The following is a 57,227-nucleotide window of genomic DNA, read 5'->3' as shown; positions in this document are numbered from 1 at the left end:
CAGGTGCTATTGTAGCCGCTTTATTGGCTGCGGGATATACGGCAGATGAAATGAAAGCCGTAATTGAGAAAACCCCCTTGGTCAAGTTGTTGCGGCGTTCTCCAGTATTCAACATTAAGTGGGTTGGGCCAGCAGCACGTATCTTTCTTAAAAAAGGGCTCTACTCAGGGGAGGCACTGGAGCATTGGGTGCGTGAGTTGTTACGAGCTAAGGGAGTGCGTACATTCGCGGATTTACCTCCTGGCAAGCTGCGCATTATTGCATCAGATATTACGAATGGACGCATTTTGGTGCTCCCTGAGGACATCAAACGTTTTGGTATTAATCCTTCTTCACTTGAGGTAGCCAAGGCCATTCGGATGAGCACCAGCATCCCTTATTTTTTTGATCCTGTTATGTTAAGACTTGATTCTGCACTTGCTAAGGGAAAAACCTTTTCCCAGCAATTTGTATTTGTTGTTGATGGGGCCTTGCTTAGTAACTTGCCTTTGTGGCTTTTTGATGAGCCTGTAAATGAACGTGAGGCCAAAACCATTCCAACGGTAGGTTTTCAAATGGTGGGCAAAACAGGGACGGAGACGAAGGTTTCTTATATACGGGGCCCACTGACTATGCTACAGGCTATTTTTGATACAATGCTATCGGCACATGATGAAAGGTATATTGAGCAGGAGAATCGATATCGGACCATTAAAATTCCAACTTTGGGTATCCGAACAGCACAATTCAGCATTTCACCCGAACAAAGTGATTTGTTATACGCTTCAGGTATGCAGGCAGGAGAAGCTTTTTTCCACAAATGGAGCATCACTTCTTACCAGCAGCAGTATAGTAAGTATCAATTGATGAAAGATACCATGTATGCCATGAAGTAGATACCATTTACTGGAGGTTAGAGCTGAGTTTAAAGAAAGAAAAAAGGAGCCTATTCCCGTTCATTTTCAAAACACGGGTGATGGCTCCTTTGTGCTACATTTTAAAGGAAATGATTATTAATGGTACTTTGGCTGTTCCTCTTCATTTTTACCCTTGGACCCTTCAATCACATGAAAAGGATATGTTTTGCGTTTGTTTGTAGTCTGCTGCTTACGTGCACTGGCTGTTTTGGTCATCGTGCGCACAGAAGGTTTAATTTTCGGAGTTCGGTTGCGTTGTCCTGGCTGGTATTTGTACAGCAGAAATATAACTGCAAACACAAAGACCGGGATTAGTAAACTCATAAGAAAGCCCCAGCTACCTTTCCATAGCATATCTACAATGCCATATGCGCCTAAAGCAAGGGTAAGCCAGAAAATAACGGCGTGTCTGTACATCATTCACTCATCCTTTCACAGGATCAAGGACCGGATTGTTGAGGGTCTCCTTTACAGGCACATTTTCCAACTCAGCATCCAATTCAAGCATACGCTTAAACGAGGCAATCGATACCTCCACTTGATCATCAGTCGGTTCTTTGGTGGTAAGCAATTGTAGCCACAGGCCAGGGTAACCCAGATAACGAAGCACTGGAATTTCCCGAAGTGCATTAGTCAACTTGAGGAATTCAAAAGAAAGCCCCAATACGATCGGCAGCAGTAAAAGACGTTGCCCCATGCGCTCCCACAGAGTATCGTAGGTAAACAGGGAGTAGACGAGTACCCCGATAATCACAGTGAGCATAATAAAGCTGCTGCCGCAGCGGTAATGCAGTCGGCTATATTTTTGTACGTTGGCCGGAGTGAGTTCTTCTCCCGCTTCATAAGCAGTAATTACTTTATGCTCCGCACCATGATACTGAAATAATCGCTTGATTAACGGAGTTTGGGAAATACCCCATAAATAAGCCAGCAGCAAAATCAGCTTGATCGCTCCTTCAGCGAGGTTATGCAGAATCTGATTGTGAAACAAACCGTCAAATAGAAAACTCTCCACAACAACCGGAACAAGAGTTAATACAATTTTGCCAAAGAGGAAGGACAATATACCGACCGCAGCCACGCCGATCATCATGCTTAGGCTCCAACGGGATTCCTCTTTTTTCTTTTGTTCAGCACGTTCTTCTGGATCTACTTCATCATCAGCATATGCATCAGCTGAATAGTTCAAATGCTTGGTACCCTTGGCACTGGAGTCGATGATGCTAACAATCCCCCGCAATAACGGAATTCTGCGGAATTTGGACACCCAGGATTGCTCCTTGCGTGGTACTTCCAAATATGTGATTTCGCCAGATTTGCGGCGAACTGCCGTGACATTGACACGCTTGCCGCCGAACATGACACCTTCAATGACTGCCTGACCGCCGTAGCTCACAGGCTTGGATGCTTGTGACAACCGTCTCACCTCTCTTAATACATGCTTTTTTGTATATTGTATCGAATTTGGAAGGGAATATCTAGTTAGACGAAAATGGGATGTGGAGAAGATGAAATCCTTGGAGTGGGGGGATTCATACTACAGGTGTAAAAAAGCATTTATAAGGGCAGTTTGGCCACCCTCATAAATGCTTAATATCACCAGTTATAAACGGACGGTATCATCGGATCGAACTTATTGCGTAATTGCTCCGACAACCTGATCAACCAGCCCCTTTGAGGATACAGGGCCGCCAAACGTCCATGTTGTACTATCCAACGGATAGGTGCGTTTTTCTTTGACGAAATTCAGACCGTTCCAGACAGAATTATTTTCCATAGATGAGCCGAAAACATTATCGTCCGGTTGCACAATATAGATAAAATTACTGTCCTGAACGGCTGACAGAGCTTCAATGCCTACCGTTGAAAAGCCATACGATTCAACCTTGCTCGGTTTCCAATTGTTAATCAAACCGATCTTCGCCAGTGTTCCTACAACGACTGAATTATCAGAAAACATACGCAGGCTGGCAGCATTTTGCGAAGTGAAAGCCTGTGTCAGTATATAATGAAAATTCGACTTGTCTGCAGCGGCGAGTTTTTGTTTGGCTTCGGCATAATGCTGATCCAGCTCGGCGAGCACCTGCTTGGCTTTGTCCTCTTTTCCAAGAGCGACTGCGATACTGTTAAAAATTGCTACCATTTTATCGTAATCGTAGCCGTTACCGTCGTTCAAATTATATTCGATCGTCGGTGCGATGGCTTTAAGTTGCTCGTAGATCGCTTCATTCCCATCAAAGTTGGATATGATTAGATCTGGTTTTAATGCTGCAATCGCCTCCAAATTAGGCTCGTTGCGTGTACCGACATCGACCACACTACTGTCCAGAGCAGCCTCTGGAGTTACATACACCTTATAGTTGGCGTTATCTGCATTACCAACCGGCTGAACGCCCAATGCAATCAAATCCTCCGTAAATGTCCATTCCAGCACTACGACACGCTGCGCGGGTTTGTCAAGTGTGATCTCACCACGATTATGCTTTACTGTCACAGGACCGGTCGCGGCTTCAGTCGATTTGCTGCCCGCCGTAGCGCCCTGACCTTTATTAGCTGAGTTGTCAGGTGCACCGCAACCTGTCAGTGTGAGTGTAAAAGCCAGTAACAATAAGAATCCGATGAATCCCTTTTTCATAGACTGCGTTCTCCTGTATATATGTATTATAAAATGATAATGATTATCATTTTCATAATTATATTATGAGACAGGCGCATTTTTGTCAATGAAAAGATTATAAAATCCACTCTTCAACTTCATTGTTAAACTGACCTTCATTGGAGCATACTACCTATCAAAACAAATAGACACCAATTCGGTGGAAGTACATGCTTTTCCTCAATAATAAGGAGTCCGTAGCATGAGAGAAATTTATGCATTTTGAAAGGAGATTAAAGCCATATGAGCGGAACTTACTCTATACCCAAAGTAGGTCATGATCAGGAACAGTCTCATGAATCTAGGGATCACCGTGATGATCGTAATCATAATGACAACAGCGGAAGAGGCAGACGACAGTCGGGCAAAATACATACACCGCTCATTCCCTTTGCACTTGAGCTGGGCTTTTTTGCAGGTTTGCTCTGGGGATTGATTCGCTGGCTATTTTATTCGCTGCACTTTACAGTAGTAGCGCCTGGCTTTCTGGCAGAGCCGTTTTTCAAGCACTCGTTTATGAACACCATGGCAGGGCATCTGGTAGGACTGCTGTTTTTTATTGCATTGTCCGTGGTAGCGTCATTGGTGTACACTCTGATTTTACGCAGCTTTAATGGCCCTATACCCGGCATTATATACGGTCTGATTTGGTGGGTTGTTTTATTTGTATTAACAGGCCCTAAATTAGGGATGATGAACCCTCCGAATCGGTTAACATGGAATTCCATCTACACAGAAATTTGTGTGTTTTTACTGTGGGGACTATTTATCGGATATACCGTTGCTGTCGAGTATACGGATGAAAGAATGCGCGAGCCTGAGAAAGCTGGGGACTGAAAGTAACAAAAACTTCTCAAGCGCCCATCCCCTGTGTTAAAATAGCATTTGGTTATTTGACAGAGGGGAGCGGAATGAAGATGAAGAATGACCGGGTGCTAAAGTTGCGGCAGGCGCTGGGCGAGCATAATCTGCGAGCTATGCTGATTACTAGCCCTGTCAATCGTCGATATTTGACAGGCTTCACAGGTTCGGCGGGTTATGTGCTGATTACAGAATCCCATAGCTATTTGCTGACCGACTTTCGCTATATGACGCAAGCGACCGAGCAAGCCCAAGGCTTCACGGTAGTGCAGCACGCTGCGCAGGTCATGGAAACAGTAAAAGAATTGCTGTCTTCCCATCAGATTGGCGAAACAGGCTTTGAGCAGGATGATGTAACTGTTGCGACACATAAAGCTTACAGCGAAGATTTGTCACCTATTACGCTGGTTCCAGTATCGGGCATTGTGGAAAAACTGCGGGTGTACAAGGATGCGGAAGAGCTTGAAGTGATGCAACGCGCAGCAGATTTGGCAGATGCTACATTTGCACACATTTTACCTTACATCAAACCAGGAGTCAGCGAGCGTGAGCTGGATCTGGAAATGGAATTCTTCATGCGCAAGCAAGGAGCTACTTCTTCTTCATTTGACACGATTGTGGCATCCGGAGTTCGTTCGGCATTGCCTCATGGAGTAGCCAGTGCTAAGTTAGTACAAGCAGGTGAGCTGATTACGTTTGACTTTGGTGCGTTGCTGGATGGCTACTGCTCCGATTTGACACGTACTGTAGCTACAGAAGGGGATTTGGCGCCTCAGTTGCGCGAGATCTATGATATTGTACTCAAGGCGCAGCTTCACGCACTCGAACATATTAAGCCGGGAATGACAGGCCGTGAAGCGGATGCGTTGACCCGGGATATTATTGCGAGCCATGGCTATGGAGACAATTTCGGACACAGTACAGGTCATGGTCTGGGTCTTGAAGTGCATGAATCTACACGCCTGTCGAAGGCAAGTGATGATATTCTGGAGCCGGGCATGGTTGTAACGGTCGAACCAGGTATCTATGTGCCTGGATTGGGCGGTGTACGGATCGAGGATGATATCGTTATTACAGATAGCGGCATCAAAGTATTAACGCATTCGAGCAAAGAATTTACAGTCGTTTAATAACGATAACAGTCCTGTAGGAGGGGTATTTTAGTGATTAACGTTAATGATTTTAAAACAGGTTTGACCGTCGAGGTAGACGGAGATATTTTTACAGTTCTGGATTTTCAACACGTAAAACCGGGTAAGGGCGCGGCATTCGTACGCTCCAAGTTGAAAAACCTGCGTAACGGTAATACAGTTGAACGTACATTCCGTGCGGGTGAAACCATCGGCCGGGCGCAAATCGAAAACCGTGGTGTATCTTATCTGTATGCTAGTGCAGACGATCATACTTTCATGGACAACGAAACATATGATCAATTTACATTGTCCAGCGACCAACTGAAATGGGAGCTTAACTTCCTGAAAGAAAACATGAATGTAAATATCATAAGCTACAACGGAGAAATCCTGGGTATCAACCTGCCTACCAGCGTGGAACTGAAAGTAATTGAAACAGAACCAGGTATTAAAGGTAACACAGCTACAGGTGCGACCAAAAATGCCAAACTGGAAACAGGCCTGAATGTTCAAGTTCCTCTGTTTATTAACCAGGACGACGTATTGTTAATTGATACTCGTGACGGTAAATACATGTCCCGCGCATAATTTTTACAGCTTTTGGTTCCTCTGTCCTTGTAAAGGGCAGGGGATATTTTTATATGTACGAATATTAAAAAACATTGGCTCCACACAGCACTTTCGTATTATACTGTACTAAAGTTATGCCGCAGGATGTCACGTGCAATTCATTTGGTGCCATCTCAAGGTTACATACTGTTGAGTCTGAGGGAGTGAATATCGTTGTCTTTGTATGTCATGAAATTCGGAGGCAGTTCCGTCGGTGACACGGAGCGCATGAAACGCGTAGCAAAACGCGTTGTTGAGAAACAGAGTGAAGGGCATCAATGTGTAGTGGTCGTTTCCGCAATGGGAGACACGACAGACGAATTGATTGACCAGGCCAAACTATTAAATGAGCAATTGCCTGCACGTGAGCTGGATATGTTGATGACGACAGGCGAGCAAATTTCAATCGCATTATTGTCCATGGCTATTCAGCAGCTCGGTCATGAAGCGGTATCGTTTACGGGATGGCAGGCTGGCTTCCGTACTGAATCTGACTTTGGTCGGGCACGGATTACGGATATTCAACCTCAGCGTGTGCTGGATGCACTGAGCAGCAACAAAATTGTTGTTGTAGCTGGTTTCCAGGGGATGTCTGCAGATGGAGATATAACGACGCTGGGACGTGGTGGTTCAGATACGACGGCTGTTGCGCTGGCGGCAGCAATTCAAGCGGACGCCTGTGAAATTTACACGGATGTGGATGGCATATATTCAACAGATCCACGGATCGTAAAGGTCGCCCGTAAGCTCAAGGAAATTTCTTATGATGAGATGCTGGAATTAGCCAATTTGGGTGCAGCTGTTTTACATCCCCGTGCGGTAGAGTATGCCAAACATAACCGGGTGCCGTTAATTGTTCGGTCCAGTTTTAATCATAACGAAGGAACGGTCGTAAAGGAGGATGCAGTGATGGAGCAAGGCGTTGTAGTCAGTGGAATTGCGTATGATAAAAATGTAGCAAGAATCAGTATTTTGGGCGTTGAAGATATCCCTGGTGTACTGGCAAAAGTTTTTGGAACACTGGCGGCAGCCAAAATTGATGTAGACATTATTGTGCAGAGCGGGGTTGAAGCTGGAAAAGCAGACTTCTCCTTTACAGTAGCTCTGACAGATCGTGAAGCTGCACTTAAGACGCTGGAAGGTATTCGCGGAGAGCTTCCATACCGTGAAGTAACGTCCGAGGAAAACCTGGTAAAGGTATCCATCGTAGGTGCGGGAATGGTTAGCCACCCGGGTGTTGCAGCGCAAATGTTTGCTGTACTGGCCGAGCAAGGTGTTAGCATTAAAATGGTAAGCACTTCTGAAATCAAGGTATCGTGTGTTATTGAAGCTGGAAAGCTTCATGAGGTTATTCAAGCATTGCATACCGCTTATAATCTGGATACTGAGGAGCAAGCGTTTGTGGGCGGACCTAAAGACCGCCGTTAATAACATCAAGTGATTTAGAAAATTATTATAACGGGGAAAGGTCGATATATTATACCCTATTTATAGATTGATAAATCATAGAATACATCAGTAGGTTGAGAGGTTGTTCCACCAGTGAGAGTCAGACTGTGGAACAACCTCTTTTGCTTAAATCTAGCTTTTTTTATTTAAGGGTATCCCTTAGCCGCCAAGGCTTTGAGTGAGCCCTTTTTTTATTATACAAAGCAGGGGAAGCTACTGGAGCAAGCGGGAGAAAGCTCTATTGGACGTGGATCGAAGTGAGCAAATGTTCGACTGGTATTTCAATATATTTTCGGCATAAAAAGCGAGAGTCAGCCATAGACTTGTCTTAAAGAAAAAGGACAACTGTGAGGAGGCGGCACTGGTATGGAATGGCTGGAGTTATTTCCGGAACCGTTGCACGGTATACTCGGAAGGCTTCCAGAAACGGTATTCAAGCAACTGGAAGAAATCCGGGTCCGGGAAGGAAGGCCGCTGGAGGTTAATGCGAATGGGGATCACCACTTTGTAACGACTGCTGGTCGGCTGACCTTGAACCCTGCGGAAGCCTATAAGCCTAACCGCGAGGCTGCCCACCGACTGCTGGATTTTATCAGTAATCATTCCTTATACACCATGGAAGAGGAGCTTCGCAAAGGATTTATTACGATCCCTGGTGGTCATCGTGTTGGCTTGGCAGGGAGAACCGTGCTCAACCGGGGACGAGTAGAGCATTTGAGGGATATAAGCAGCTTTAATGTACGAATTGCTCGGGCCATTCCTGGCATAGCTGATCGAATACTACCTTTTGTAGTGGATCAAAAATCCGGGACAATACGGCATACGCTCATCTTGTCACCGCCTCAGCATGGCAAGACGACGTTGCTAAGGGACTTGGCTCGCCAACTGAGTTATGGAGGGATGCAAGGCAACGGAGGGCGACGAAGTGGACTTAAGGTGGGCATTATAGATGAACGCTCTGAGATTGCTGGCAGTCATAAGGGCATCCCCGGTTTTGATGTCGGACCTCGCACCGATGTATTGGACGGATGTCCAAAAGCAGAGGGCATGATGATGATGATTCGCTCGATGTCACCGGATGTCCTGATTGTGGATGAAATCGGGCGACCAGAAGATGCAGAGGCGGTGCGTGAGGCGCTTCATGCAGGCATCGCAGTCATTGCTTCCGCACATGGTCGCGATGTAGCTGAAATGGCAAGCCGGCCTGTCTTTGCTGGATTAACTATTGGACAGGAGCTGTTCCAGCTCTACGTCATGCTGGAGCGGACGAGCCGGGGGGTCTCTTTTCGGCTGGCAGATGCCAAGCAGCGCAGGCTGACACTGCCTGGTGAAGGACAAAGCGGAGGCACCTCCTATGCTTAAGCTGCTGGGAGCTGTCTTGGTTATACTAGCCACCACGCTGGCGGGCTGGCAGCGTGCAAGACAATTTGCCATGAGACCGCGGCAAATCAGAGAGTTAATTCTCGCGCTGCAAAGGCTAACCACTGAGGTTTCCTACGGGGTGTCTCCGTTACCAGATGCTTTCGCCAAGACAGGGGAGCCCTTACGAGAGCCTCTACGCACCCTGTTTCAGCAAACCTCACGCTGGATGCACCCCTCTTTTGGCCTGACCGCCAGAGAAAGCTTGCATAAAGCGATTGAAGTCTCGTGGAGCCGTTCCTCTATGAAGCAGGCCGAGAAGGAAGCGATGCGTCAGCTTGCTTACAGCCTTGGGACCAGCGACCGTGAAGACCAGATCAAGCACATTGCGCTGACCATCCAGCAGTTATCCCATGAAGAAGCGCAGGCGCAGGCAGATCAGGTGAGATACGAGCGTATGAGCAGAAGCCTGGGACTGCTGATCGGAGCATTGATCGTCATTTTGATCTATTAGCGGGGTGCTCGAATGAATTTAGAAGTGAACGCGATTTTCCAGATTGCCGGAATTGGCATTATTATCGCTATGATTCATACCGTACTTAAGCAAATGGGCAAAGAAGACATGGCCCACTGGGTGACGGTCATCGGTTTCGTTGTCGTGCTGTTCATGGTAGTGCGAATGCTGGATAACCTTCTGCAAGAGATCAAATCTATTTTTCTTTTTCATTAGGTGAAGATATGGAAATCATTCAAGTGGTGGGCTTCGCCCTCGTTGCTACCGTCCTCATCTTAGTCATCAAGGAACAGAAGCCGATGTTTGCCTTTTTGATTGCAACAGCTGCGGGGATCGTCATTTTTTTACTGCTGATTGGCAAGATTGGATCTGTGGTTGCTGTGCTGGAGCGACTGGCTAGGTCTTCAGGTATGGACATGATTTATTTTAAAACCGTATTAAAAATAATCGGTATCGCCTATATTGCCGAATTTGGAGCACAGATCGTACGGGATGCGGGACAAGACGGTATTGCTTCCAAAATAGAGCTTACTGGCAAGGTACTCATCATGGTACTCGCAATCCCGATTATTAGCATCATTATTGATACCATTCTGAAGCTGATGCCCGCCTAAGGGGGTGATGCCATGAAAAGGCTGGGGGGCATGCCGAATCTCAAAGTGATTGTGATTTTGCTGTTATGTCTCTGGTGCGCCTCGGCAGCGACCCTCTTCGCAGATACACCTACAAACGAATGGATCAGACAACAGGCGGAGCAAATGCCCAAAGATGATGTAGAACATTATTGGGATGGACTTATGAAGCAATACGGCGGATTTTTCCCTGACCAAAAGACCCCTTCTTTCATGGACATGCTGCTTCCGGGTGGTGAGGGATTCAGTATAAAAGGTGTGTTGATGGCCATTGCTGATTTCTTCATCCATGAAATCCGGGTGAATGCCAAGCTGCTCGTTACCATTGTCATGCTCAGCATTATGAGTATGGTGCTGGAAACGCTGCAAAGCGCTTTTGAAAGCAAGCAGGTCAGCAAAGTTGCCTACGCTATCGTGTACATGGTCATTATCATTCTAGCGATTAATAGCTTTAGTGTAGCGATTGGTTATGCCAAAGAAGCAATTGACAGCATGATTCACTTCATGATGGCGATGTTGCCCTTGCTTTTTACCATGTTGGCTTCGATGGGGAATGTCGTCACCGTTTCAGTGACTCACCCGCTGATTGTATTTATGATCAACACGGTTGGAACAGTCATTCATACGCTTGTTTTCCCGCTGCTGTTCTTCTCGGCTGTGCTGTACTTGGTCAACTCGCTAACGGGCAAATACAAGCTGACCCAGTTAGCTGATTTACTGCGGAACGGTGGAGTTGCTGTGCTAGGAGTGCTTCTGACTATTTTTCTAGGAGTCATTTCAGTACAGGGATTAACATCGTCGGTTACTGACGGATTAACGATTCGCACAGCCAAATATATTACAGGTAGCTTTGTTCCGGTGGTAGGCAAGGCGCTGGCAGATGCGACGGATACGGTCATTTCGGCATCACTGCTCGTTAAAAATGCCATCGGCCTTGTGGGAGTCATCATCATTTTGTTCCTTTGCGCTTTTCCTGCCCTCAAGATTCTGACATTAGCCCTCATTTATAAAGTGACCGCAGCGATCATGCAGCCTTTGGGAGATACGCCTATTGTGGAATGTCTGGATGCCATCGGTAAAAGTATGATTTATGTTTTTGCGGCACTGGCGGCCGTGGGATTAATGTCCTTCCTTGCGATTACAGTCATGCTCGCAGCAGGCAACATGACGGTCATGATGAGGTGATATATGCACAAATTCAACGAGAGGGAGGGAGTGACGTGACCTGGCTAGGAGGCTGGCTCAAGGAACTGGTGCTAATCGTACTGCTGGCTTCCTTTGTCGATATGATCTTACCGAGCCGATCGATGGAAAGGTATGTGAAACTCGTACTCAGCCTGCTTGTTTTACTGACACTGCTCTCTCCGATCGTGCGCTTGCTGAGCAGCAGTCCCTCAGAGGTTCTGGGACGAGCATTGGATCTGCAGCGCCAGGCAGAGATAGGTGCCAGGGAACCAACATTGGAGGAAATATTGGCTAAGGGCAACAAGCTGAAGCAGCAGCAGGAACAAAACTCTATGCAATGGGCTGGCAAAGAGGTAGCTAAGGAAATGAAAGGTCAGTTGGAGCAGTACACAGGGTTAGCCATTCAATCGGTTCAGGTGTCCCTTGGGCAAATTCAGCAGAAAGAAACAGGATTAGAATCTGGAACGGGCGTTCGGTCAGTCGTGGTCAAATTGGCAGAGCAGAAGACAAAAAAAGAAAAAAATGTAGACGACCTAACAGGAACAGATATCAAGCCGGTTATGGTGGAGCCTGTAGCTGAAAAGACAGTGAATATTCGTGTGGAGCCGACGCAGTCCAAAACCTCAAATCATAATGAAGGAACGCGAGAAGATGATCGTAGTCCTGACGACACCACAGAGGATGGCAAACCTGCGGATATGAAAGCTTTTGGCTTAATAACAGGAATTTTACGCGAGAAATGGGGGATCGACAGTAAATATGTTCAGGTGATTGGTCCGCAGGATGGAACACATAAATGGTAACAGGAGGTGATCCGAAATGGGGAAATGGTCGAAAAAGCTGGAGCAATGGCTGGGTGGAGGGGGGGACGGAGCGAAAAGGTTCAATTCATTTCGTTGGCTGCTTATTCTTGGTCTTATTGGTGTAGCGATCATGCTCTTTAATTCATTCGTTAATGTGAAAAAAGTCGACCCAGAAAACGTAGGGCGAGAACCGCCTGGTGTAATGAAAAATGAGCCTTCGTTAGAAACAGCGGGAGGTGAAGATAGTTCCTTTGCCGGAATCGAGAAGGCATTTGAGGACAATATGAAACAGATGCTGGAGCAGATTGTTGGCGTGGGGACCGTCGATGTTATGGTTACGGTAGATTCTACCGAAGAAGTGATCGTTCAACGGAATGTGAAGGACATGCAGGAGGAAAATAACGAGACGGATGCCAATGGTGGACAAAGGCACACGACCCAATATACGCGCGATGGCGAGATTGTTACCTATGAATCATCGGGCGGTCAACACACCCCGATTGTTACCAAAAGAGTAAAACCACAGGTCAGGGGAGTGCTTGTTGTAGCTATGGGGGCAGAAAATCCTACCGTTAAGCAGCTTATTGTGGACGCAGTGCAGAAGGGACTGAATGTACCTTCATACAAAATTTCAGTCGTTCCGCGTAAGCAAGGATAATATTGGAATTGGGGAACAAAGAAGTTAATTTTTCAAACCACATATGAATATGGAGGACGTAACATGAATAATAAAAGACAAACTGTTTGGCTGGTGTCCATGCTGAGTTTAATGGTGGTACTGTCTGCATATTATTTGTTTACGGAGGATTCAAGTCCGGCCAATCCGCCAGTGGCAGACAGCGAGCAGGTAAGCAAGGTTAAACAGGATGCTGCCCAGGAAGCAACGTCAAAGGCAGAAGAACAAATGAACGGACTGAAAGTAAATGAAGTGGTAACCAATGGAGAAGTAACTGACGGAACAGCAGGGACTTCCACAAAGGACACGGCTTCTACAACTGATCCAGCAACGGAATCATCAAAAGGCGGTAAAGACACAGCCGCCGCTCCTGCTGCTGAATCGACTGCATCCGGTCAAAACACAACTGCAGCTAAGACAGACACAACAGCCAAAAGTGATGATAAAGCAGCCTCTGGTAGCAAAACTGACAAACAGGTACTTGACCAAGTGGCAAGCGAACAAGCAGCCCAACCAACAGCGGCAGCTGTGATTGACAACTATTTGCTGGAGCGGGATGTGGAAAACCAAAAGAAAAATGACGAGCTGACTACCGCAATGAATGATAGTACACCTCAGAAAGCCGCAGAGGCGCAAAAGGAATTGCATGTACTTGAAGATAAACAGGCTAAAATTACTGGTATCGAGGAAGAGTTACAGCAGCAATTTGCCAATGCGGTTGTCCGCGAGGAAGATGCTGATAAATACAAAGTAGTAGTTTTGAGTGAAAAATTGGATGCGAAGCAAGCGGTAACGATTGTCGATAAAGTCATGAAGGAATTGAACGTAACGCAGGACAAGATCAGTGTCCAGTATGTTACACAATAAGACAAAAAACGCGAAAAAGCCCGGATTTCTGCATAATCCCGGGCTCTTTCTATTTTTAATGATTGTGATATAATACATAAAGCTGTTTCAAAAATGTTATCAGCAACCGGCAAAATGCTGAAGGAGTGATTAATAGAGATGTTTAAATTAAGCGAGATTAAGGAATTGATCAAGCTGGTGGATGAAACGTCTGTGCATGAGCTTGAAATTGAAAATGAAGGAACTCGCCTGATGATCCGTAAACCGGGCAAAAGCGAGATCGTTACGGTACAGGCTCCTGTAACAGCACCTGCTTATACAGTGGCGCCACAAGCTGCAATTCCGAATCCACAAGTACAGTCCGATGTTGGACATGCAAATGCTGGGGAGCCGAAGGAATATGCAAGCAATCTACATAAAATCGTATCTCCGATGGTAGGCACTTTCTATAGTTCTTCATCCCCGGATACGGCTCCGTATGTGAGTATTGGCAGTAAAGTAGGCGAAAAAACAACGGTATGTATCATTGAAGCGATGAAGTTGATGAACGAGTTGGAAGCTGAAGTGAAGGGCGAAATTGTGGAAATTTTGGCCGAAAACGGACAGTTGGTGGAGTATGGTCAGCCATTGTTCCTTGTGAAACCGGAGTAAGAAGCTTGGTTGTCCCTTTTTCTGAGGGTTCGACAAGACTGCTCCCAGGGAGGATAAAGTCATGACATTTCAAAAAGTATTGATCGCGAACCGTGGAGAAATTGCAGTTCGTATCATTCGCGCTTGCCGCGAAATGAATATCTCGACAGTTGCCGTTTATTCGGAAGCTGACAAGGATTCGCTACATGTGCGTCTCGCAGATGAGGCTTACTGTATCGGACCAACGTTGTCTAAGGACAGCTACCTTAATTTTACGAACCTGATGAGTGTTGCTACATTAACTGAATGTGATGCCATTCATCCGGGTTACGGATTTTTAGCGGAAAATGCAGACTTCGCAGAAATTTGCGAATCGTGCAATATAACCTTCATTGGACCTTCTCCTGAAGCAATTAACAAAATGGGGGATAAGGCTGTCGCCAAGCAGACCATGAAGGATGCCGGGGTCCCGGTAATTCCTGGTTCAGACGGACTGGTTGAGGATGTGCAGGATGCGATCAGCATTGCACGTGATATCGGGTATCCGGTTATTATCAAGGCTACAGCAGGTGGTGGTGGTAAGGGGATTCGTATCGCTGAAGACGAGGATAACCTTATCCAGCAAATCACTACCGCTCAGCAGGAAGCACAAAAGGCATTTGGTAATGCGGGTGTGTACCTGGAAAAATATTTGACCGGTATGAAGCACGTGGAAATACAGATCATAGCGGACAAGCATGGTAATGTTGCCTATTTGGGCGAACGGGACTGCTCTATACAGCGTCGTCGTCAGAAGTTGTTGGAGGAAGCACCATGTCCAGTACTATCGCAGGATGTCCGTGAAGAAATGGGGCAGGCAGCTGTTCGTGCAGCTTTGGCCGTACAATACTCTGGTGCAGGCACGCTCGAATTTTTGCTTGGCCCAGACAATAAGTTCTACTTCATGGAAATGAACACACGGATTCAGGTAGAACATCCAGTAACAGAAATGATTACCGGTGTCGATCTGATCAAAGAAATGATTTCAGTAGCTGAAGGACATCCGCTTTCCTTTACGCAGGAAGAAGTCACTATCAATGGCTGGGCGATAGAATGTCGCATTAACGCTGAGGACCCAGATCGTAATTTTATGCCTGCACCGGGTAAGATCGGATTTTATCTGCCTCCAGGCGGTCCTGGGGTACGTGTAGACAGTGCTGCTTATCCAGGTTATAGCATTCCGCCTTACTATGATTCTATGATCGCCAAGCTGATTGTGTGGGCGCCTACACGGCAGGAGGCAATTGCTAAAATGAAGCGAGCTTTGACGGAGTTTGCGATTGAGGGCATCCCCACAACGATTTCTTTTCACCAGCGCTTGCTAGAGCATCCGACCTTTATTGAAGGCGATTTTGATATTAAATTTTTGGAGGAAAACGAAGTTTAAGCGGTATATTTCCTCAGTTTGTCATAATGAACGCCAAATGATATAGTATGGATAATAAGTGAGCATGTCTGCTTTGATAACCAAAGCTGGATGAAACTTATTTTGACCGAAAGGTGTTGAAGGTATGAGCACAGTGCCAACCGAATTCGAACGTACAGAAATTGGGGAGATTCAAATTGCCCCGGAAGTTATTGAAGTCATTGCCGGACTGGCTACCGTCGAGGTGCCGGGCGTAGCGGGAATGAGTGGCGGATTTGCTGGCGGATTTGCCGAATTGCTAGGCCGCAAAAATTTATCCAAAGGTGTAAAAGTGGAAGTCGGACAGCGTGAAGCTGCCGTAGATGTCTCCGTTATTATTGAGTATGGTAACCGTCTGCCTGAGGTGGCTGCTGCTATTCAGCATAATGTTAAGCGTTCCATTGAAAATATGACAGGTCTTAACGTGGTTGAAGTGAACGTGCAAATTCATGATGTTCAATTCAAAAATGCTGAAAAAGTAGAAGAGCCGGAAGTGCTGGGCGCCGGACGGGTTAAATAGAGCGATACTTTTGTACAAACCCCCGATCCTTATGGGTCGAGGGTTTACTCTAATTTAAGGAGGCTGTGCGTTTCGTGGCTAAAGTGGTGGACAGACTTCTGCTGTTCTTGTACAGCTTAAGTATCGGAATTATCTCCATTCTCGCCATCCTCCTCCTAAGCGGGGCCATTCCGTATGTTTTAAGTATTGAGGATGAGCGAGTGGTATGGTTTACCAGCTTGATTATCGCAGGAGTTCTGTTGTTATTGAGTCTTCGTTTTTTTTATATCTCTATTCGACGGAACCAAACCGTACAGCATTCTATTGATCAACGAACCGAATATGGTGATATTCAGATTTCGGTGGATACTATCGAAAACCTGTGCCTCAAAGCGGCTTCCCGATTTCGCGGGATGCAGGATCTGAAAGCACGCGTTCGTGTGTTGGAATCGGGACTAGATATTACGATTCGGGCGATTGTTGACGGGGAAAGCTCCATTCCGGTGTTAACCTCCGAGGTACAAAAGGGGGTACACGACCACGTGGAAGAAATTACAGGAATTCCAGTGTCCAATGTGTCGGTGTACATCGCTAATGTTTCTCAGTCACCAAGCTTTAAGAGTCGTGTGGAATAGAGGTGATTTTCCCTGATGCCCTGGAAAGAAATATGGGGAAGTTACAAGGGCCGGATCATGGGGATCACGGCTGGTATTTTTTTCGGTTTTATTTATTTGTGGGCAGGCTTTTGGAATATGTTGTTCTTTGCATTGATGGTGTTCATCGGATATACGCTAGGAAGACGGAGCGATTCAGCGCTTGGTTCATTCTTTCCTTGGAAAGAATGGGGCGAATGGTTGTCGCAACGTTGGCGTCCTTTTAAATGAACCCTGTGATACGTGTTCTCCAAAATAGAGCTGTAGCTTATTTGCGCCCAACGGTTTTGGAGGATGCGTTCACAGGTTTTTTTGTGGAAATTGGTTAAAATGAAAATAGATATAGGCAAGCGTAGGAGGCAGGGCATGAAAAGACGTCTGGCGAGGGAATTAGCGGTACAGAGCATGTACCATATGGAAATGAATGAAGTAGATGCAGCGGCAGCTGTAGATATGCTGCTTCAGGAGGCGGCTGAGGAAAACGAAGCCGAGGTCGTGATTAAAAACGCAGCAGTGTTAAGAGCGTATGTTTTGGAGCATGTGCGTGGTACATGGGAGCACAAGGAAGCTATTGACGGGCTGTTGGCGGATTACCTGAAAGGCTGGCAGATTAGCCGACTTTCCCGTGTGGATCGTCAAATTTTGAGACTTGCGGTATATGAAATGATTTTCCGCGAAGATGTTCCAGCCAAGGTAGCAGTCAATGAAGCCATTGAATTGTCGAAGCATTTTGGCACCGATGAATCGGGTAAATTTGTTAATGGTGTGCTGGGACGAGTTATACAAGAGCTGGAGCAATTGAAAGCACGTTTTTAATTAGAGACTACTGAATCAGGTTGGGGAGTGGATAAACATGTCAGCACCGATCATTGATGGTAAACAAATCTCTCAGGATATTCGGACAAGCATTCAGCAAGAGGTCATTCGTTTGAAAGAACACCGCTTTCAACCGGGACTGGCTGTTGTACTGGTAGGCGAAGACCCTGCTTCTCAGGTGTATGTTAAAAATAAGGAAAAGGCGTGTCATGACCTCGGCTATTACTCTGAGGTTCACCGCCTGGCGGCAGATACTTCGCAAGAAGCACTACTGAAACTGGTGGATAAGCTGAATCATCAAAGTAATATCCACGGAATTTTGGTACAACTGCCGTTGCCAAAGCATATTCATGAAAAAGCTGTCATTGACGCGATTGCAGTGGAGAAAGATGTTGACGGATTTCATCCCGTAAATGTAGGGAATCTGGTCATCGGTGATGATAGCTTGTTGCCTTGTACTCCCGCTGGAGTCATTGAGTTAATCAAACACGCTGGAGTAGAAATAGCCGGTAAACATGCAGTTGTTATTGGTCGCAGTAATATCGTGGGCAAGCCAGTGTCTTTATTGCTGCAGCGTGAAAATGCTACGGTTACGATGTGCCACTCTCGGACAGCAAATATAGCCGAGCTCAGCAAGCAAGCGGATATTTTGGTCGTTGCCATTGGTAAAGCCAACTTTATTGATGCTTCGTTTGTCAAGCCAGGTGCAGTGGTTATCGATGTGGGAATGAATCGTCTGGAAAACGGAAAGCTGGCGGGTGACGTTGATTTTGAGAGCGTAAAGCAAGTGTCCGGTCCGATTACGCCTGTTCCCGGCGGAGTAGGTCCCATGACGATTACAATGCTGATGCAAAATACGCTCGTAGCGGCCAAGCGCTCGCACGGTTTGGCATAAAGGCAGTTGCCTGTGGCTGAACAACAACGTATTTACTCTATAAAGGACCTGAATCGTTATATCCGGATGAAGCTGGAATCCGATCAGGTGCTGTCTGATGTATGGATACGCGGGGAAATTTCAAACTTTACGCATCATTCGAGTGGTCACATGTACTTTACGCTCAAGGATGAGGGGAGCCGGATACGTTCGATTATGTTTGCGACCCATAATAGACGGCTCCCGTTCGTACCGAAGGAAGGTACGCGTGTTATTGCCCGGGGAAACGTATCCGTATACGAACGGGATGGACAATATCAATTTTATGCAACTCAAATGCAGCCTGACGGGATAGGCAGCCTTTATCTGGCTTATGAACAGCTCAAACAAAAGCTTGATGCAGAAGGGCTGTTTGATCCCTCTCGCAAACGGGATCTGCCAGCTCACCCGGCAACCATTGGCGTAATTACGTCACCGACCGGAGCGGCTGTGCGTGATATTATCACCACACTTCAACGGCGATACCCGCAGGCTGGAATCGTGTTGTATCCAGTTCTTGTGCAAGGAAAAGGTGCCGCCCCCTCGATTGTTAAGGCCATTGAAGCCATGAATCGGATGCAAGAGGTTCAGGTGATGATCGTTGGACGGGGCGGTGGCTCTTTAGAAGAATTGTGGGCGTTTAATGAGGAAGCGGTTGCGCGTGCCATTTACGCATCGGTCATTCCTGTCATTTCGGCTGTTGGACACGAAACGGATTTTACCATTGCTGATTTTGTGGCCGACCTGCGCGCAGCGACGCCAACCGCAGCGGCTGAGCTGGCCGTCCCTCATCAGGGAGAGCTTCGGGATCAGCTGCTCCAGCGAGAGCAACGGTTACGGAATGCTCTCCGGCAGCGACTGGAAGCCAGCCGTGAACGCTTGCTGCGGCTTCAGCGTTCGCCAGTGCTGCTGCATCCGCGCCGCTATATGCTCCAGCATGCAGAGCGGATGGACATGTTGTATCAGCGTCTGATCCGTGCAGCAACTAACCGTTCACGCTTAAATGCAGAGAAAAACGCCCGTATGCGTCAGGTACTAGAGCGGTTTAATCCGCGTGAACAAATTCGTTCAGCGCGTAAGCAGACCGATATGGCGCAACGTCAGCTGGAGTCTGCGATGCGTGCGATCACAAAAACGGGACGACAGCAGCTGCACACTGGAATTCGTCAATTGGATGCACTGAGTCCGCTCAAAGTCATGGCCCGAGGCTACAGCTTGGTGTACGATGAGCAGGAGAAACGGCTAATCAAGTCGCTCAAAGATGTGCAACCGGGAGATTCCATCAAGATAAAAGTGAGTGACGGGCAGTTAGACTGCCAAGTATGGGGAATGAAGGAGGACGCGAAGCACGGTGGCGAATGAATCGGAATTGAATTTTGAAGCGGCCATGGCCGCTCTTGAAGAAATTGTCGGACAACTAGAGCATGGAGACGTTCCTCTGGAACAAGCCATTGATTTGTTCCAGCGGGGGATGAAGCTGTCTCAGCTTTGCAGTCAGAAGCTGGAGCAAGTCGAACGTAAAATTGAAATGATTGTGGAAGAGGATGGGGATTTGCGCAAGAAGCCTTTTGGCGGTGGATTGGATGAAAACGGCGGTGAAGTGCTTGAATAGACCGTCGTTCAAGGAATATCTGACTGTGACGGCGGATGCAGTTTCGTCTGCATTGACCGAGCAGTTTCCGGCGCATTGGAATATTCCCGCTATTCTTCGGGAATCTATGGATTACTCACTCACCGCAGGCGGGAAACGGCTGCGGCCTCTGCTTGTGATCGCTGCTGCAGAAGCATTTGGTGGAAGCAGGGAAGCGGCGATGCCAGTAGCATGTGCAGTAGAGATGGTACATACGTATTCCCTCATTCACGACGACTTGCCGGCGATGGATGATGATGATTATCGGCGAGGAAAGATGACAAATCATAAGGTATACGGCGAGGCGGTTGCTGTTCTTGCGGGCGATGCTTTGCTGACCCATGCGTTTTACAGCATCGTGCAGGCGGGACGTCGTCACGGTGTTTCTTCCGATGCATTATTATCCATAGTTGAGGATTTATCCGAAATGAGCGGTGCCAGAGGCATGGTAGGTGGACAGGTGGCAGATATGTCAGGCGAGCAGGGAATAACAGGGATCGAGGAATTGGAATATATCCACCTTCATAAAACGGCTGATTTGATCATTTTCTCACTTTTGGCAGGTGGTCGGATTGGTGGAGCAGACAAGAGTCAGCTAGAGGCCCTTCGCTGCTTCGGACAAGATTTGGGACTGGCCTTTCAGATTCAGGACGATATATTGGATCTCGTAGGCGATGAAAGCAAAATGGGAAAAAAAACGCAGAGCGATGTTGAACAGGAGAAGGTTACCTATCCGTATTTCATCGGTATGGACGCATCTTTGCGACAAGTGGAAGAACTCACAGCCTCTGCCAAAAAAGTGATTGCAGAAAGTGGTATTCCCGATTCTTCGCGATTGCTTGAGATAGCTGATTACCTGATGAAGCGTGATCATTAGGAGAGTTGGAATAGCTTTAACTTGTCTGCGTTTAAGTACAATCCAAAAGTGTGATATAATATTTGTTAACTTTACACACAAACTTGAAGGAAAGCGGGGAGATATGCGTGCTGCTTCCACATATAAAGCAACCAGGCGATCTGAAATCACTGTCGGTTGAGGAGTTGGCTTCTCTAGCCGAGGAAATCAGGAGCTTTTTGATTGAGAAGCTGTCCGTGACTGGGGGGCATCTGGCATCGAATCTGGGAGTGGTTGAGCTCACGATCGCCCTGCATTATTGCTATAACAGTCCAAAGGACAAGATGATTTATGACGTTGGGCACCAAGCCTACGTGCACAAAATATTGACAGGGCGAATGGATCGTTTTGATACACTTCGTCAGCATGATGGACTCTGTGGTTTTGTAAAAAGAAGCGAGAGCGAGCATGATGTTTGGGAGGCTGGACATAGCAGTACTTCTCTTTCGGCTGCAATGGGGATGGCCTTGGCACGGGATTTGAAGGGCGAGGACAATAAAGTTATTGCAATGATCGGGGACGGAGCATTGACTGGAGGCATGGCCTTCGAAGCCTTAAACCATATTGGTCATGAACGTAAAAATTTAATGGTCATTTTGAATGATAATGAAATGTCCATCGCCCCGAATGTAGGGGCCATGCATAATTATTTGAGCAAAATCCGCTCTGACCGTCACTATTTGCGGGCAAAGGATGAGCTGGAAGTTTTGCTGAAAAAAATACCCGCTATAGGCGGTAAACTTGCCAAATCGGCTGGCCGTGTCAAGGACAGTCTTAAATATATGATGGTGCCAGGTGTGTTATTTGAGGAGCTGGGATTTACGTACCTTGGTCCGGTTGATGGACATGATTTGTCCAAGCTGATTGAAACTTTTCAGCAGGCTGACAACGTTACTGGTCCGGTATTAGTGCATGTCGTAACCACCAAAGGTAAAGGTTATAAGCCTGCAGAGGCTGATTCGCACAAGTGGCATGGCATCAGTCCATACAAAATTGAATCAGGTCAGGTACTCAAAGCTGTAGGCAATCCGATGTATACGGAAATTTTCGGTAGAACGCTGATTGAACTGGCTGAGAAGGATGAGCGCATCATTGCGGTTACCCCTGCAATGCCTGGTGGATCAGGACTGGTACCGTTTAGTAAAGAGTTTCCTTTACGTATGATTGATGTCGGTATTGCTGAGCAGCATGCTGCAACCATGTGTGCAGCGTTGGCTATGGAAGGGATGAAGCCGGTATTTGCGGTGTACTCTACCTTTATGCAGCGTGCATATGACCAAATTGTGCACGATATTTGTCGTCATAATGCGAACGTGATGTTCGCGATTGATCGTGCTGGTTTTGTTGGTGCTGACGGTGAGACTCACCATGGCGTGTTTGATGTAGCATTCTTGCGCCATATCCCGAATCTTGTGCTTATGATGCCAAAGGATGAGAACGAGCTGCGCCATATGATGAAAACAGCACTCGACTACGAAGACGGTCCAATTGCTTATCGTTATCCACGTGTTAATGTGGTTGGTGTGCCGTTGGATAAAGAATTGCGTGCTCTTCCCATCGGCAGTTGGGAGCTTCTGCGTAAAGGCGAGGGTTACGCTGTAATCGCTTCAGGACCGATGCTCCAAGTGGCGACAGAGGCTGCGGAAACAATGAAACGTGAGGGTATGCAAGTGGGTATCGTAAATGCCCGTTTCCTCAAGCCTTTGGACGAGGAGATGTTGCGTGAACTGGCCCGCCAGCATACGAAGCTGATTGTATTGGAAGAAGCTTCTGAAGCGGGAAGTTTGGGCAGCGCTGTACTGGAATTTTACGCCAAAGAAGAAATACAAGATGCACAGGTGCGCTTAATGGGGATTCCCGATCTGTTTGTAGAGCACGGCTCCATCAAGGAGCAGCGCGCTGAAGTGGGGCTAACCGTTGAAGCTGTGTGTCTAAAGTTGCGTAAATGGTCCGCTGAGCCAGCATATGGCATGGGACAATCTGTATAGGGTAACTTAAAGTAAATAACATGATATTATAAAAAGTATGACAAGAGCAGCCTGGCTGCCAAAAGGGAGATTAACATGTCTGTTCCGAAGGAACGCATTGATGTATTGCTTGTAGAACAAGGTTTTTTTGAAAGTCGCGAAAAGGCAAAAGCCGCGATTATGGCAGGCCTAGTGCTGGCGGACAGTGAACGGATCGAAAAAGCGGGGATGAAGGTACCACGTTCCAGTGAGCTTAAAGTTAAAGGTTCGGTGCATCCGTATGTAAGCCGTGGAGGCTTGAAGCTCGAAAAGGCCATCCGTCAATTTGAGCTGGACATGAAGGGCAGGACGATGTTGGACATCGGTTCATCAACCGGAGGCTTTACGGATTGTGCGCTTCAGCATGGAGCTGAGTACGTGTATGCGATTGATGTGGGATATAATCAACTGGATTGGTCGCTTCGTAATGATGAACGTGTATGCGTGATGGAAAAAACCAATTTCAGATATATGACACCTGCGGATTTGAGCGGTCCTGTACCTAACTTCGCAAGTATTGATGTTTCTTTTATTTCGTTACGCATTATTTTGCCACCGTTGCTTGCATTGCTGCAACAACCTGCTGATATTGTAGCTCTAATCAAGCCTCAATTCGAAGCTGGTCGCGAAAAGGTTGGGAAATCTGGGGTAGTTCGAGAGCCTGCTACACATAAAGAAGTGCTGCAGACCATCTTGATGTTTGCGCATGAGCTTGGCCTGACATTGCAAGGCTTGGCCTTTTCCCCTATTACAGGTGGCGAAGGAAATATTGAGTTTTTAGCACATTGGCGTTTGGATGGCCTTCCGTCTGCTGAATCACAGCCGGAGAAGGTGGATTTCAGTCCACTAATTGAACGAACCGTTCAGGAAGCAGGTCAGACTTTTAATAACGGCCCATCGCGTAAGTGACATTCAGGGGTTCTCCATGAGTTCTGTGAACTTAAGAGAACCTCTTTTTGGTGTGGGGGATTGATTGTAGAACTCACGTTCGCCTATAATGAGATGTACAGATGAAAAGGAATTTCGCTTCATGTCCTCGAATATGTCCATGAGGTGATCGGTTCATGGACACGCGATACGATACGGTTATCATCACTGTAATCGGGGTGATATTAGGGATATGGGCTTTATATAGCCTGCGTGCCTGGTTAAAGGAGCCGGGACCGCTTGTGCTCAAAACGATACCGATTAACGTGGATTTGAACGAAGGACCTACTGTGGACCAACTAGAGGAAGCAGGGTATCAAGTGGTGGGCGGGAAAATGAAAATACCGCTTGCTTTTAATGTGAATGGACATACCGTGTATAGCCGTTTGTTTATAGACTACGTAGCTGTACGTAAAGGGTCGACATATATAGTCAAAACGTCGCGCCGCAAGCAACCCATGAAATGGAGCGGTCCTGATTTGAGGGACAGGCTTATGCCTTATTTGCTGCTCTATCCGGGCTGTGCGGGAGTATTGTACGTTGATACGGACGAGAAAAGTATTCGCCTTATTACATTAGTGGAAGACCTCGAAGAAGAGGAATATGAAGGTTAATCCATAGGAGGATTATATGAAGGGCCAACGACATATTAAAATCAGGGAAATTATTTCACAACATGAGATTGAAACGCAGGATGAACTAGTTGAAGCATTGCGTATGGCTGGTTTCCAGGTTACACAAGCAACTGTATCCCGGGACATCAAAGAATTACTGCTCATAAAGGTTCCAATGGACGACGGCAGATATAAATATTCGATGCCTTCAGACCAGCGCTACAATCCAACACAGAAGCTGAAACGAACATTGGTTGACAACTTTTTGCATATTGACTTCACAGCCAATTTAATTGTGATGAAATGTCTGCCAGGAACAGCTAACTCAATTGCTGCTTTATTAGATAATATTGAATGGTCTGAGATCATGGGTACGATTAGCGGGGATGACACCATTTTAATTATTTGCCGATCGGAAGAAAACAGCGAAACTATCGTGAATCGTCTTATGGGCTACATTTCCTAATTATAATGGCTACGCATATTAGGCGTTTTAATTTGTACATCATAGAGGTGAAAGAACGATGCTGGTCACTTTGTCTATACGGAATTTGGCAGTTGTAGAGGCTGTCGATGTTCATTTTTATAAAGGGTTTCATGTATTAAGCGGGGAAACTGGTGCTGGTAAATCCATTATTATCGACGCACTTGGATTGATTGCGGGCGGCAGGGGGTCTGCAGACCTCGTGCGTTACGGTTGTGATAAAGCAGAAATGGAAGCCTTGTTTGAACTCCCGGTCAATCATCCTGTTTGGAGTACGTTGGAGGAACAAGGGATTAAGGCTAATCCAGAAGAACATTTGCTGATTCGCCGCGAACTTACAATTCAGGGGAAAAGCTCATCTCGAATTAACGGTCAGATGGTTAACTTAACGATGCTGCGTGAAGTAGGTGAGCAACTCGTTAATATCCATGGGCAGCATGAGCATCAAAGTTTGCTGCGTGCAGATCGCCATCTGGCGCTGCTGGATACGTTCGGTGATTCGGTCATCGGTCCAGTCAAAGCGCTTTACCGAGAGCGCTATAACGCTTTTGTAAAAGCGGAAAAAGAAGTAAGAGAATTGCAAAGCTCCAGTCAAAAGGCATATCAGCTATTGGACATGTATCGCTTCCAATTGGAAGAAATTGCTGCGGCGGAGTTAAAATTGGGTGAAGATGAATTATTGGCAGAGGAACGGGTCAAGCTATCCCATAGTGAGAAAATGATGGATGGGATATCAGGAGCATACGAGCTGTTAAGTGGCAGAGGTGGGCTGGATACGGTCAATAATGTGTTGTCCAGATTAAATGATGTTCAGAGCTATGATAGTAAACACCTTCAGCCTATTGCGGAGCAGATTCAGTCTGCTTTTTACCAGTTAGAGGATGCAGCATTTCAATTGCGTTCTTATCGCGAGGATATTGAATTTAATCCAGGCAAGCTGCATGAGGTGGAGCAGCGTTTGAATCAGATTACCGGATTACAGCGAAAATATGGCGATAGTATAGAGCAGATTTTGGAATACTATAGCCGCATTGAGCAGGAAACCGATCTGCTAGAAAATAAAGATGAGCGGCTGGAGCAGCTTATCGCAAAGCGGGATGAGTTGCTTTCGAGTTTGCTGGAGATTGCTGAAGAGCTTACAGAAGCCCGCGAAATTTGTGCTGAAGAGCTTGCAGAGCAAGTGGAACAGGAATTAAAAGATCTTCAAATGGAAAGAACATCACTCAAGGTGCGGATTGATCCAATTGAAGATCCACGAGGATATGAATATAAAGGTTTAAAGGTACGACCTACCAAGCAAGGGATAGATAATGCGGAATTTCTGATTTCGCCCAATCCAGGTGAGCCACTTCGCCCACTTGGTAAAATCGCTTCCGGTGGTGAGTTATCACGTATTATGTTGGCGATGAAAAGTATTTTTGCACGTCATGATCAAATTCCGGTACTCATTTTTGACGAGGTGGATACCGGGGTAAGTGGTCGTGCAGCTCAGTCCATTGCCGAGAAGCTGTATCGTTTGTCTTCCGTTTGTCAGGTGTTTTCCATTACTCATTTGCCGCAGGTGGCATGTATGGCAGATCATCAGTACCTGATTGAGAAAAACGTTCATGACGGACGGACCATGACTCAAATTGAGGGACTAACAGAGGAAGGTCGTGTCAAGGAATTGGCACGGATGCTGGGCGGCGTAGAAATTACCGAAAAAACATTGCATCACGCACAGGAAATGCTGAATTTGGCGGAAGGAAAGAAAGCCTGAAAAGAGCGGCAGGCGTAATGATTAACAGTTATAAAAGCCTGGGGGCAAGGTTACCTTATAGGTACGCAATTGGCGACCACCTTTACTCGTCAAGCGAAAGAAGCAAAGGGAGCGTGACAGCCATTGAATTTTTACTCCAGGATCAAATTGCTCGGTCTTTTGCTTGTTTTTATTATGTGTTCTCTTGGTAACGCTCGGCATGTGCAAGCAGCGCTGCCTCTACAAGCTTCTTTGGATTTGTTTGGCTCTAAAAGCATGGCGACAACCCAAGAAAGCGTAATTCCCGACTTAAAAGTATACCCGGGGGGGCAGACGATCGGGGTCAAAGTAAAATCTTCAGGAGTGCTTGTTGTTGGTCACCATATCATTCAGGAAAGTAAGGATCGTAAGGTTTCGCCTGGTGAAACAGCTGGTATACGCCTAGGTGACCGAATAACGCACATGAATGGCAAACCCCTTAACAGTCTCGCCAAGGTAGCGGAAGCCGTAGACGAGGCAGGTAAAACCAAAAAGCCGCTTGACATTACCCTTTGTCGAGGCGAGCAGACGATTTCCACTAAGTTAACCCCGGCATATGATCAGGATGATAAAGCGTGGCGGCTTGGGTTGTATATTAGAGACTCGGCTGCAGGTGTAGGTACATTAACGTTTTATGCACCGGACCAGGGAGTCTATGGTGCCTTGGGCCATGTAATTACCGATATGAATACCCAAACTCCCATTGTCGTGGGCAGCGGAGAAATTGTGCAATCCAATGTGACGTCAATTGCGAAGAGCCAGAGTGGGGAACCTGGAGAAAAGCGTGCTCATTTTCTCAAAGATCATCGGATCCTAGGAAATATTGAGCGAAATACAAGTTTTGGAATATTCGGGAAAATGTCAGATGAGCCGCAAAATGGCTTATATTCGACGCCCATTCCTGTTGGACTTGCGAATGAAGTAAAGGAAGGGCCAGCAGAAATTTTGACTGTGCTGGAAGGTCAACAAATTCAGCGTTTTCAGGCAGAAATTGTACACATTTCTCAGCAGGATAAACCGGCAACCAAAGGGCTTGTCATTCGAGTTGTAGATCCAAAGTTATTAGATAAGACCGGCGGAATCGTACAAGGGATGAGCGGGAGTCCGATTATCCAAAATGGTAAGCTCATCGGAGCGGTAACACATGTATTTGTTAATGATCCTAAATCAGGTTACGGATGTTTTATCGAATGGATGTTGCGTGATGCAGGAATCATGAATAATAAACTGAGCTTGAAGTCATCCTCTAATCTTAAGGCGAGCTAGTGGCCTTAAGATTTTTTTGTCGAAAAAAGGGGGAATAACTCAGAAGTACACGATAAAAATTCAATTATAATAGAATTCATAAAAAAAATAAATAAAAATAATTTTCGACAGAAGGAATTCATAATTCGATGTCGAAATCATATACTCCGACAAGAAATATTTATGAAGTGCAAACAGATGTCCCAATGGAATAACACTCAATAAGGAGGAAGTACATTGCAAAAAATTGAGGTATTGTTGGCTGATGACAACCGGGAATTTACGAATTTGCTTGCTGAATATATTTCCGATCAGGAGGATATGGAAGTTACAGGAATCGCCTTCAACGGCGAAGAAGTGCTCCAACGCATCGCAGAATCCCGCAACATACCTGATGTACTTATTTTAGATATTATTATGCCTCATCTGGATGGTCTCGGTGTATTGGAGCGTTTGAGAGAAATGAACCTGACTCCACAACCGAAAATCATTATGCTGACTGCATTCGGTCAAGAAAATATTACACAGAGGGCCGTTCAGCTCGGGGCATCTTATTATATTTTGAAGCCGTTTGACATGGAAGTGCTCGCTAACCGTATACGCCAATTGGTAGGACCGCAATTAGTCAGCAACAGCCCGGTGACTGTGTCATCCATGCGGTCTTCTAATGTTGTGCCTATGGGTAAAACGAAAAACCTGGATGCGAGTATCACGGCTATCATCCATGAAATTGGCGTACCAGCCCATATCAAAGGCTATCAATATCTACGCGAAGCGATTACGATGGTCTACAATAACATTGAAATTTTGGGAGCCATCACCAAAACTCTGTATCCAGCAATTGCCGAAAAATTCAAAACGACGGCATCTCGCGTAGAACGCGCCATTCGTCATGCTATCGAGGTAGCATGGACCCGTGGAAATATCGACAGCATTTCCCACCTGTTCGGTTACACTATTAATATCAGCAAGTCCAAACCAACTAACTCAGAGTTTATTGCGATGGTTGCAGACAAGCTGCGGATTGAGAATAAGGTGTCCTGAAAGGTTCAGGAATATTGATGTAATAGGACCTCGAGGATTGGAACCCATTTACAGCTAAAACAATTTTGGTGGTAAATATCCGAGATAGCCTGTTTTGAACCGATAAACTTATATGAAGCATACCAACTGATACCGTTATTTATTGGGTTTGTCCAAATCCAATGAAGGGCGGTATTTTTGTTATGACAGATTTTGAATTTCAACTAGATAATTTTATGCTTTATTGCTCCTCTAAAAATTTGTCACGTAAGACACTGGCAAGCTACGAACAAACGTTAAAACTTATTGTTGCCTATCTTAAAAAGGAATTTCAAGTCGAAGAAGTTAAAAAAGTGCAATCTGGTCATTTGCGGCAATACATCAAACACTTGAAGGAGAGAGGAAAATATACAGTCGTCAACAAGGACGAATCAAGACAGATTAATCATCCTGAAAACAGGAAAGATTACAAGAAAGAAATTTCAACAACAACAATTGCTAATTACATTCGTAATATAAAAGTGTTCTTTAATTATCTGTATGAGGTTGAAAGGGAGATTCCTAAAAACCCCGTAGAGAAATTAGAAAACCCTAAAGTGGAACGGAAAATGAAGAAGACTTTAACTCCAGACGAGCTAAAAAGAGTTTTTAATCAATTTGAAACAAGTACATTCCACGGCTATAGAAATTATGTGATCTCTCGACTTCTTTTGGATACAGGAATGAGGATCGGTGAGTGTTTAAGCATCTTACCAGAGAATATTGACTTCCAGCACAAAAGTATCCATATTATCAATGCAAAGAATAAGCAAGAGCGTTTTGTTTATTTCTCCTATAAATCAGCTAATGAACTAAAACAGTGGCTTCGATACAAGGACAGATACTCAGAAAGTCCATTTATGTTTCCAACAACTAAAGGAACACAACTTGATGTAAGGAATTACGAGCGTGCATTGCGTGTGGCTGGAGAGAATGTTGGTATCCATATTCACCCTCATCAGCTCCGAAATAATTTTGCCAAATATTATATCTTAAATAATGGAGATTGGTTCTCTCTTTGTAGAATATCGGGGCATTCTTCCGTAGAGGTCACGCAAAAGGCTTATTTGGACTTTTCGGATGAGGAAATTGCTAAGAAGTATCAAAAGCATAGTCCTATAACGTTTATGGAGGGACTATGATATGACTGATATAACCGAAGAACAACAAAAATTATTTAAAGAGTTTCAGGAACTAAACGCTGAAAGGAATATGCTGATACTTGAGCAGATGACCTACAATGTTCTTTTTGATGGCTTATTCGCAACAGTGCGTAGTAGGGGAGAGCATCTTAATCAGAGAACTTTAGCCAAAATTATTTTGGAATTGCAAGATACGGTGAATACAATAAATAGGCGGTTGGTATTAGTGGAACTTGACAAGGAAATCGTATCAAGCAAACTTGGTGATAGCTTATGGATTTTGTTATTGAAAGCTGATTTGATATAAATTGAAAAGAATTATTTTCAATGGTCTTTATGTTTGTGAATGGCATATAATGCTCTGCAAAACATTTGTTATGATTTACCCTCCATTTAGCTCAGACGAGCTAGAGCATGTTGGTAAGGTAATTGAGTAGAAGACAGGAGTCCAATGGATGATTGAAAAGGAAACGTCTGAGGAAAGATACAACCGCTTAAAGAGGGAACGAGTTAAATTAATGAGAGCACTTGAAGTATACACTGAAATAATTGAAATGGTAATTAAACACCACCAATATCATGCAGATAGCGCTCTGTATACTGTAGAGACAGAAAAAGCTCTTGCTTTGCTGAACGAATTAAGATATAAGACAAGTGCAGAACTAATTATAGTTAAGCTAAAACTTGGGAGGATGTTATACCAATTCAAAAAATTCAGTGATTCAGTAGATTAGTAAGGATGCAGAACTGAGAGCGTCTTTTCATTTCAAATCTCCTGAGAAGAGCTCATGTATAGTCGTACGCTTTGCTAGCTGTTGATGTATAAAATTGCTTCTTATGCAAACGAGCGCTTAAAGCGCCTCTGCACACGAATAATTCCATAATCAAAATAATTTAATTGAATATAAATTTTTGTCAATCAGTAAGCTACAGAGTATTTAACTAAAAATTTTTTAATCGAAGCGACTCTCAAGAGTCCCTTTTTTATTGTGTATAACTTTATTCTATAAGCAGTACCAAAGAATCATTTTCCAAAATAATAATAAAATTATACATACATTTCCTATTTGTGTGATATAATGGTTAATTATTCCACATATTATAGAAAAGGAAGTGCTTTTCGTTGAAGAAAACAGCAATCATTCTTACAAGTGCATTGGCTTTAATGGCAGTAGCTCCTTTAGCCGCATCTGCCGCACCAGCCGCACCAGCTATGGGGATTGAAGTACCGAAGGGTCATGGGGGCATAGTTATCCAATCAACTGGTCAAGAGGTACATGAGCTCCTTGGTGGGACAAGTCCGACGATGAGCTTAATTGTTGAAAAAGGTTATGGACATGTAAGGATTAAAGTTCAGAATAGAGGAAAATCAGACCTCACTTGGAGCTTGCAAAGTAACGGGAAAGAGTATGTCTATAAAACTGTCGGCAAAGGGGACACATTAACGTGGACTAGCGTTAATTCATTCCCTAATGGGATGCCTTCAGGGAAATATATAGTTCAATTCAGAGCCAACGGTAACGAAGTTAGGGGCGATGCTTGGGGTACTACGGGTCAGTTCACAGGAGACATTAGCTAACCGTTACTACAAGCAGGGGAGCGTCTTGGATTTAAATCCAAGACGCTTTATATATTCAATACATATGTACAAAACTATAAAGTAAAAACGCTATGTAACAATATCTTAAAAATAGCTTTTTGCTGGTGACTCATAAAGATGTGTTGGGAGCTACCAACATTATTTTTACAAAAACATCTTTTGATATACTTGTTTTGTCAATTTTGCTTCATATGATAATACATAAGACAAATGCTTTAAGGAGGATTCATGACAAATTCTTTTTCATCAATATTGACATATAGCATACAAACAATCGCAATTTTACTAATTATCTATTATTTGTTGAGAAGAAACAAACAAAAAATAGGTTGGGGTTCACTTTCGCTGCTGTTATCCCTTCTTGGTATAGCTGTTTCTTTTGAATTTGGAGATTACATACTTGGTGATCATTTTCTTTTCCTTTTAGGATTGTCCACATGGTCTAATGTTAACAATACTGGGCTTCACTACACCATTTTTCTATCCAGCATTTTCTTTATCCCTAGTTTAATCATTGGATACAAAAAACCTAATGATTTTGGAGCTAAAATCGGGAAACTGGTTTCTAGTATATATTTAACTATAATAGTAATTACCCTTTTGTTTTTTATTATAATGTAAAGTACATGCTCTATATCGCTCTGGTCTTTGCTTTGAAAGTGACAATATTCAGACTACAATTAAGGAGTGAATTATGATATGAATTTGAAAAAGATTGTGACAATCGTGAGCATTTCTTTTTTTAGCATTATCATAGTCGTACTCATCTGCTACTTGCTAACTTTATGGGCGGCTAACAACCTACATGTACCTTCTCAATAGATTAAGCATTATTGTTGGGTATTCTTTTAGAAAGCATAGAAGCCTTCCTTCCCATAGAGAGTTTTGCAATATAATAAAGGTATGTGAATTGCATTTAACTTGATGTGGGCGTGAGTTGTAATTCTTAAATGAATCTTCATCGTTAAAAGCCCAGTACGTAGGATATATATAACATAAAGGGAGCTGATGCAATCTCAGAACTGTAAGGTAGATCAACATAAAGAGGATTGAGCTGAATATGCTGTGTAGGTGCCTCGCTTGCTTTCGCTTGTTTGACTGGAGCTGTGCTGAATGGATATAGGTGAATTAGTACAGTATTTAAATCGGATGAGTTCAAGCATAAGTGAAATAGGGGATAAAACTAGTTCAGGTTTACAGGACATTGAAACCAGATTGAGCAACTTAAATAGCATTCTTACTTCACTAATGTTTTGCTCATCATTCTAATTTTTGTTATTGCCATAAATACATTTCTAAAATGGAAAAATTTAAAGAATTAATTATTCAGTTCACATTAAATATGTTCATGCATGAAAGCCTTTATACATACCAGAAGTCGAGACGAGCTGGTTAAGGGCATATTCTTATGGATTGAGTATAGAACCTACTAGTACATTAAAAAGAATGCGAGCCTATAATGCAATTCAGCAAGAAATTAGCACAACCAAGCAACAACTACATAATTATAAAAACTTCTAACACTCATTCCTGAGTTGCAGGATATGGTTGAGGGACGAAGTTTAAGACTAATAGTGCTACGTTGATTCATGTAACTTATAACAAGGGATATAATACTTTTGACATAGTAATCTGTTTATTTCAGTCCATTGGTCACATAATATAAAAAGGGAATATCAGGATAATAGGTGGATGTCCCTAAACATCTCCTTCTGATAAGATTATTTCCATCAAAATTAAAGTGAACGTGGTAGAATGGGGAGAATATTAGTTCCATCTGACAAACTGATGGAAGTTGCTGATCAGTTCTTACACGGAAAGCATGAAATGGAACGTATGCTGAATCTTTTGAATGGACGAATTGATTTTGTCCAACAAGGCTGGTCTGGAGCTACCCAAGAGAAATTTTTTCAGGAATTCCAAGTTTCTCGACAATCCATGAGTGTGACGCTTGAGCGACTATCTAAAGTAGCACAGGAACTTATTTTTATTGGACGGATTGTCAAGCTAAGTGCGACAGTTCCTCTGAAAAGGATTCGTGAGCGGTTCTCCAACCCAAGCATTTTCGTGGTCTATGGTTGATCAAGCGCAGAGCAGTCTCCAAGGCTTCATCCGTGATTTGCGCAAAATCTGTCCCCTTGGGAAAAAACTCTCGCAAGAGGCCATTGGCATTCTCATTCGAGCCGCGTTGCCAGGAAGAATACGGATCTGCGAAATATACCTGTAGGCCATGAGCTTCTTCCAAGCTGGCGTAACAGGCAAATTCCTTGCCACGATCTGCAGTAGCGGTTTGAAATGCACCGTCAGGGTACTGCGAGGCTACTACACCAAAAGCAATTTCCATGGACAAAGCTGTACGGTCAGGCATGGGAACGGCGGTGTACAGTCGGGTCTTGCGTTCGATGAATGTAGCTACGCAGCCCTTGCTTTTCCCACGGCCCGAGACGACCGTATCGAGTTCCCAATGACCGAAGGTTTTCCGGGAACGAACCTCTTTCGGACGCTGAGAGATGGTCTTACCCACAGCGAACTTGCCGCGTGTCTCTACAGGCTTCTGCCGTTTACCTTTGTGGCGTAGGACGGCAAGCACTCCTTTCACCAAACGGCCTGTATATAGCCAGCGATAGATGGTTTTAAAGCAGACCACAGGGTGTCCCTCTTGACGGAGTCGTTCTACGATCTGCTCGGGAGACCACGTGGCATGAAGCTTTTCTTCAATAAGGACCGACTGCTGTGGTGTCCATTTTCCGGCTGGGACGGAGGACTTACGTCGCTGGACATAGCTCTCCTGAGATCGCTCGGCACAATAGGGCTTCTGCGTTTCATTTCGACGGAGTTCTCGGCAAATGGTGGCATGATGCCTGCCCAATTCACTGGCAATGGCTCGAGCACTTTTCCCCTGCTGGTGGAGGATTTCTAGCTTGCTGCGCTCGATTATGCTAAGATGTGTGTAGCTCATGGTGGATTCTCCTTGTGTGAATGTGGTGTAGGAACCTTCATTCTACACGAATCCGGCCATGGGCCATTTTTTATTTATTTCCAGTAGGTGTCGCACTTCATATTACAATCCGTCATGAAGAAAAAAATTATGGGTCTTGCATTGAGTTCGTGTCTTTTATTAGCGAGTGTTCCCGCGTATGCTGCCGACAGTGCGGCAGAACCTAACCAAGCAGTTGATCCAAACTTAGTAATCTCAACCAAGGAAGAATTGCATATCCCTAATAATGTAACTCTTAAATCAATTACTCCATTAGACAATGCTTCTATAACATACGATCACAATCACGGAATTGATTGGGATAGAAACAACAGACAGGTTTGGGGAAACACTCAGGCCCAGCAAGGGACGACAAAGCTAGACAGTTATACGAGAGCACGTTTTGAACAATTGAATGGATCAGTGTATGGAGATTCTGGACGAGTATGGAGCGCCAACCAAGGAAGATCCTATGCGCGGTCTGCTTGGGAAAACTATAATGCACTCAGATCCGGTGTAGCCAAAACATACTACGGTATCTAATTTTTCAACGAATTATTTCTGATATGAATCTCTGTTTTTAGTAATTCTATAATAAAAAATTCACCAAACAATTCACCTTGTTACCTATCTTGGAGGATACATTATGAACAATATTCGTATAACTCGTGTCAAAGTTTTAGATGTGCTTTTATTTATCGCTATTACCCTGTTCAGTTTCTCTTGCTTATTTACATTGTTTTATAATGAAAACGTAAATCTCGTAAAAAAACTAAGCAATAACTTTTATGATGATAATGCCTTGTTTTTCAAAACATCAAAAACTGAACTTGACTTTACTTCTTTATATGAGGCATTACCAAATGATACTGTATTATTTGGAAGGTTTTACGGGCAAGGAGAGGATATTCGAGGCGTTATATATAAGGGAGACTATGTTCCGCCCAATTTAATAAGTGGAAGGTTTTTCTCTGAATCTGATTTCATATCTAATTCGCATGTTGCAGTTATTGGTAAAGATGTCCCCATAAATAAAACCATAAATGAAAAAAAATATGTCGAATATAATCATATGGATTATGAGGTCATAGGGATTATTGGGTACAATATACCTACTAGAATAGATCGAACAATTTTGCTGAACTTAAATGCTGATAATATCACTTCCAGTGTTGAATATATTGTTAGCAGTTCAACCATACAAAATGGTTTGAATTTTATTGGAAACGAAAAAATGTTTGGGCAGGTTTCTGTATACGACAAGGAAAATGTTAATATTTTGCATATAATTGATAGAGGTAATAATCAATTAATTACATCCATAATTTTTATTTTCGTACTCTTTGTAAATAGCTTATCAGTAATGATCTTTTGGAACGAAAAAAAGAATACTGAAATGAAGATCAAATGGAGCAACGGGTACACTAAAAAGAAAATATTAATAGATGTGTGGAAAGATTTTTTCCCAATACTATTGCTGAGCTTAATATCGGCTCTTGGCTCTTCTTGGTTTTTCGGGAAATATATGCATGATGTCGAGCTAAGCCTTCAACCGGCTATGTTAGGGGCGACGATCCTGCTTTTATTGTTTTCATTTTTAGTGATCGGTATTTCCTATAGAAAGATGACACAAAGGTGATCTGTGATGCTCAATTTGCTTATTGATTCATTAAAACAACATAAACGAAAAACCATACTTTCCATCTTACAATGTACTGCTTCGTACATTTTGGTTATTTTGACATTAAGCTTGGCTACACATACAAATGAACTTGCATCAAATGTTCAAAATGCTACATCCTCTTTATACAAGGTAAATGACAATTTTTTTAATGATGAGGAAAAGAACTTTCTTGCTCAATCGGATAACCTCAAGGTCTTAAATGAGCTGTACGAGTGGGAAAAAACGAATCCAAGTTTTAAGTATATTATTGCAAGCAGACAAAATCTTTTTCTAGATGTGCAAGGCTTGCCTGCAAAGTTTCAATATGGATATGATGCTGGACACGAGACCCCAGACGCATATGAAAGTATTCAAGTGAATCAACAGTTTATTGACCATTTTGCTATCCAGGCTTCTGAAGGTAGATTATTTCAAGCTGGAGATTATAACGTGAAAAATGACGTTATTCCTATAATTTTGGGGCATGAATATAAAGATTATTTTAAGTTGAAACAAATCATACACGTGGGATATATGGGAGTAAATTTAAAGTGTAAAGTAATTGGCTTTTTGGGGCAGCATAGCTTTTATAATAATGGATACGCTTTGAAATACTTGGATAGAATTGTTGTATTTCCATCGTTGGAAGTAGACAATATTCATGCACAAGATAGAAGTTTTATGTTAAAACTATTTTTGGATAAAACAAGTGGCTACATCCAATCTTCTCTTTCGGCACAAAAAATCCAAAAGTTGTTCACGCAAAAAAGTTTGCAACTTGATATCGAGCCATATGTTGTGGAAGGAGTCTCAAATTTTTATCTTACGATGTGGGGGCTAGAAGGAGAGCAATTACAAAAAGTTCTATTTATATTTTCATTTGTCATTGCTTTTGTTGCTCTATTCAGCATTTCAACAAATCTCATAGCTAAAATCACTTTACGTAAATACACATATGGAATCATGATTGCAAACGGTACAAGAAGAGCAGTAATAAATCTTTCAATTCTTTTTGAGATATTTTTTATCAATTTGGTATCATTATGTATTGCAGCTTTGTTTTCATTTATGATTTCTCAAAATATAAATATTCCTATTCTACTTATTTTCAGCTTCACACTTTCACTACTGTCTTTTATTCCTCCATGGATTTCTGTGAATAGATTAAAGTTGTCGAAAACAATACGAGGTGGGAACTAATGAGTGTAATTGCATTAAAGAATATAAATAAATCTTACGGTTCAAGAATGATACTTTCCGACGCCTCTTTCAATGTAGATCATGGAGATTTAGTAGGAATCATAGGCAGAAGCGGGTCAGGTAAAACTACCTTGTTAAATATTCTAGGGTTTATGGATATTGCAGATAGCGGGGAGTATTTCTTTGATAGTCAACTAATTAAGCCCAAAGATGAGAAACGAATGACTGTGTTAAGAAGAGATGAAATCGGATTTATTGTACAAGATTATGGTTTAATTAAAGAAAGAAGTGTTTTTTATAATATTGCCTTGCCTTTATTGAGTCAGAACACACCTAAAAAGGAAATTAAGCACCGTGTTGACTCTATTGCGGAGCAACTTAAAATTTCTGACTTAATTAATGAATACCCCCATGAAATTTCTGGAGGTGAAGCTCAAAGAGTCGCAATAGCAAGGGCGCTTATCAGAAAACCGAAAATAATTTTGGCAGATGAGCCAACAGGTGCTTTAGACGAGTCAGCAGAATCAGACATATTGGAAATACTTCATGCTCTTAATAGAACGGGTGTCACAATTGCAATGGTAACTCATAATCAAGTTGTTGCAAATATATGCAAGAAATTATATTCAATAGTAGATGGGAAAATCGTTCCTGTGTAGCGAATATACTACAAATGCTTTAGTGTAAAGTTGCAACCCAATAGAATGCCACATCCCTGTTAATTGGATGTGGCATTTTTATGTCAATTTGCTTCTGATTTCCATGTTCAAAGAATGGAGGAAACTCATCTTCAAAGCATGTAACAAATGACTTATCAAAGTCCCAACTGTATTTAGTAAAAGATTCTTCTATGCCTACCGGTTATAGAATTATTACGGGTTATCCTGTATTTAAATAAAAGAGGAGAATAATATATGAAACAAGAAGTGAGTTATGAAAATTTGAAGTACTTTATAGAGAGTTACTTTAATTGGAGTATGGATTTCGCTGATTTAGAGAACTTAATTGAGGAGTTCAAAAGTAGGGAGTTACCTGCTTATGTTGAAGGTCTGACTCAGGAGATTGAAGAAATAAATGAACTAAAGACTTGGGATAGTGTACAAGAATTTGTTTATTTATATGGACAAAGAAATTTGAACATTAAAAAGATTGAGCGCATGATTGAGTTGTTACTGACAAAATTACACGGAGATAAATAAAAATTATCTTGTAGAGCGATAGAATAAAAATGCGGCAAAAAGGTCTAATTACGAACTAACAGGTCACCACGGAGGAAATTAAAGCACCATCATGAGTATTCCTCAAAGCAAGAGGACTCCAGCCATGTATTATGTTGGTAGAGTCCTTTTGTGTTCATCTTACAGTTTATTCTCATTTACCAGTTTTAAAATAGGGATTAGGAACTCTTGGGTGTAAAAGAAACCGCCCTTTGAAGGAGCAGTCACTCGACTGTGGTCAAATACTTTAAAATCGTCAATGTTTGTTATCTCATGTGTTTGACTGTCATATACTAATTCAACTAAATCTTTATAGTCTTGGTTTGATCTAGGGAAGCACAGTACATCGTGAATTGTATCATGGGAATCCAAGACATAAACATGAGTGTCAGTAACTCTATAATTCATAATTTCTCTCCTTATAATGGTATAAAGATATAATAATACAACTTATATTGCTTTTTATACTTATCTCTCAAGTTTGTCCAATTACATCAGTTATTCTCTATCTCCAATTAGTTGTACACCTTGCTTCAATAACCACCGTGACAAATTGTTGAGTAGGTCAAAAAAGTCTATACATAATACATGTACTTTCAAGGATGTAGCCGAGTCAATTGACGCAAGGGAATAGGATCAAAGTACGACAAATTATAACGCATTCACGCTATAAAATGCTGTGTGAAGACAATAAATCCCGTTTGGGTATCTTTTTTTGACTTGCAATGTTTAAAGGAGGAATTAGATGGACTAAAAATAATACTCTCGTGGTTTATAAAACAAGCCTGAATAGTTATGCTAACTAGCTCGAAGGAAATTTTCCCTTTTGTATACAATTCTGAAATTCTCTTTAATTTTGATATAAACAATGTGTCGATTCTTGTCGATATAATATCTATTATAAAGAGAACTGAGGAGCGAATATATGAAATTTAACATTCGAACAAAATTGTTATTAGGGTTTCTTGCGGTAATAATCCTGTTGGTTGTGATTAGTGCAGTATCAATCTCAAGAATGAAACAGTTAGGCGATACTTCAATGGAAATTGATAGCCATTGGATGCCAAGTGTGACCATCCTCGGAACACTAAATGGTGATATATCTGATGTAGAGCGGCTTTCATTAAACATTATTGTAGAGCGTGACCCGCAGGAAATGGAAAAGGTTCAGGCCGAATATAATAAGGTTTTAAAAAAAGTTGAAGAAGGCCGAAAAACATATGAAAAGCTAATTTCCACTCCTAAAGAGCGTGAAATGTATGAGGAATTTTCTAAAAATTACACAGAATATTTGGATAAGTTGCCAGAAGTGATTGCCGCTGGGAGAGCTAATGATTACACTCAATCAAGCATCCTTCACCAAGAATCCTACAAGCTATGGTATAGTTCGAACGATATGATCAGTCAGCTGATTAAGTTGAATGCAGATGGATCAAAACTGACGACGAAAGAAGCTGTTGATAGCTTTATTTCAGGTAGACAATTAGTTATCATTTTGAGCATTGCAGCCGTTATACTAGCATTGATCATGGCGATCATTATAGCGCAAATTATTTCTAAGCCTATTTTGCGCATCAGTCGCGCTGCTGAAAGCATTGCCTCCGGTGATCTTACTGGGGAAGCCATTGTAGTGAAGGGCAAGGATGAGATTAGCACGCTGACTCATTCTTTTAATACGATGGTTGAAAACCTACGTCAACTCATTCAGTCTGTAAGCCAGACGACCGAGCTGGTAACCACGTCCTCGGAAGAATTGACAGCTAGCGCAGAGCAAAATAGCCAAGCAACTGAGCAAATCACCGAAACGGTGCAAGAAGTTGCTACAGGGACGGGCAATCAGGTGGATATGGTGACCAAATCGTCTCAGGCTATCGAGGAAATGTCCATTGGCGTGGAACAAATTGCAATTCGTGCGCAAAATGTTTTTGCATCAGCACAGGATGCGGCTCACAAATCAGCTGAAGGCAATCAGATGATCCAGCAGGCTGTTGTCCAAATGAATGGTGTGAATGACTCTATGAATAGCTTGGCTGACCTTATGGCCGGATTGGGAGAGCGTTCTGATGAGATCGGGAAGATTATTGATGTCATTACCAACATTTCGAGTCAAACCAATCTTCTCGCGCTGAACGCTGCCATTGAGGCGGCCCGCGCAGGAGAACATGGCAGCGGATTTGCTGTAGTTGCAGGTGAAGTGCGTAAGTTGGCAGAACAATCGGCTCATTCTGCTCAGCAAATTACAGAGCTAGTGGGATTGATACAAAAGGATACCTCGCATGCTATTGAGGCGGTAGCATCCAACGGGCAAGATGTCATGAAAGGTCGGGAAGTTGTGCAGAATGCAGGTGCCTCCTTTGAACTTATTCAGGAAACGGTTAATAAAGTAGCCAGTGAAATTGAAGAAGTCTCTGCTGGATCGGAGCAAATGTCTGCAAGTACCGATGAGATTGTTGGCTTTGTAAAACAAATTTCAGTAATTGCTGAAGAGGCTGCGGCCGGGACACAGCACGTATCTGCTGCAACTCAGGAACAGCTGGCATCGATGGAGGAAATAGCTTCCTCTGCAAGAAACCTGTCCAAAATGGCAGAGGATCTGCAAGGGCAAATTGGTAAATTTAAAGTATAATTTGTATACAGTTTCTATATTTTAGGGGAAAAGCTGCTCTATTGAGAGTGGCTTTTTCCTATTCATTTTAATATATATTGTAATTAATGGATGGTAGTATGACGAGCCTATAATTGGAAATATATGATATAATGATGGGAAACTCTTTGAATAGGAGAGACATCATGGTCAATAAGACTGAACTTAAAGCAAGTGAATTGCGTCAGTTAGCGATAGACAAAATCATAGCTGCACCATTTTTGAATGATTTTAAATATCTGAAAAGTAGAAAAGTTTTGAAAAAAGAAGACAAGGAATTTATATTTGAAATTTGTTTTGGTGCGACCAAATATAGTGCGTTAAAAGTTTACATTATCGTGGAATCAAAAAAAATAAAAAAGAAATATAGTACGGGGGTTTGTTTTCACAGTGAGTTGATTGCTTTGACCAAAAAATATACGGGAAACAGGGATTACCTTGTGTCCACAGAAGCAGAAAGAGAACGAGTGATCCAAGAAATTATTGAAGATATTCACGCTTTCGCGTTGCCCTTTTTCAAGCGCTTTGAACATTTAGAAACACTAGCAGAACAAGTACATAATTCAGGCTTTTTACCGCATCGCAAACGCTTTGATACATTTAATCCGTTGACGAAAAGGTTCATTGATTTTTATTATCAAGGGGAGTAATGCAGCTATCAGAGGAATTTTTGTTCACACCGTCGGGAAGTAAATAAGTATAACCATGAGGAGAAGGGATTTCCATGGAATAGGTATTATCGTTCTAGCGGTATTAACGCTAAAGATTCTAAGCAAAGGCGGGGATGAGAGCATGTGGAATAGTCTGACTTGGATGATCGTCGGTGCGTTGTTAGTGGTGTTGGGTTGGATTGTTATGGCATGGCGTGGACGTAGCAATAAACAAGCGAATGAACATCGGAGCAGTAATGTCGTTGAATTTCGTCCTCGTAAGCCCGCCCGACGATCCCGCTCTGGAAATGAAATGAAGTCTAAAGTGTCTTCTGGTCCACGTGCGAATACAAAAGCAGCAGATATCCAGGCCAAAGCTGGATTTGGACTGTCTGACTCTATCCAGAGAACAGGCAAGCAAAAATGCTCCTTTTGTAAAAAAGAAGATAAATTAACCTTTTATGCCGGTGATAATGGTTCGCTGTATGGGGTATGCAAAGAGTGTAAGCATAAGGCGGAAAGGCAGGATATGCTGCCACTTTAGTCCATATAAACTATTGAAAGGTCATCATCATATAATTAATAAAAGCTCCTAACCGTATGTAAGTATATTGGTTAGGAGCTTCTTGTTCGTGTTTTATCCCGGAGCCCATTTTGCTTTCTAGTCGCAGTTCACTTTATGAGGAGGTATAAAGCATTTACGACAACGAGGCTCATAAGCCTCAGAGTCACCGATCATCACGATAGGTCCTACTGTAGAAGGTTTCCCATTGACCATACGTTGCGTAAATGCTGCTTCCGAGCTGCCACATACAGCGCAGAAAGAAGTCAGCTTCTCGATGTCATCCGCCATAGCGAGCAGACCGCCGATATAACCGAACTCCTTGCCTCGGTAATCCAGATTTAGCCCATCGGCAATGACATGCTTTCCGCAATAAGCTAACTCTTGTATAAGCGCCATAATATGCCGGCTGAAAAACTGGACTTCGTCAAAGGCAACCACATCGGCATCTTTTGTTTCTTGCAAAATACGCTGAACAAGCTCATCCGTGAGTTTTCTTGGAATAGAAATAGCGGGCAGCCGATATCCGATCCGGCTTACAATTTCATCCTCGGAATAACGGTTATCTTCAGCAGGTTTGTAGGCAACCACCTTGCGATGCCCGTATTGGATTAGTTTTTGACAACGGCGAATCAATTCGCCGGATTTTTCGCTGAACATGGGGCCTGTAATAATTGTAATCCGTCCTGTAGGCAAAGCGAATTCCCCTCTCTGTAACATGTACATAACACTGCAAATCTCTTCATCTCCGAAAGAAAACGCCATTATAGATTACCATAACGGGCCACATACAGACTAGAGAAAATATATTGTTTTTCGACATGTTATTGTATGTTTATTCTTCAAATGTAATGGTGGTCGTCATTGCTCTGCCGCCGCGGGCGTGATATGGTGAAGCGTAGTGGAATGAAGGGAAGAGTGAAAGGCATGGACGAAAAAAACACGGATTATAGTGCGAAAAAAAGAGCATTACTGGAACAAGGACTGGTTAGCCCGCAAGCGCTGGAGCTAATCATTGAGCTGGAGACAGAGCTTGATTTTCTAAGCAAGCAAAATGAATCTTTTCGCAAGGCATTGCGAGCCAAATCAGCACAAAGTCCAAGAATGTCTACCAAATTACGAGACGCGCTGTATGAATGATAGGGTGAGATATCTGGATGGGACTAGATGATTGGTAGCTCATGCTTAAACGTTATATTTTGTACAGTGAAATAAAGAGAGTACAATAAGCTATATATAATCAATGTTAATGGAGGAGAAACATGACTATACATTGTGATGTCGCTATTTTGGGTGGAGGAACTGGAGGGTATGTAGCAGCCATTCGCGCAGCCCAGCTCGGCAAAGAAGTGGTTATCATCGAAAAGGACAAGCTCGGCGGAACCTGTCTGCACCGTGGTTGTATTCCGAGCAAGGCTTTGCTGCGCAGTGCGGAAGTATATGCAACGATTAAAGAAAGTGCGCAATATGGAATCGAGACATCGGGAGCACAGCTTGTATTTCCTAAAGTTCAGGAGCGTAAGGAAGCCGTAGTGGAGCAATTGCACCAGGGCGTTCAATTTTTGATGCGTAAAAATAAAATTACGGTGCTGAGTGGTAAGGGGCGTGTGATTGGACCGTCTATATTTTCTCCTAAAAGTGGAGCCGTGGCTGTGGAACTAGAAGATGGTGAGATGGAGACAGTTGTTCCTGCACATCTCATTATTGCAACAGGATCACGTCCGCGTGTGCTGCCTGGACTGGAGCCGGATGGCGAATTTATTCTGAGCAGCGACGAAGCATTGACTATGGAGAAGCTGCCAGCCTCCCTGATTATTGTCGGTGGTGGTGTCATTGGCGTGGAATGGGCTTCCATGCTAAATGATTTTGGCGTCGAGGTTACGGTGGTTGAGGCCGCGAATCGGCTTATTCCTACGGAGGACGAGGACGTTTCGCGTGAAATGCAGCGCTTGTTAGCCAAGCGCGGTGTCAAGGTGCTGACGGGAGCTCAAGTGTTGGCTGAAACCTACGGCAAGGACGAGGAAGGCGTACAGATTGACGTGCAAAAAGGGGACGAAACCGAAACCCTCAGTGCTTCCAAATTGCTCATTTCTGTAGGTCGTCAGGCGAACGTAGAAAATATCGGGCTGGAAAATACCGATATCCGCGTCGAGCGTGGCTTTATCTCGGTTAATGAGTATTTGCAGACGAATGAGCCACATATCTACGCTATCGGGGATTGCATCGGCGGCTTACAACTGGCCCATGCGGCGAGTCATGAAGGTTTGCAGGCAGTTCATCATTTGGCGGGCGAAGAGTTTCACAGTGTACCCAACTATATGATTCCGCGCTGTATTTACACACGTCCAGAAGCCGCAAGCGTCGGCTTGACGGAGCAAGAAGCCCGTGAACGTGGACATCAGGTGAAGACAGGAAAGTTCCCTTTTCAAGCGATTGGAAAATCGCTTGTATACGGCAGTCGGGACGGCTTCGTCAAAGTGGTGGCTGACCAGGAAACCAATGATATTCTCGGTGTACATATGGTCGGTACACATGTGACGGACCTGATCAGCGAGGCCGCTCTTGCGCAGTTGCTGGATGCTACGCCGTGGGAAGTCGGACAGTTAATTCATCCGCATCCAACGTTGTCGGAGATTTTGGGAGAAGCGATGCTGGCTGTTGATGGACAAGCGATAGGCATATAAACGTTTCACATAAATCGGTGCTTTTCTTTTTGGGGAGAAAAGGATTATAATGGGGTTAGCTAGAGTTTAGTACCAGGTTTTAAGACGAGATGGTACTAGATGCTGGAAGTAGGATGTTTGATATTTAAGGAGGTGCCTCAATGAGTTCTAAAGGCGCTGTAGACGCTGGCTTCAGACATGAGCAGCTGGGACTTACTCACGGACAAGTTATTGATATGTACAGATATATGTTGCTCGCAAGAAGATTTGACGAGCGCAACATGCTCCTGCAACGGGCAGGAAAAATTAATTTCCACGTTTCCGGTATTGGACAGGAAGCGGCACAAGTAGGTGCGGCTTTCGCTCTGGACCGGGAAAAGGACTATTTCCTCCCCTATTACCGGGATTACGGATTCGTGCTTGCAGTTGGCATGACCCCGCGCGAATTGATGCTGTCGGCATTTGCCAAGGCAGATGACCCCAATAGTGGAGGTCGTCAGATGCCGGGGCATTTTGGTAGTAAACGGCTGCGTATCGTGACAGGCTCCAGCCCAGTAACGACACAGGTGCCGCATGCAGTAGGGGTGGCGCTGGCTGCCAAGATGCAGAAAAAGGACTTTGTATCGTTTGTTACATTTGGGGAAGGCTCCAGCAATCAGGGGGATTTCCACGAAGGCTGTAACTTTGCGGGTGTACAAAAGCTCCCAGTCATCATTATGTGCGAGAATAATCAATACGCGATATCGGTTCCGATTCATAAACAGTTGGCGGGGAAAGTAAGCGACCGTGCACTGGGTTACGGGTTCCCGGGCATTCGTGTCGATGGCAATGATGCACTGGCCGTATATGCCGCTGTAAAGGAAGCACGTGAACGTGCTGTTCGCGGTGAAGGTCCTACGCTGATCGAAGCGATGATGTACCGTCTGTCTCCTCACTCCACCTCGGATAATGATCTGGCTTACCGGACCAAGGAGGAAGTGGATGAGAACTGGACCAAGGACGGCGTAGCCCGTATGAAGAGCTATTTGATCGAATGCGGCATTTGGGATGAGGCCAAAGATGCGGATCTATCGGCCGAATTGCTGCTTGAAGTCAAGGAAGCAATTGAATATGCAGACAATGCGCCTTTTCCAAAGCCCGAAGATACGCTGCTGCATGTGTATGCTGATAGCGATAGGGAGGGCCGGTAAAGATGGCAATTATGGAATATATTGATGCAATACGTCTTGCTATGAAAGAAGAAATGGAGCAGGATGAGACGGTTTTTGTATTAGGTGAAGATGTCGGCGTGAAGGGCGGTGTCTTTACAACAACGAAGGGGCTCATGGATCAGTTTGGTGAGCAACGTGTCATGGATACGCCGTTGGCAGAGTCGGCGATTGCAGGGGTTGCCATTGGTGCGGCGATGTACGGAATGAAGCCGATTGCCGAAATGCAGTATTCGGACTTTATGCTGCCGGCAACGAATCAGATTATTAGTGAAGCGGCTAAAATCCGCTACCGCTCTAATAACGATTGGAATTGCCCTCTGGTGATCCGCGCACCCATCGGCGGTGGTATTTTTGGTGGTCTGTATCACTCTCAGTGTCCGGAATCCATCTTTTTTGGTACACCAGGTCTAAAAATTGTTGCTCCATTTACACCTTATGACGCCAAAGGATTGCTCAAAGCAGCCATACGTGACCCTGATCCAGTGCTATTTTTTGAAAATAAAAAATCCTACAAGCTGATTAAAGGTGAAGTGCCTGCGGATGATTATATCGTACCGATCGGGAAGGCTAATCTACTACGTGAGGGTGACGATATTACGGTCATTGGATATAGCCAGCCGTTGCATTTTGTGATGCAGGCAGCAGAGGAATTGGAAAAGGAAGAGGGCATTACCGCACATGTTGTGGATTTGCGCACGCTTCAGCCATTGGACCGCGAAGCCATTATTGAGGCTGCACGACATACAGGCAAGGTCTTAATCGTTCATGAGGACAACAAAACAGGCGGTATCGGTGCCGAGGTATCGGCTATTATCAATGAAGAATGCCTGTTCGAGCTGGATGCACCGATTGAGCGCCTGTGCGCTCCTGATGTGCCAGCCATGCCGATTAGTCCACCGATGGAAAAGTTTTATATGTTAAACAAGGATAAAGTGAAGGAAGCCATGCGCCGTCTAGCTATGTATTAATATAGAGCAGTTTCGGACAAAAGCATTCCAAAAGTATAGCAGGGCAGCGATAAATCGCGCCCTTCTATGATGTTAAGGAGTTGAAAAAATGTCAGACCAAACACAATGGAACGACGTGACCATGCCGCAATTGGCTGAATCGCTCGTATCAGCGACAATTGCCAAATGGCTGAAACAACCTGGTGACCCAGTAGAGCAATTCGAGCCAATTTGCGAGGTCATTACAGATAAAGTGAACGCAGAAATTCCATCCACACTGGACGGTATTATGGGTGACCTGTTGGCTGAGGAAGGTCAGACGGTAGCGGTAGGCGAATTGATTTGCCGGATTCAGACGAAGTCCGCTGCACCAGCGGCATCAACAGGAGCGACAACCTCTACACCAGCAACCGAAAGTAATGCACAAGCACACTCCCAACAGGGAGCTGCTTCGGATCAATCCATGCGAGGACGTTTTTCTCCAGCCGTCCAAACACTGGCTGCCCAGCACAACGTGGACTTAAGCAAAGTGCTAGGCACAGGCATGGGGGGGAGAATTACCCGCAAAGACGTGCTGAATTTTGTGCAGCAAGGCGGTTCTACTACACCTAGAGTGACTGATCAGACGACTGGGAGCACGCAAGGACAAGGATCTCCTTTTACAGGACTACAGCAGTCTGCCACTCAATATAGTGCACCAGTTCAAAATATGGACCCTGCGATTCCGGTGCGTAACAGTGGCATTCATTTAACGGAGGCTCCAAAAGTTCCTATGGTCGAAGTTGAGGGTGGCAACAACAGATCCGAGTATTTTATTGATGTGACACCTATTCGTAGTGCAATTGCCCGCAATATGCGGCAAAGTGTTTCGGAAATTCCTCATGCCTGGACGACGATTGAAGTCGATGTGACTAACCTGGTGATGCTCCGCAACAAGATCAAAAACGAGTTCAAGCAAAAAGAAGGCATCAATATTACGTACCTTGCTTTTCTCATGAAAGCAGTCGTAAATGCAATCAAAGAATATCCGATCATCAATTCGGTGTGGGCAGTAGATAAAATTATTATTAAAAGAGATATTAATATTTCTTTGGCCGTAGGTACAGAGGACTCCGTTCTTACTCCTGTTATTAAAAAAGCCGACCAGAAAAATATTGCCGGATTGGCTCGTGAAATTGACGATTTGGCACGTAAAACTCGCGAAGGCACACTCAAACTGGATGATATGCAAGGTGGGACGTTTACCGTAAACAATACCGGTTCCTTTGGTTCAATCTTATCTTACCCGGTGATTAACTATCCGCAGGCAGCAATTCTTACCTTTGAGTCCATTGTCAAAAGACCAGTGGTTATTGATGATATGATTGCGGTGCGCTCGATGGCTAATCTGTGTCTGTCGCTGGATCATCGTATTTTAGATGGAGTGATTTGCGGACGATTCCTGCAACGGGTTAAAGAAAATCTGGAAGGCTACACCTTGGATACGAAGCTGTACTAATCATCCGAACAGTTAGGAAAATGGACGGAGAGGAAGTGACAGGCCGTGAACAGACGACCGCTTGATGTAACCTATACGAATAGGATGGAATATGCCCATGCTTGGGATGTCCAGAAGGAGATTGTGGGAAAGCTGGATGCGGGGGAGGCGAGAGAAACGCTAATGCTTCTCCAGCATCCGCCAACCTACACCATAGGTTCCCAGAGGCATCCTGAGCATTTGCTCTTCACACCAGAGCAGCTGAAAGAGAAGGGCATCAGCGTCTTTCAGATTGATCGTGGGGGAGACATTACATATCATGGACCGGGGCAACTTGTTGGATATCCCCTGCTTGTGCTTGGCAACCGAGAGGCACTAAATTTGCATGGATACCTTCGAAGTCTCGAAGAAGTGATCATTCAGTTGCTGGCATCTTATGGGATCGAAGGGAGCCGTAAGCCTGAATATACAGGGGTATGGATCGGGAATCTTAAAATTGCGGCCATTGGTGTCAAATTTAACAAATGCAAGCAACGTCGGGGCTTCGTAACCAGCCATGGCTTTGCTTTTAATATCAAGTCAGGAATACAGCATGAGGGCTTTGAAGGCATTGTTCCGTGCGGAATTCAGGAATATGGTGTGACATCATTAGAGGACTGTACACAGCAGTCTTTTTCGGTGGAGCAGATTGCGAGGGAAATTGTACCGTACTTTGAACAGCAATTTTCATTTGCCGCGCAATGGCAAACGCATTCCTTCCAATAAAAGGTCAGGCGGGCTATTGTGTGATTGACACGGGAGCCCGCCTGTTTGTTTGCTTGTGCAGCAGCTCGTCCACACACAGCTTGTAACGGATCTTGGGTGGTTCAACCCTTGAGAGGTGTAGTTGTTATAGTGGCATAATAAACGGCTCAATTACCATGAACAGCGTAGAACCAATCATAGCTGCGAGCATAACGTAAATGAAAAAACGAACCCATTTTTTGTTAGACATGTGTAACTCCTTTAGGATAGGTTTAAGTCATAGATAAGAACATCTATCCGTATTGTAGCGTAATCGGGAAAGAGAGGAAAGTTTAATGACAGTAAAAATAGTAAAAGACCGAATCGTACAGGAATTCATGGAACTCGTACAGGTGGATAGTGAAACCAAGCATGAACAGGAAATATCACGTGTTCTGAAAGAAAAGTTTAATGTACTTGGGCTGGAAGTCGTAGAAGACGATTCTCGCGAAAGAACGGGACATGGCTCTGGCAATTTGATTGTCACCTGGAAAGCTGAAGGTGTGGAGCAAGCACCCAAAATATTTTTTACCTGCCACATGGATACCGTGACTCCAGGCAAAGGCATCAAACCGCAGTTGGGTGAGGATGGCTGGATTCGCAGTGATGGTTCAACAATTCTGGGGTCGGACGACAAGGCGGGGATTGCTGCTTTGTTCGAGGCAATTCGTGTCGTACGCGAGCAGAACATTCCCCATGGTCAAATTCAGTTCGTGATTACGGCTGGCGAGGAATCTGGTTTAATGGGCGCACGGGCAATGAAGCCGGAAGTGCTGGATTCTGACTTCGGATATGCCTTGGATTCAAATGGTGAAGTCGGTTCTATTTGTATAGCTGCTCCCACACAGGCACGTATTGAAATGAGAATTACCGGAAAGTCTGCTCATGCAGGGGTCAATCCTGAAGATGGCATTAGTGCCATTCAAGTCGCTTCTAAAGCAATTTCTAAAATGAAATTGGGACGGATTGATAAGGAGACGACCGCTAACATCGGTAGCTTCGAAGGCGGCAGCGCGACGAATGTGGTTTGCGATTTTGTACTGATCCGTGCGGAAGCTCGCAGTATTGTGCAGGAAAAAGTTAATCATCAAATCCAGCATATGCGTGAAGCGCTCGAAACCACTGCGCGTGAATTTGGTGCCCAGGGAGAGTTCCGCAGTGAAGTCATCTATCCAGCATTCAGCTTTACAGAGCATGATGAAGTTGTACAGGTTGCACAGCGAGCTATTCAAGGATTGGGATTGGCAACATCAACCTTCCATTCCGGTGGCGGCTCAGATGCTAATGTATTCAACGGACTTGGAATTCCAACAGTGAATTTGGCTGTAGGTTACCAGAACATCCACACCACAGAGGAAAAGATCAAGGCCGATGACCTAGTGAAGGTTGCTGAAGTAGTCGTAGCTCTGATCCAAGAAACTACAAAGTAAAACTTGTTTCTCACATTTACAATAGAATTACATTTACAATATACCGAAAAAGGGTTCAGGTTAAAGAGGGGAACCGTGTTCCTCCTTTAGATCTGAACCTTTTTTGGAACCGTTAGCGAAGCAATAGTGGCTGTAGGTCCATATTCCTTTTGCCATTGACGGAGGAGGGTTTGAATCTGCCAGGCTTTGCCGACGATATGAAGGGTGGTTTCAGTACGGTAACTTTTCATTCTAAATTCTCCTTATAGCAGAATTTTAATATACTACCCCAGCATATGTTCCAAGTGGACAAGTTAGACTAATGTTGGAGATAATTAATAATGATAAGAAAAGATAGAGGACGAAGGAGGAAACATGTCTGATGAACGATCAAACGAACGAACAAGTGAACAATCCAACCAACAATGCACCTCGCAAGCCTTATGCCAATCCTGCGCTGGAGGAAAAGACAGTGTCCACACAGCCTATCTTTGAAGGGAAGGTCATTACGGTACAGGTAGACACGGTAGAGCTTCCTGACGGGTCTACTGGAAAACGTGAAATCGTAAAGCATCCAGGTGCAGTGGCAGTTTTGGCTCTACATGAGGGAAAAATGCTGGTCGTGGACCAGTACAGACAAGCTATGGGGCGCTGTGAGGTTGAAATCCCCGCGGGCAAGCTCGAGCGAGGTGAAGATCCGATGGAAGCCGCAGGACGTGAATTGCGGGAAGAGACAGGCTATACAGCCAAATCGTTGAAGCTGTTGCATTCTTTTTATACATCTCCCGGATTTGCGGATGAAATCATACATCTGTATGCGGCCGAAGATCTGGAGCGAGGTGAGATGGAACCAGATGAGGATGAATTCTTAGAGCTATTTGAAGTGACGCTGGAAGAAGCGCACACGCTTATTCGTGAAGGGCGCATTAGTGATGCCAAAACGATTCTGGCCGTCTATGCATGGCAACTTCGCCAACAAACAGGGAGATTCTAAGCGGATGGATACAAATATATTAGAACTTAACAACTACTTTGCAGACCTGCATATCCATATTGGTAGAACGGAAAAAGGAGCTCCGGTCAAAATTAGCGGTAGCCGTGACCTTACGTTTGCCAATATAGCCAAGGAAGCCTCCAGTCGCAAAGGGATTGAGCTCATCGGAATCATTGACTGCCATGCACCTAATGTACAGGAGGATATTCGTAGCCATTTGCATACAGGTGAAATGGAAGAAATCAGCGGTGGTGGTATTGCATATAGGGATACAGTTATTATACTTGGCACGGAGCTGGAAATCCGGGCTGAAGGTCGTCCCGAGGCTCACATACTGGCCTATTTTCCTGATCTGGCGGCGATGGAGGATTTTACTCAATGGCTGGCTAAGCATATGAAAAATGTTAATCTCAGCTCACAACGGATCTACGCACCGCCACGTGAGTTGCAGCAGCAAATTTATGGACGTGGAGGCATTATGGTGCCTGCGCACGTGTTCACTCCACATAAAGGGATTTATGGAAGTTCCGCAGCCCGTATGGAGGAACTGCTGGATATGGAGCTCATTAGTGGGGTGGAACTAGGACTGAGCGCAGATTCATCTATGGCCGGCTTGATTTCGGAGCTGGATCGCTTCAGCTTTCTCACAAATTCAGATGCCCATTCCCTTGGGAAAATTGGACGAGAGTACAATAAAATATCAATGGCCAAGCCATGTTTTGATGAATTCAGGATGGCTTTGGAGCGGCGTGAAGGACGACGAGTGTGTGCCAACTACGGTTTGAATCCCAAGCTTGGAAAATACCATCGCTCTTACTGTCAAAGCTGCGGTACGATTATTGACGAGCAGCAGATGGCGGACGAACGTTGCCCTAACTGTGGCCATACCAAGCTGGTACGGGGTGTGCTCGATCGAATCTGGAGCATTGCAGACCGTGAAGAGCCTGTAATTCCCTCTCATCGTCCTCCGTACATTTACCAGATTCCGCTGGAATTTATTCCAGGCTTGGGTAAAGCTAAGCTGAACCAGCTATTAGCAGCATTCGGAACAGAAATGAATATTTTACATGAGGTTACACAGGAGGAACTGTCTAGAGTCGTTGGTAATGTGTTGGCAGAGCAGATTGTACTTTCACGCGGAGGACGCCTGGCGCTTGTATCCGGCGGGGGTGGAACATACGGAAAAATAGCGAAATCCTAGTAATGTGTCCTAGTAAAGTCTTGTTCCTGTAAAAAGGCATATCAGCGCCAGCTTGTTCATAACCTTAAAATATCTCTGCCGCTGGCTTGGCGCATCATTCGTGATGTAAGATTTGCAGCGAAAGCTGCCCCATTTCTAGCCAAAAGCCGTCGGTCTACGGTTGTTTTTTGGACAAACAAGCAGATGAAAGGGGCAGGACCTGATGCAATGGTTTCGTCATACGTTAAAGGATCAGACGCCATATTATGTTTTTTTGGCTGTACTGTTTCTAGTGGGAGTTGTGTTTGGCGCACTAATGGTAAATGCACTCTCCCTGGAACAGTTACAGGATTTGTCCCGTTACCTGAAGGATTTTTTTGTGACGGTCAATCAAAACAAACAGGGCTTTGCTGATTCGCAGGCATCCTCTACCTTTTGGGACAGCGTATCTCTACATCTTAAATGGGTGGGCCTCATTTGGGTATGCGGACTTTCCGTCATTGGACTCCCGGGTATTCTTGTCTTGAATTTCCTCAAGGGTGTGTTGATCGGATTTTCTGTAGGTTATATGGTCGGGCAATATTCATGGAAAGGACTATTATTTTCGTTGGTTTCCGTTGCTCCACATAACCTGCTCGTGATTCCAGTACTGCTCGTTTGTAGTGTGGCTGCGATGACTTTTTCCATTCATATGATCAAGACCAAAATACTCGCTAACCGGCCATCAGAAGGGATGTTGCGTCCGTTGCTTTCTTATGCAGGATTGACTGCAGTGATGATGGTATTGCTCATCGGCAGTGCGTCCTTTGAAACCTGGGTCACTCCGGTTATGATGCAATGGGTCACTCCTATGCTGACAGCTTCCGTAACATCTTAATCTCATTTCAAAATGTTTGACTTTATTTGTATAGACCCCCTATAATAATAGGAGTGAAAAAAAGTGCAGTAGGCAGTAGCTTTGCAGGGGGAGGGAGACACATGGAAGCACGGATCGAAAAAATTAAGCAGCAACTGCAATCCCAGGGCTACAAACTAACGCCTCAGCGGGAAGCCACCGTCAGAGTTTTACTTGAGAACGAAGATGATCATCTGAGTGCGGAAGATGTATTTATGCTCGTCAAAGAGAAAGCTCCCGAAATCGGTCTGGCAACCGTATACCGTACCCTAGAACTGCTAAGTGAACTGCATGTCGTGGAGAAAATTAATTTTGGAGATGGCGTTGCGCGTTATGATTTGCGCGGCGATACAAGTAAACATCATCACCACCATTTGATATGTGTGCAGTGCGGCAGTGTAGATGAAATACTGGAAGATTGGCTTGGGCCATTAGAGGAGCGTTTGGAACGGGAATATAATTTTACTGTGGTGGACCATCGTTTGGACTTCCATGGTATTTGTTATCGTTGTAAGGCGAAGAACGATACAACCGCCCAGAAAACCTCAGGCAAATCCAAGAAAAACAAATCTCAGGATTAATAAGCTGACTACCCAAGCTCTCACCGACGAAGACGCGTTCGGGAGAGCTTTTTTGGTTCAGAATTTGCTTTATAGGACCCAGTGGTATAAAACGGAATAGCTTGTCATACCCTTCCATAGAGAGCCCTACATAGGGGCTATATTTAGGGAAGGCGGCTGATCCACATGGTACTTTCATTGCGGAGAGGACTGAAATGGCTGCGCATGCTGATATTGTTTGGGGCGCTGGCAATTATGTTCTTTTATAGCCTCAGACTGTTTACAGATTGGATAACACCTGTAGATCATTACCGAATACCAGAAGGACATGCAGTTAAGGTATTTGGCGGACAAAACGTGAATGATGGGTCCGAGCAACGAACTGCGTTGTTAGAACGCTTACGTTTCTTTTATTGGTATGGTGAGTAGTCTATGTAATCTTCTTGTGAGATGATGGTATAAAGACAGCACACAAAGAAGCAGGCGCAACAACTGAATCGCTGTATGCAGGACAAGGAGACTTTTGGAACTCATGAAAATGTATATTCAACCTTTCGTTCAATATATGGAAGAGGAGAAAGGGTTATCACGCAGTACGCTGGAAGCGTATCAGCGGGACGTACAGCAGTTTGTCGAGTTCGCAGAAAGCTGTGGTCTGGAACAGCCTGACAATGTCCAGCGGTCACATCTGGTACTATATTTGGGACGTCTGAAGGAAGAGGGAAAAGCCGCGGCGACAATTTCACGGAGCGTTGCCTCCATTCGCTCCTTTTTTCATTTTCTCATTCGAGAAGGAATCGCGATCCATGATCCGTCCGTTCTGGTGGAGCTGCCCAAAGCCACTAAAAAGAAACCCTCGGTGTTAACGCAAGATGAAATAGAGCGTTTACTGGCAGCGCCGGATGTGAGTACCCCACAAGGGGGGCGGGATAAAGCCATGCTGGAGCTATTGTATGCGACAGGCATCCGTGTATCAGAGCTGATTGCCCTGAACGTGCGGGATGTACACGTTGATTTGCGCTTTGTGCGCTGTGGCGGCGAGGCAGGTAAAGAACGTGTTGTACCGATCAGTCGTGAGGCATCACAGTGGACACAAGCCTACTTGGACGAACAGCGTCCAGCATTGCTAAGATCAATGCAGGGTGAAGAAGCTCAGGTAGAGCAGGAAGCCTTGTTCTTGAATGTATCAGGTCAGCGTCTCAGTAGACAGGGATTCTGGAAAATAATCAAAAAGTACGCTAAGGAAGCAGATATAAGCAAGGATATCACGCCCCATACGCTGCGGCACTCCTTTGCGGTACATATGTTGGAGGGCGGAGCAGACTTACGCTCTGTGCAGGAAATGCTGGGTCATGCTGATCTGTCAACGACGCAGGTATATGCACAGACAGCTAGACGAAACATGAAGGAAGTATATGAAATGCATCACCCTCACGGCGGTAACCGCACTTCCCATGAAAGCAAGGATCGAACGTAATGTAGCTTTGCTATTATAGAAAATGTGATCATGACTATAACTTTACGATTGTACAAGTCAGGAGAGATGTTTATGTCAACAGCTAATCAAGCTACAATTCAGGAAGCAGCAGATTATATTCGTGCCAAGAGCGGGATAAGTCCAGAGATTGGTCTTATTCTGGGATCGGGGCTCGGTATACTGGCCGATTTGATTCAAGATGGAGTAAGTATTCCTTATCAGGATATTCCCCATTTTCCTGTTTCAACCGTGGAAGGTCACGAGGGAGAGTTACTATTAGGCACTATTGAAGGTCGCGCTGTCGTCATGATGAAGGGGCGCTTCCATATGTATGAGGGGTATGGTCCGCAGCTGACGGCTTTCCCTGTTCGGGTAATGAAGCAGCTCGGGATTCAAAGCCTGCTCGTGACGAATGCGGCAGGTGGTGTAAATACGTCCTATAAAGCGGGCGATTTGATGGTCATCTCAGATCATTTGAATTTGACCGGACAAAATCCGCTGATTGGTCCGAACGATGCTGCGCTGGGCGTTCGTTTTCCAGACATGTCGGAGGCGTACAGCCGCCGCTTACGTGAAATTGCCAAACAAACAGCCATTCAACAAGGTTTCAGTCTGCAGGAAGGGGTATATGCTGGATTGCTGGGACCCAACTATGAAACACCTGCTGAAATCGTTATGCTGCGTACACTAGGGGCAGATGCAGTAGGGATGTCGACCGTGTCAGAAGTTATTGTAGCCCGTCATGCGGGGATTGAAGTATTG

General features: G+C 44.4%; 65 protein-coding genes and 1 pseudogene (2 of these 66 running past the window's edge). 58 read left to right on the top strand and 8 right to left on the bottom strand.

Going from position 1 to position 57,227, the window contains the following annotated elements:
* On the top strand, nt 1-875 hold the 3' portion of the coding sequence (locus FKV70_RS06400; protein ID WP_063213582.1) for a patatin-like phospholipase family protein. It extends 115 nt beyond the left edge of the window; 875 of the gene's 990 nt are visible here — the last part of the coding sequence; its start codon lies beyond the left edge, outside the window; it ends in the stop codon at nt 873-875.
* 117 nt (nt 876-992) lie between these two features.
* Here the strand turns inward: FKV70_RS06400 and FKV70_RS06395 are convergent, their stop codons facing one another.
* The 3 genes from FKV70_RS06395 to FKV70_RS06385 all read right to left on the bottom strand — a co-directional run bounded on the left by FKV70_RS06395 (nt 993) and on the right by FKV70_RS06385 (nt 3,531).
* Nucleotides 993-1,313, bottom strand: coding sequence for a hypothetical protein (locus FKV70_RS06395; protein ID WP_064796340.1), 321 nt, complete (start codon nt 1,311-1,313; stop codon nt 993-995).
* Nucleotides 1,314-1,320: 7 nt separating this feature from the next.
* On the bottom strand, nt 1,321-2,313 hold the full coding sequence (locus tag FKV70_RS06390) for a DUF1385 domain-containing protein (RefSeq protein ID WP_142612150.1): 993 nt from the start codon (nt 2,311-2,313) through the stop codon (nt 1,321-1,323).
* Between the two features lie 216 nt (nt 2,314-2,529).
* Complete coding sequence (locus FKV70_RS06385) at nt 2,530-3,531, bottom strand: ABC transporter substrate-binding protein (protein ID WP_142612149.1); 1,002 nt, start codon at nt 3,529-3,531, stop codon at nt 2,530-2,532.
* A gap of 264 nt (nt 3,532-3,795) precedes the next feature.
* Between FKV70_RS06385 and FKV70_RS06380 the strand changes: the two genes are divergently transcribed.
* The 35 genes and pseudogenes from FKV70_RS06380 to FKV70_RS06210 form a co-directional block, all read left to right on the top strand.
* A complete protein-coding gene (locus tag FKV70_RS06380) occupies nt 3,796-4,389 on the top strand; it encodes a YqhR family membrane protein (protein ID WP_142612148.1) in 594 nt (197 codons plus the stop codon).
* 80 nt (nt 4,390-4,469) lie between these two features.
* Nucleotides 4,470-5,543 carry a M24 family metallopeptidase gene (locus FKV70_RS06375; protein WP_142612276.1) on the top strand — a complete coding sequence of 358 codons (1,074 nt, stop codon included), beginning with the start codon at nt 4,470-4,472 and terminating at the stop codon, nt 5,541-5,543.
* A gap of 33 nt (nt 5,544-5,576) precedes the next feature.
* The gene (gene efp / locus FKV70_RS06370; RefSeq protein ID WP_013371789.1) at nt 5,577-6,134 is read left to right on the top strand and encodes an elongation factor P; all 558 of its coding nucleotides are present in this window, start codon (nt 5,577-5,579) and stop codon (nt 6,132-6,134) included.
* Between the two features lie 195 nt (nt 6,135-6,329).
* The gene (locus FKV70_RS06365; RefSeq protein WP_142612147.1) at nt 6,330-7,583 is read left to right on the top strand and encodes an aspartate kinase; all 1,254 of its coding nucleotides are present in this window, start codon (nt 6,330-6,332) and stop codon (nt 7,581-7,583) included.
* Nucleotides 7,584-7,970: 387 nt separating this feature from the next.
* The gene (gene spoIIIAA / locus FKV70_RS06360) at nt 7,971-8,966 is read left to right on the top strand and encodes a stage III sporulation protein AA (RefSeq protein ID WP_142612146.1); all 996 of its coding nucleotides are present in this window, start codon (nt 7,971-7,973) and stop codon (nt 8,964-8,966) included.
* A complete protein-coding gene (gene spoIIIAB, locus FKV70_RS06355) occupies nt 8,959-9,477 on the top strand; it encodes a stage III sporulation protein SpoIIIAB (RefSeq protein WP_063213575.1) in 519 nt (172 codons plus the stop codon). Before spoIIIAA ends, spoIIIAB begins: the two co-directional genes overlap by 8 nt.
* Nucleotides 9,478-9,489: 12 nt before the next feature.
* Complete coding sequence (gene spoIIIAC / locus FKV70_RS06350) at nt 9,490-9,693, top strand: stage III sporulation protein AC (RefSeq protein WP_047911045.1); 204 nt, start codon at nt 9,490-9,492, stop codon at nt 9,691-9,693.
* Nucleotides 9,694-9,701: 8 nt separating this feature from the next.
* Nucleotides 9,702-10,091 (top strand): stage III sporulation protein AD, encoded by a 390-nt coding sequence (gene spoIIIAD / locus FKV70_RS06345; protein ID WP_013371785.1) that lies wholly within the window; start codon nt 9,702-9,704, stop codon nt 10,089-10,091.
* 12 nt (nt 10,092-10,103) lie between these two features.
* Nucleotides 10,104-11,294: a stage III sporulation protein AE gene (spoIIIAE, locus tag FKV70_RS06340; RefSeq protein ID WP_064796346.1), complete on the top strand. Its 1,191-nt coding sequence runs from the start codon at nt 10,104-10,106 to the stop codon at nt 11,292-11,294.
* Between the two features lie 35 nt (nt 11,295-11,329).
* The gene (locus FKV70_RS06335) at nt 11,330-12,097 is read left to right on the top strand and encodes a stage III sporulation protein AF (protein WP_142612145.1); all 768 of its coding nucleotides are present in this window, start codon (nt 11,330-11,332) and stop codon (nt 12,095-12,097) included.
* 16 nt (nt 12,098-12,113) lie between these two features.
* Entirely contained in the window at nt 12,114-12,755 is a 642-nt protein-coding gene (gene spoIIIAG, locus FKV70_RS06330; protein ID WP_064796348.1) for a stage III sporulation protein AG, read from the top strand.
* Between the two features lie 63 nt (nt 12,756-12,818).
* Nucleotides 12,819-13,640, top strand: coding sequence for a SpoIIIAH-like family protein (locus FKV70_RS06325; protein WP_142612144.1), 822 nt, complete (start codon nt 12,819-12,821; stop codon nt 13,638-13,640).
* A gap of 138 nt (nt 13,641-13,778) precedes the next feature.
* Nucleotides 13,779-14,270: an acetyl-CoA carboxylase biotin carboxyl carrier protein gene (gene accB, locus FKV70_RS06320; protein ID WP_063213570.1), complete on the top strand. Its 492-nt coding sequence runs from the start codon at nt 13,779-13,781 to the stop codon at nt 14,268-14,270.
* 61 nt (nt 14,271-14,331) lie between these two features.
* Nucleotides 14,332-15,675: an acetyl-CoA carboxylase biotin carboxylase subunit gene (gene accC / locus FKV70_RS06315; RefSeq protein WP_142612143.1), complete on the top strand. Its 1,344-nt coding sequence runs from the start codon at nt 14,332-14,334 to the stop codon at nt 15,673-15,675.
* 124 nt (nt 15,676-15,799) lie between these two features.
* Nucleotides 15,800-16,213: an Asp23/Gls24 family envelope stress response protein gene (locus FKV70_RS06310; protein WP_013310820.1), complete on the top strand. Its 414-nt coding sequence runs from the start codon at nt 15,800-15,802 to the stop codon at nt 16,211-16,213.
* Nucleotides 16,214-16,287: 74 nt separating this feature from the next.
* Complete coding sequence (gene amaP, locus FKV70_RS06305) at nt 16,288-16,827, top strand: alkaline shock response membrane anchor protein AmaP (protein WP_063213568.1); 540 nt, start codon at nt 16,288-16,290, stop codon at nt 16,825-16,827.
* Between the two features lie 15 nt (nt 16,828-16,842).
* Nucleotides 16,843-17,076, top strand: coding sequence for a DUF2273 domain-containing protein (locus tag FKV70_RS06300; RefSeq protein ID WP_063213567.1), 234 nt, complete (start codon nt 16,843-16,845; stop codon nt 17,074-17,076).
* A 135-nt stretch (nt 17,077-17,211) separates the two neighbouring features.
* Nucleotides 17,212-17,661 carry a transcription antitermination factor NusB gene (nusB, locus tag FKV70_RS06295; RefSeq protein WP_063213566.1) on the top strand — a complete coding sequence of 150 codons (450 nt, stop codon included), beginning with the start codon at nt 17,212-17,214 and terminating at the stop codon, nt 17,659-17,661.
* Nucleotides 17,662-17,698: 37 nt separating this feature from the next.
* Entirely contained in the window at nt 17,699-18,556 is an 858-nt protein-coding gene (gene folD / locus FKV70_RS06290; RefSeq protein WP_142612142.1) for a bifunctional methylenetetrahydrofolate dehydrogenase/methenyltetrahydrofolate cyclohydrolase FolD, read from the top strand.
* A 66-nt stretch (nt 18,557-18,622) separates the two neighbouring features.
* On the top strand, nt 18,623-19,936 hold the full coding sequence (gene xseA / locus FKV70_RS06285; RefSeq protein WP_244310683.1) for an exodeoxyribonuclease VII large subunit: 1,314 nt from the start codon (nt 18,623-18,625) through the stop codon (nt 19,934-19,936).
* Nucleotides 19,926-20,186, top strand: a complete 261-nt coding sequence (xseB, locus tag FKV70_RS06280) for an exodeoxyribonuclease VII small subunit (protein ID WP_063213564.1) — start codon at nt 19,926-19,928, stop codon at nt 20,184-20,186. Before xseA ends, xseB begins: the two co-directional genes overlap by 11 nt.
* Nucleotides 20,158-21,081 carry a polyprenyl synthetase family protein gene (locus FKV70_RS06275; RefSeq protein ID WP_142612140.1) on the top strand — a complete coding sequence of 308 codons (924 nt, stop codon included), beginning with the start codon at nt 20,158-20,160 and terminating at the stop codon, nt 21,079-21,081. Before xseB ends, FKV70_RS06275 begins: the two co-directional genes overlap by 29 nt.
* 107 nt (nt 21,082-21,188) lie before the next feature.
* Entirely contained in the window at nt 21,189-23,087 is a 1,899-nt protein-coding gene (gene dxs / locus FKV70_RS06270; RefSeq protein WP_142612139.1) for a 1-deoxy-D-xylulose-5-phosphate synthase, read from the top strand.
* 75 nt (nt 23,088-23,162) lie between these two features.
* Entirely contained in the window at nt 23,163-24,014 is an 852-nt protein-coding gene (locus tag FKV70_RS06265) for a TlyA family RNA methyltransferase (RefSeq protein WP_142612138.1), read from the top strand.
* A gap of 155 nt (nt 24,015-24,169) precedes the next feature.
* Nucleotides 24,170-24,646: a hypothetical protein gene (locus tag FKV70_RS06260; protein ID WP_142612137.1), complete on the top strand. Its 477-nt coding sequence runs from the start codon at nt 24,170-24,172 to the stop codon at nt 24,644-24,646.
* A gap of 16 nt (nt 24,647-24,662) precedes the next feature.
* Complete coding sequence (ahrC, locus tag FKV70_RS06255) at nt 24,663-25,112, top strand: transcriptional regulator AhrC/ArgR (protein ID WP_142612136.1); 450 nt, start codon at nt 24,663-24,665, stop codon at nt 25,110-25,112.
* 58 nt (nt 25,113-25,170) lie between these two features.
* Entirely contained in the window at nt 25,171-26,889 is a 1,719-nt protein-coding gene (recN, locus tag FKV70_RS06250) for a DNA repair protein RecN (RefSeq protein ID WP_063213559.1), read from the top strand.
* A gap of 123 nt (nt 26,890-27,012) precedes the next feature.
* Entirely contained in the window at nt 27,013-28,173 is a 1,161-nt protein-coding gene (gene spoIVB / locus FKV70_RS06245) for a SpoIVB peptidase (protein ID WP_142612135.1), read from the top strand.
* A 216-nt stretch (nt 28,174-28,389) separates the two neighbouring features.
* Complete coding sequence (gene spo0A / locus FKV70_RS06240; RefSeq protein ID WP_063213557.1) at nt 28,390-29,196, top strand: sporulation transcription factor Spo0A; 807 nt, start codon at nt 28,390-28,392, stop codon at nt 29,194-29,196.
* 182 nt (nt 29,197-29,378) lie between these two features.
* Complete coding sequence (locus tag FKV70_RS06235) at nt 29,379-30,356, top strand: tyrosine-type recombinase/integrase (RefSeq protein ID WP_142612134.1); 978 nt, start codon at nt 29,379-29,381, stop codon at nt 30,354-30,356.
* 1 nt (nt 30,357) lies between these two features.
* Entirely contained in the window at nt 30,358-30,663 is a 306-nt protein-coding gene (locus FKV70_RS06230; RefSeq protein ID WP_142612133.1) for a hypothetical protein, read from the top strand.
* Between the two features lie 148 nt (nt 30,664-30,811).
* Nucleotides 30,812-31,090, top strand: a complete 279-nt coding sequence (locus tag FKV70_RS06225; RefSeq protein ID WP_142612132.1) for a hypothetical protein — start codon at nt 30,812-30,814, stop codon at nt 31,088-31,090.
* A gap of 389 nt (nt 31,091-31,479) precedes the next feature.
* Nucleotides 31,480-31,935: a hypothetical protein gene (locus tag FKV70_RS06220; RefSeq protein ID WP_244310675.1), complete on the top strand. Its 456-nt coding sequence runs from the start codon at nt 31,480-31,482 to the stop codon at nt 31,933-31,935.
* 249 nt (nt 31,936-32,184) lie between these two features.
* Nucleotides 32,185-32,577: a hypothetical protein gene (locus FKV70_RS06215; protein WP_142612131.1), complete on the top strand. Its 393-nt coding sequence runs from the start codon at nt 32,185-32,187 to the stop codon at nt 32,575-32,577.
* A 1,134-nt stretch (nt 32,578-33,711) separates the two neighbouring features.
* Nucleotides 33,712-33,954: pseudogene (locus FKV70_RS06210) on the top strand (WXG100 family type VII secretion target); the annotation flags it as partial.
* Between the two features lie 4 nt (nt 33,955-33,958).
* On the opposite strand, the gene FKV70_RS06205 reads toward FKV70_RS06210, so the two are convergent.
* A complete protein-coding gene (locus FKV70_RS06205; protein WP_142611679.1) occupies nt 33,959-34,915 on the bottom strand; it encodes an IS30 family transposase in 957 nt (318 codons plus the stop codon).
* A gap of 129 nt (nt 34,916-35,044) precedes the next feature.
* On the opposite strand from FKV70_RS06205, the gene FKV70_RS06200 reads away from it, so the two are divergent.
* The 5 genes from FKV70_RS06200 (at nt 35,045) to FKV70_RS06175 (ending at nt 38,995) form a co-directional block, all read left to right on the top strand.
* Complete coding sequence (locus FKV70_RS06200) at nt 35,045-35,476, top strand: hypothetical protein (RefSeq protein ID WP_142612130.1); 432 nt, start codon at nt 35,045-35,047, stop codon at nt 35,474-35,476.
* A gap of 103 nt (nt 35,477-35,579) precedes the next feature.
* Nucleotides 35,580-36,572 (top strand): ABC transporter permease, encoded by a 993-nt coding sequence (locus tag FKV70_RS06195; RefSeq protein ID WP_142612129.1) that lies wholly within the window; start codon nt 35,580-35,582, stop codon nt 36,570-36,572.
* Between the two features lie 6 nt (nt 36,573-36,578).
* A complete protein-coding gene (locus FKV70_RS06190) occupies nt 36,579-37,796 on the top strand; it encodes an ABC transporter permease (RefSeq protein ID WP_142612128.1) in 1,218 nt (405 codons plus the stop codon).
* Nucleotides 37,796-38,455 (top strand): ABC transporter ATP-binding protein, encoded by a 660-nt coding sequence (locus FKV70_RS06185; RefSeq protein ID WP_142612127.1) that lies wholly within the window; start codon nt 37,796-37,798, stop codon nt 38,453-38,455. The genes FKV70_RS06190 and FKV70_RS06185 overlap by 1 nt, the downstream gene beginning before the upstream one ends.
* A gap of 255 nt (nt 38,456-38,710) precedes the next feature.
* A complete protein-coding gene (locus FKV70_RS06175) occupies nt 38,711-38,995 on the top strand; it encodes a contact-dependent growth inhibition system immunity protein (protein ID WP_071558868.1) in 285 nt (94 codons plus the stop codon).
* A gap of 159 nt (nt 38,996-39,154) precedes the next feature.
* Here FKV70_RS06175 and FKV70_RS06170 read toward each other — a convergent pair whose 3' ends face one another.
* The gene (locus tag FKV70_RS06170; RefSeq protein ID WP_142612126.1) at nt 39,155-39,421 is read right to left on the bottom strand and encodes a hypothetical protein; all 267 of its coding nucleotides are present in this window, start codon (nt 39,419-39,421) and stop codon (nt 39,155-39,157) included.
* A gap of 517 nt (nt 39,422-39,938) precedes the next feature.
* Here FKV70_RS06170 and FKV70_RS06165 point away from each other — a divergent pair.
* The 3 genes from FKV70_RS06165 to FKV70_RS06155 all read left to right on the top strand — a co-directional run bounded on the left by FKV70_RS06165 (nt 39,939) and on the right by FKV70_RS06155 (nt 42,851).
* Entirely contained in the window at nt 39,939-41,639 is a 1,701-nt protein-coding gene (locus tag FKV70_RS06165; protein WP_142612125.1) for a methyl-accepting chemotaxis protein, read from the top strand.
* Between the two features lie 164 nt (nt 41,640-41,803).
* Nucleotides 41,804-42,307 (top strand): hypothetical protein, encoded by a 504-nt coding sequence (locus FKV70_RS06160; RefSeq protein ID WP_142612124.1) that lies wholly within the window; start codon nt 41,804-41,806, stop codon nt 42,305-42,307.
* Nucleotides 42,308-42,449: 142 nt separating this feature from the next.
* Nucleotides 42,450-42,851 (top strand): hypothetical protein, encoded by a 402-nt coding sequence (locus FKV70_RS06155; RefSeq protein WP_142612123.1) that lies wholly within the window; start codon nt 42,450-42,452, stop codon nt 42,849-42,851.
* Nucleotides 42,852-42,968: 117 nt separating this feature from the next.
* Here the strand turns inward: FKV70_RS06155 and FKV70_RS06150 are convergent, their stop codons facing one another.
* Nucleotides 42,969-43,565, bottom strand: coding sequence for a thymidine kinase (locus FKV70_RS06150; protein WP_208738393.1), 597 nt, complete (start codon nt 43,563-43,565; stop codon nt 42,969-42,971).
* 210 nt (nt 43,566-43,775) lie between these two features.
* Between FKV70_RS06150 and FKV70_RS06145 the strand changes: the two genes are divergently transcribed.
* The 6 genes from FKV70_RS06145 to lipB all read left to right on the top strand — a co-directional run bounded on the left by FKV70_RS06145 (nt 43,776) and on the right by lipB (nt 49,932).
* Nucleotides 43,776-44,009 (top strand): hypothetical protein, encoded by a 234-nt coding sequence (locus FKV70_RS06145; protein WP_142612272.1) that lies wholly within the window; start codon nt 43,776-43,778, stop codon nt 44,007-44,009.
* A 122-nt stretch (nt 44,010-44,131) separates the two neighbouring features.
* The gene (lpdA, locus tag FKV70_RS06140; protein WP_142612121.1) at nt 44,132-45,553 is read left to right on the top strand and encodes a dihydrolipoyl dehydrogenase; all 1,422 of its coding nucleotides are present in this window, start codon (nt 44,132-44,134) and stop codon (nt 45,551-45,553) included.
* A 140-nt stretch (nt 45,554-45,693) separates the two neighbouring features.
* On the top strand, nt 45,694-46,722 hold the full coding sequence (locus FKV70_RS06135; protein WP_142612120.1) for a thiamine pyrophosphate-dependent dehydrogenase E1 component subunit alpha: 1,029 nt from the start codon (nt 45,694-45,696) through the stop codon (nt 46,720-46,722).
* A 2-nt stretch (nt 46,723-46,724) separates the two neighbouring features.
* Nucleotides 46,725-47,711 (top strand): alpha-ketoacid dehydrogenase subunit beta, encoded by a 987-nt coding sequence (locus FKV70_RS06130; protein ID WP_063213546.1) that lies wholly within the window; start codon nt 46,725-46,727, stop codon nt 47,709-47,711.
* 88 nt (nt 47,712-47,799) lie between these two features.
* Nucleotides 47,800-49,188: a dihydrolipoamide acetyltransferase family protein gene (locus FKV70_RS06125; RefSeq protein ID WP_142612119.1), complete on the top strand. Its 1,389-nt coding sequence runs from the start codon at nt 47,800-47,802 to the stop codon at nt 49,186-49,188.
* 45 nt (nt 49,189-49,233) lie between these two features.
* A complete protein-coding gene (gene lipB / locus FKV70_RS06120; RefSeq protein WP_063213544.1) occupies nt 49,234-49,932 on the top strand; it encodes a lipoyl(octanoyl) transferase LipB in 699 nt (232 codons plus the stop codon).
* A gap of 124 nt (nt 49,933-50,056) precedes the next feature.
* Here lipB and prli42 read toward each other — a convergent pair whose 3' ends face one another.
* On the bottom strand, nt 50,057-50,161 hold the full coding sequence (gene prli42 / locus FKV70_RS06115; protein WP_142612118.1) for a stressosome-associated protein Prli42: 105 nt from the start codon (nt 50,159-50,161) through the stop codon (nt 50,057-50,059).
* An 85-nt stretch (nt 50,162-50,246) separates the two neighbouring features.
* On the opposite strand from prli42, the gene FKV70_RS06110 reads away from it, so the two are divergent.
* Complete coding sequence (locus FKV70_RS06110; RefSeq protein ID WP_142612117.1) at nt 50,247-51,380, top strand: tripeptidase T; 1,134 nt, start codon at nt 50,247-50,249, stop codon at nt 51,378-51,380.
* A gap of 86 nt (nt 51,381-51,466) precedes the next feature.
* Here FKV70_RS06110 and mciZ read toward each other — a convergent pair whose 3' ends face one another.
* Nucleotides 51,467-51,610, bottom strand: a complete 144-nt coding sequence (gene mciZ / locus FKV70_RS06105) for a Z-ring formation inhibitor MciZ (protein WP_081276771.1) — start codon at nt 51,608-51,610, stop codon at nt 51,467-51,469.
* A 131-nt stretch (nt 51,611-51,741) separates the two neighbouring features.
* Here mciZ and FKV70_RS06100 point away from each other — a divergent pair, with 131 nt between their 5' ends.
* The 7 genes from FKV70_RS06100 to FKV70_RS06070 form a co-directional block, all read left to right on the top strand.
* Entirely contained in the window at nt 51,742-52,353 is a 612-nt protein-coding gene (locus FKV70_RS06100; protein WP_142612116.1) for an NUDIX domain-containing protein, read from the top strand.
* A 4-nt stretch (nt 52,354-52,357) separates the two neighbouring features.
* Complete coding sequence (locus tag FKV70_RS06095) at nt 52,358-53,554, top strand: endonuclease Q family protein (protein ID WP_142612115.1); 1,197 nt, start codon at nt 52,358-52,360, stop codon at nt 53,552-53,554.
* Between the two features lie 202 nt (nt 53,555-53,756).
* Complete coding sequence (gene spoIIM, locus FKV70_RS06090; protein ID WP_063213540.1) at nt 53,757-54,410, top strand: stage II sporulation protein M; 654 nt, start codon at nt 53,757-53,759, stop codon at nt 54,408-54,410.
* Between the two features lie 101 nt (nt 54,411-54,511).
* Nucleotides 54,512-55,009, top strand: a complete 498-nt coding sequence (fur, locus tag FKV70_RS06085) for a ferric iron uptake transcriptional regulator (protein ID WP_063213539.1) — start codon at nt 54,512-54,514, stop codon at nt 55,007-55,009.
* 165 nt (nt 55,010-55,174) lie between these two features.
* Nucleotides 55,175-55,417: a YqzK family protein gene (locus FKV70_RS06080; RefSeq protein ID WP_063213538.1), complete on the top strand. Its 243-nt coding sequence runs from the start codon at nt 55,175-55,177 to the stop codon at nt 55,415-55,417.
* 103 nt (nt 55,418-55,520) lie between these two features.
* Nucleotides 55,521-56,465 carry a site-specific tyrosine recombinase XerD gene (gene xerD, locus FKV70_RS06075; RefSeq protein WP_142612114.1) on the top strand — a complete coding sequence of 315 codons (945 nt, stop codon included), beginning with the start codon at nt 55,521-55,523 and terminating at the stop codon, nt 56,463-56,465.
* Between the two features lie 72 nt (nt 56,466-56,537).
* Nucleotides 56,538-57,227, top strand: partial view of a purine-nucleoside phosphorylase gene (locus FKV70_RS06070; protein WP_142612113.1) — the 5' portion only. The gene runs 135 nt beyond the window's last position; the window shows 690 of its 825 coding nt (coding positions 1-690); it begins with the start codon at nt 56,538-56,540; the stop codon falls past the right edge of the window.

This window comes from Paenibacillus ottowii (assembly GCF_006874425.1).
GTDB lineage: Bacteria > Bacillota > Bacilli > Paenibacillales > Paenibacillaceae > Paenibacillus > Paenibacillus ottowii.
This window is presented reverse-complemented; position numbering and strand designations above follow the sequence as displayed.

Bases quoted from the DNA above. Each gene is read 5' to 3' on its own strand.
- lpdA (WP_142612121.1), top strand. From the start codon at position 44,132: ATGACTATACATTGTGATGTCGCTATTTTGGGTGGAGGAACTGGAGGG.
- FKV70_RS06185 (WP_142612127.1), top strand. From the start codon at position 37,796: ATGAGTGTAATTGCATTAAAGAATATAAATAAATCTTACGGTTCAAGA.
- FKV70_RS06215 (WP_142612131.1), top strand. From the start codon at position 32,185: ATGACAAATTCTTTTTCATCAATATTGACATATAGCATACAAACAATC.
- spoIIIAD (WP_013371785.1), top strand. From the start codon at position 9,702: ATGGAAATCATTCAAGTGGTGGGCTTCGCCCTCGTTGCTACCGTCCTC.
- FKV70_RS06260 (WP_142612137.1), top strand. From the start codon at position 24,170: ATGGACACGCGATACGATACGGTTATCATCACTGTAATCGGGGTGATA.
- FKV70_RS06190 (WP_142612128.1), top strand. From the start codon at position 36,579: ATGCTCAATTTGCTTATTGATTCATTAAAACAACATAAACGAAAAACC.
- FKV70_RS06170 (WP_142612126.1), bottom strand. From the start codon at position 39,421: ATGAATTATAGAGTTACTGACACTCATGTTTATGTCTTGGATTCCCAT.
- FKV70_RS06380 (WP_142612148.1), top strand. From the start codon at position 3,796: ATGAGCGGAACTTACTCTATACCCAAAGTAGGTCATGATCAGGAACAG.
- FKV70_RS06165 (WP_142612125.1), top strand. From the start codon at position 39,939: ATGAAATTTAACATTCGAACAAAATTGTTATTAGGGTTTCTTGCGGTA.
- FKV70_RS06325 (WP_142612144.1), top strand. From the start codon at position 12,819: ATGAATAATAAAAGACAAACTGTTTGGCTGGTGTCCATGCTGAGTTTA.
- fur (WP_063213539.1), top strand. From the start codon at position 54,512: ATGGAAGCACGGATCGAAAAAATTAAGCAGCAACTGCAATCCCAGGGC.
- FKV70_RS06155 (WP_142612123.1), top strand. From the start codon at position 42,450: ATGTGGAATAGTCTGACTTGGATGATCGTCGGTGCGTTGTTAGTGGTG.
- FKV70_RS06235 (WP_142612134.1), top strand. From the start codon at position 29,379: ATGACAGATTTTGAATTTCAACTAGATAATTTTATGCTTTATTGCTCC.
- FKV70_RS06395 (WP_064796340.1), bottom strand. From the start codon at position 1,313: ATGTACAGACACGCCGTTATTTTCTGGCTTACCCTTGCTTTAGGCGCA.
- FKV70_RS06195 (WP_142612129.1), top strand. From the start codon at position 35,580: ATGAACAATATTCGTATAACTCGTGTCAAAGTTTTAGATGTGCTTTTA.
- FKV70_RS06095 (WP_142612115.1), top strand. From the start codon at position 52,358: ATGGATACAAATATATTAGAACTTAACAACTACTTTGCAGACCTGCAT.
- FKV70_RS06300 (WP_063213567.1), top strand. From the start codon at position 16,843: ATGCCCTGGAAAGAAATATGGGGAAGTTACAAGGGCCGGATCATGGGG.
- FKV70_RS06110 (WP_142612117.1), top strand. From the start codon at position 50,247: ATGACAGTAAAAATAGTAAAAGACCGAATCGTACAGGAATTCATGGAA.
- FKV70_RS06130 (WP_063213546.1), top strand. From the start codon at position 46,725: ATGGCAATTATGGAATATATTGATGCAATACGTCTTGCTATGAAAGAA.
- spoIIIAC (WP_047911045.1), top strand. From the start codon at position 9,490: ATGAATTTAGAAGTGAACGCGATTTTCCAGATTGCCGGAATTGGCATT.
- FKV70_RS06265 (WP_142612138.1), top strand. From the start codon at position 23,163: ATGTCTGTTCCGAAGGAACGCATTGATGTATTGCTTGTAGAACAAGGT.
- FKV70_RS06125 (WP_142612119.1), top strand. From the start codon at position 47,800: ATGTCAGACCAAACACAATGGAACGACGTGACCATGCCGCAATTGGCT.
- FKV70_RS06225 (WP_142612132.1), top strand. From the start codon at position 30,812: ATGATTGAAAAGGAAACGTCTGAGGAAAGATACAACCGCTTAAAGAGG.
- FKV70_RS06205 (WP_142611679.1), bottom strand. From the start codon at position 34,915: ATGAGCTACACACATCTTAGCATAATCGAGCGCAGCAAGCTAGAAATC.
- accC (WP_142612143.1), top strand. From the start codon at position 14,332: ATGACATTTCAAAAAGTATTGATCGCGAACCGTGGAGAAATTGCAGTT.
- xerD (WP_142612114.1), top strand. From the start codon at position 55,521: ATGAAAATGTATATTCAACCTTTCGTTCAATATATGGAAGAGGAGAAA.
- xseA (WP_244310683.1), top strand. From the start codon at position 18,623: ATGAAGCTGGAATCCGATCAGGTGCTGTCTGATGTATGGATACGCGGG.
- folD (WP_142612142.1), top strand. From the start codon at position 17,699: ATGTCAGCACCGATCATTGATGGTAAACAAATCTCTCAGGATATTCGG.
- spoIIIAA (WP_142612146.1), top strand. From the start codon at position 7,971: ATGGAATGGCTGGAGTTATTTCCGGAACCGTTGCACGGTATACTCGGA.
- FKV70_RS06385 (WP_142612149.1), bottom strand. From the start codon at position 3,531: ATGAAAAAGGGATTCATCGGATTCTTATTGTTACTGGCTTTTACACTC.
- ahrC (WP_142612136.1), top strand. From the start codon at position 24,663: ATGAAGGGCCAACGACATATTAAAATCAGGGAAATTATTTCACAACAT.
- FKV70_RS06135 (WP_142612120.1), top strand. From the start codon at position 45,694: ATGAGTTCTAAAGGCGCTGTAGACGCTGGCTTCAGACATGAGCAGCTG.
- FKV70_RS06160 (WP_142612124.1), top strand. From the start codon at position 41,804: ATGGTCAATAAGACTGAACTTAAAGCAAGTGAATTGCGTCAGTTAGCG.
- nusB (WP_063213566.1), top strand. From the start codon at position 17,212: ATGAAAAGACGTCTGGCGAGGGAATTAGCGGTACAGAGCATGTACCAT.
- FKV70_RS06080 (WP_063213538.1), top strand. From the start codon at position 55,175: ATGGTACTTTCATTGCGGAGAGGACTGAAATGGCTGCGCATGCTGATA.
- FKV70_RS06145 (WP_142612272.1), top strand. From the start codon at position 43,776: ATGAAGGGAAGAGTGAAAGGCATGGACGAAAAAAACACGGATTATAGT.
- spoIIIAB (WP_063213575.1), top strand. From the start codon at position 8,959: ATGCTTAAGCTGCTGGGAGCTGTCTTGGTTATACTAGCCACCACGCTG.
- FKV70_RS06230 (WP_142612133.1), top strand. From the start codon at position 30,358: ATGACTGATATAACCGAAGAACAACAAAAATTATTTAAAGAGTTTCAG.
- FKV70_RS06175 (WP_071558868.1), top strand. From the start codon at position 38,711: ATGAAACAAGAAGTGAGTTATGAAAATTTGAAGTACTTTATAGAGAGT.
- spoIIIAG (WP_064796348.1), top strand. From the start codon at position 12,114: ATGGGGAAATGGTCGAAAAAGCTGGAGCAATGGCTGGGTGGAGGGGGG.
- FKV70_RS06375 (WP_142612276.1), top strand. From the start codon at position 4,470: ATGAAGAATGACCGGGTGCTAAAGTTGCGGCAGGCGCTGGGCGAGCAT.
- FKV70_RS06100 (WP_142612116.1), top strand. From the start codon at position 51,742: ATGAACGATCAAACGAACGAACAAGTGAACAATCCAACCAACAATGCA.
- accB (WP_063213570.1), top strand. From the start codon at position 13,779: ATGTTTAAATTAAGCGAGATTAAGGAATTGATCAAGCTGGTGGATGAA.
- recN (WP_063213559.1), top strand. From the start codon at position 25,171: ATGCTGGTCACTTTGTCTATACGGAATTTGGCAGTTGTAGAGGCTGTC.
- FKV70_RS06310 (WP_013310820.1), top strand. From the start codon at position 15,800: ATGAGCACAGTGCCAACCGAATTCGAACGTACAGAAATTGGGGAGATT.
- mciZ (WP_081276771.1), bottom strand. From the start codon at position 51,610: ATGAAAAGTTACCGTACTGAAACCACCCTTCATATCGTCGGCAAAGCC.
- spoIIM (WP_063213540.1), top strand. From the start codon at position 53,757: ATGCAATGGTTTCGTCATACGTTAAAGGATCAGACGCCATATTATGTT.
- spoIIIAE (WP_064796346.1), top strand. From the start codon at position 10,104: ATGAAAAGGCTGGGGGGCATGCCGAATCTCAAAGTGATTGTGATTTTG.
- prli42 (WP_142612118.1), bottom strand. From the start codon at position 50,161: ATGTCTAACAAAAAATGGGTTCGTTTTTTCATTTACGTTATGCTCGCA.
- FKV70_RS06200 (WP_142612130.1), top strand. From the start codon at position 35,045: ATGGGTCTTGCATTGAGTTCGTGTCTTTTATTAGCGAGTGTTCCCGCG.
- FKV70_RS06275 (WP_142612140.1), top strand. From the start codon at position 20,158: ATGAAAACGGCGGTGAAGTGCTTGAATAGACCGTCGTTCAAGGAATAT.